The organism is Galbibacter pacificus, from assembly GCF_029603165.1.
Taxonomy (GTDB): Bacteria; Bacteroidota; Bacteroidia; order Flavobacteriales; family Flavobacteriaceae; genus Galbibacter; species Galbibacter pacificus.
Genome location: NZ_JAQSVC010000003.1, coordinates 288,358 through 346,028, shown reverse-complemented (window position 1 = coordinate 346,028; position 57,671 = coordinate 288,358). Strand labels below are relative to the sequence as shown.

General features: G+C 39.0%; 52 protein-coding genes (2 of these 52 only partly in view). 22 read left to right on the top strand and 30 right to left on the bottom strand.

The window, feature by feature from the left end; translation table 11 throughout:
- Together rnhA and purN are read right to left on the bottom strand one after the other, a co-directional pair.
- On the bottom strand, nucleotides 1–411 hold the 5' portion of the coding sequence (gene rnhA, locus PSF86_RS09925) for a ribonuclease HI (RefSeq protein WP_277899920.1). Its footprint begins 63 nt before the window's first position; 411 of the gene's 474 nt are visible here — the first part of the coding sequence; it begins with the start codon at nucleotides 409–411; its stop codon lies off the left edge, out of view.
- Nucleotides 404–967, bottom strand: a complete 564-nt coding sequence (purN, locus tag PSF86_RS09920) for a phosphoribosylglycinamide formyltransferase (protein WP_277899919.1) — start codon at nucleotides 965–967, stop codon at nucleotides 404–406. The genes rnhA and purN overlap by 8 nt, the downstream gene beginning before the upstream one ends.
- Nucleotides 968–1,146: 179 nt before the next feature.
- Between purN and PSF86_RS09915 the strand changes: the two genes are divergently transcribed.
- From PSF86_RS09915 to pyk, 5 genes are all read left to right on the top strand, one after another.
- Nucleotides 1,147–1,380, top strand: coding sequence for an acyl carrier protein (locus PSF86_RS09915; RefSeq protein WP_008989958.1), 234 nt, complete (start codon nucleotides 1,147–1,149; stop codon nucleotides 1,378–1,380).
- Between the two features lie 100 nt (nucleotides 1,381–1,480).
- Complete coding sequence (gene fabF, locus PSF86_RS09910; RefSeq protein WP_277899918.1) at nucleotides 1,481–2,731, top strand: beta-ketoacyl-ACP synthase II; 1,251 nt, start codon at nucleotides 1,481–1,483, stop codon at nucleotides 2,729–2,731.
- A gap of 16 nt (nucleotides 2,732–2,747) precedes the next feature.
- On the top strand, nucleotides 2,748–3,488 hold the full coding sequence (rnc, locus tag PSF86_RS09905) for a ribonuclease III (protein ID WP_277899917.1): 741 nt from the start codon (nucleotides 2,748–2,750) through the stop codon (nucleotides 3,486–3,488).
- A gap of 104 nt (nucleotides 3,489–3,592) precedes the next feature.
- Entirely contained in the window at nucleotides 3,593–4,069 is a 477-nt protein-coding gene (locus PSF86_RS09900) for an IPExxxVDY family protein (protein ID WP_277899916.1), read from the top strand.
- Nucleotides 4,062–5,489, top strand: coding sequence for a pyruvate kinase (gene pyk, locus PSF86_RS09895; RefSeq protein ID WP_277899915.1), 1,428 nt, complete (start codon nucleotides 4,062–4,064; stop codon nucleotides 5,487–5,489). The genes PSF86_RS09900 and pyk overlap by 8 nt, the downstream gene beginning before the upstream one ends.
- Before the next feature lie 34 nt (nucleotides 5,490–5,523).
- Here the strand turns inward: pyk and PSF86_RS09890 are convergent, their stop codons facing one another.
- Nucleotides 5,524–6,132: an RNA polymerase sigma factor gene (locus tag PSF86_RS09890; RefSeq protein WP_277899914.1), complete on the bottom strand. Its 609-nt coding sequence runs from the start codon at nucleotides 6,130–6,132 to the stop codon at nucleotides 5,524–5,526.
- Nucleotides 6,133–6,248: 116 nt separating this feature from the next.
- On the opposite strand from PSF86_RS09890, the gene PSF86_RS09885 reads away from it, so the two are divergent.
- The 3 genes from PSF86_RS09885 (at nucleotide 6,249) to PSF86_RS09875 (ending at nucleotide 12,486) form a co-directional block, all read left to right on the top strand.
- Nucleotides 6,249–7,415: a FecR family protein gene (locus PSF86_RS09885; protein ID WP_277899913.1), complete on the top strand. Its 1,167-nt coding sequence runs from the start codon at nucleotides 6,249–6,251 to the stop codon at nucleotides 7,413–7,415.
- Between the two features lie 144 nt (nucleotides 7,416–7,559).
- Nucleotides 7,560–10,946: a TonB-dependent receptor gene (locus PSF86_RS09880; protein ID WP_277899912.1), complete on the top strand. Its 3,387-nt coding sequence runs from the start codon at nucleotides 7,560–7,562 to the stop codon at nucleotides 10,944–10,946.
- 25 nt (nucleotides 10,947–10,971) lie between these two features.
- Nucleotides 10,972–12,486: a RagB/SusD family nutrient uptake outer membrane protein gene (locus PSF86_RS09875; RefSeq protein WP_277899911.1), complete on the top strand. Its 1,515-nt coding sequence runs from the start codon at nucleotides 10,972–10,974 to the stop codon at nucleotides 12,484–12,486.
- 61 nt (nucleotides 12,487–12,547) lie between these two features.
- Here the strand turns inward: PSF86_RS09875 and PSF86_RS09870 are convergent, their stop codons facing one another.
- From PSF86_RS09870 to PSF86_RS09840, 7 genes are all read right to left on the bottom strand, one after another.
- Nucleotides 12,548–13,384, bottom strand: a complete 837-nt coding sequence (locus PSF86_RS09870) for a 3-keto-disaccharide hydrolase (RefSeq protein ID WP_407933320.1) — start codon at nucleotides 13,382–13,384, stop codon at nucleotides 12,548–12,550.
- Nucleotides 13,384–14,139: a 3-keto-disaccharide hydrolase gene (locus PSF86_RS09865; RefSeq protein ID WP_277899910.1), complete on the bottom strand. Its 756-nt coding sequence runs from the start codon at nucleotides 14,137–14,139 to the stop codon at nucleotides 13,384–13,386. The genes PSF86_RS09870 and PSF86_RS09865 overlap by 1 nt, the downstream gene beginning before the upstream one ends.
- Nucleotides 14,140–14,159: 20 nt before the next feature.
- A complete protein-coding gene (locus PSF86_RS09860; RefSeq protein WP_277899909.1) occupies nucleotides 14,160–15,212 on the bottom strand; it encodes a sugar phosphate isomerase/epimerase family protein in 1,053 nt (350 codons plus the stop codon).
- A gap of 170 nt (nucleotides 15,213–15,382) precedes the next feature.
- The gene (locus tag PSF86_RS09855) at nucleotides 15,383–16,525 is read right to left on the bottom strand and encodes a Gfo/Idh/MocA family protein (RefSeq protein ID WP_277899908.1); all 1,143 of its coding nucleotides are present in this window, start codon (nucleotides 16,523–16,525) and stop codon (nucleotides 15,383–15,385) included.
- A 155-nt stretch (nucleotides 16,526–16,680) separates the two neighbouring features.
- Nucleotides 16,681–17,814 carry a Gfo/Idh/MocA family protein gene (locus PSF86_RS09850; RefSeq protein ID WP_277899907.1) on the bottom strand — a complete coding sequence of 378 codons (1,134 nt, stop codon included), beginning with the start codon at nucleotides 17,812–17,814 and terminating at the stop codon, nucleotides 16,681–16,683.
- Nucleotides 17,815–17,922: 108 nt separating this feature from the next.
- Nucleotides 17,923–19,152: a nucleoside permease gene (locus PSF86_RS09845; RefSeq protein WP_277899906.1), complete on the bottom strand. Its 1,230-nt coding sequence runs from the start codon at nucleotides 19,150–19,152 to the stop codon at nucleotides 17,923–17,925.
- 88 nt (nucleotides 19,153–19,240) lie between these two features.
- Nucleotides 19,241–20,254: a sugar phosphate isomerase/epimerase family protein gene (locus PSF86_RS09840; protein WP_277899905.1), complete on the bottom strand. Its 1,014-nt coding sequence runs from the start codon at nucleotides 20,252–20,254 to the stop codon at nucleotides 19,241–19,243.
- A 143-nt stretch (nucleotides 20,255–20,397) separates the two neighbouring features.
- Between PSF86_RS09840 and PSF86_RS09835 the strand changes: the two genes are divergently transcribed.
- Together PSF86_RS09835 and PSF86_RS09830 are read left to right on the top strand one after the other, a co-directional pair.
- Entirely contained in the window at nucleotides 20,398–22,113 is a 1,716-nt protein-coding gene (locus PSF86_RS09835) for a GMC oxidoreductase (RefSeq protein ID WP_277899904.1), read from the top strand.
- Nucleotides 22,114–22,125: 12 nt separating this feature from the next.
- Nucleotides 22,126–22,773: a gluconate 2-dehydrogenase subunit 3 family protein gene (locus PSF86_RS09830; RefSeq protein ID WP_277899903.1), complete on the top strand. Its 648-nt coding sequence runs from the start codon at nucleotides 22,126–22,128 to the stop codon at nucleotides 22,771–22,773.
- A gap of 258 nt (nucleotides 22,774–23,031) precedes the next feature.
- On the opposite strand, the gene PSF86_RS09825 is transcribed toward PSF86_RS09830, so the two are convergent.
- Nucleotides 23,032–24,471, bottom strand: coding sequence for a glycosyltransferase family 2 protein (locus PSF86_RS09825; RefSeq protein WP_277899902.1), 1,440 nt, complete (start codon nucleotides 24,469–24,471; stop codon nucleotides 23,032–23,034).
- Between the two features lie 367 nt (nucleotides 24,472–24,838).
- Here PSF86_RS09825 and PSF86_RS09820 point away from each other — a divergent pair, with 367 nt between their 5' ends.
- The 3 genes from PSF86_RS09820 to PSF86_RS09810 all read left to right on the top strand — a co-directional run bounded on the left by PSF86_RS09820 (nucleotide 24,839) and on the right by PSF86_RS09810 (nucleotide 29,908).
- The gene (locus PSF86_RS09820) at nucleotides 24,839–27,754 is read left to right on the top strand and encodes a leucine--tRNA ligase (protein ID WP_277899901.1); all 2,916 of its coding nucleotides are present in this window, start codon (nucleotides 24,839–24,841) and stop codon (nucleotides 27,752–27,754) included.
- 261 nt (nucleotides 27,755–28,015) lie between these two features.
- Nucleotides 28,016–29,116: an alanine dehydrogenase gene (gene ald, locus PSF86_RS09815; protein WP_277899900.1), complete on the top strand. Its 1,101-nt coding sequence runs from the start codon at nucleotides 28,016–28,018 to the stop codon at nucleotides 29,114–29,116.
- Between the two features lie 99 nt (nucleotides 29,117–29,215).
- Nucleotides 29,216–29,908, top strand: a complete 693-nt coding sequence (locus tag PSF86_RS09810) for a zinc metallopeptidase (protein WP_277899899.1) — start codon at nucleotides 29,216–29,218, stop codon at nucleotides 29,906–29,908.
- Between the two features lie 55 nt (nucleotides 29,909–29,963).
- Here PSF86_RS09810 and PSF86_RS09805 read toward each other — a convergent pair whose 3' ends face one another.
- The 3 genes from PSF86_RS09805 to PSF86_RS09795 all read right to left on the bottom strand — a co-directional run bounded on the left by PSF86_RS09805 (nucleotide 29,964) and on the right by PSF86_RS09795 (nucleotide 33,046).
- Nucleotides 29,964–30,434: an Lrp/AsnC ligand binding domain-containing protein gene (locus PSF86_RS09805; RefSeq protein ID WP_277899898.1), complete on the bottom strand. Its 471-nt coding sequence runs from the start codon at nucleotides 30,432–30,434 to the stop codon at nucleotides 29,964–29,966.
- A 62-nt stretch (nucleotides 30,435–30,496) separates the two neighbouring features.
- On the bottom strand, nucleotides 30,497–31,594 hold the full coding sequence (locus tag PSF86_RS09800; RefSeq protein WP_277899897.1) for an esterase-like activity of phytase family protein: 1,098 nt from the start codon (nucleotides 31,592–31,594) through the stop codon (nucleotides 30,497–30,499).
- An 81-nt stretch (nucleotides 31,595–31,675) separates the two neighbouring features.
- Nucleotides 31,676–33,046, bottom strand: coding sequence for a saccharopine dehydrogenase family protein (locus PSF86_RS09795; protein WP_277899896.1), 1,371 nt, complete (start codon nucleotides 33,044–33,046; stop codon nucleotides 31,676–31,678).
- A 71-nt stretch (nucleotides 33,047–33,117) separates the two neighbouring features.
- Between PSF86_RS09795 and PSF86_RS09790 the strand changes: the two genes are divergently transcribed.
- Both PSF86_RS09790 and pckA read left to right on the top strand, forming a co-directional pair.
- The gene (locus PSF86_RS09790) at nucleotides 33,118–33,504 is read left to right on the top strand and encodes a DUF423 domain-containing protein (RefSeq protein WP_277899895.1); all 387 of its coding nucleotides are present in this window, start codon (nucleotides 33,118–33,120) and stop codon (nucleotides 33,502–33,504) included.
- Nucleotides 33,505–33,583: 79 nt separating this feature from the next.
- A complete protein-coding gene (gene pckA, locus PSF86_RS09785; protein WP_277899894.1) occupies nucleotides 33,584–35,194 on the top strand; it encodes a phosphoenolpyruvate carboxykinase (ATP) in 1,611 nt (536 codons plus the stop codon).
- 103 nt (nucleotides 35,195–35,297) lie between these two features.
- On the opposite strand, the gene PSF86_RS09780 is transcribed toward pckA, so the two are convergent.
- From PSF86_RS09780 to PSF86_RS09770, 3 genes are read right to left on the bottom strand one after another with little or no spacing between them, the layout of a single operon-like run.
- Nucleotides 35,298–36,044, bottom strand: a complete 747-nt coding sequence (locus tag PSF86_RS09780; protein ID WP_277899893.1) for a uroporphyrinogen-III synthase — start codon at nucleotides 36,042–36,044, stop codon at nucleotides 35,298–35,300.
- Nucleotides 36,045–36,053: 9 nt separating this feature from the next.
- Nucleotides 36,054–36,704 carry a DUF4271 domain-containing protein gene (locus tag PSF86_RS09775; protein WP_277900213.1) on the bottom strand — a complete coding sequence of 217 codons (651 nt, stop codon included), beginning with the start codon at nucleotides 36,702–36,704 and terminating at the stop codon, nucleotides 36,054–36,056.
- Nucleotides 36,705–36,717: 13 nt separating this feature from the next.
- Nucleotides 36,718–38,391, bottom strand: coding sequence for an ArnT family glycosyltransferase (locus PSF86_RS09770; protein ID WP_277899892.1), 1,674 nt, complete (start codon nucleotides 38,389–38,391; stop codon nucleotides 36,718–36,720).
- A 137-nt stretch (nucleotides 38,392–38,528) separates the two neighbouring features.
- Here PSF86_RS09770 and PSF86_RS09765 point away from each other — a divergent pair, with 137 nt between their 5' ends.
- Genes PSF86_RS09765 through PSF86_RS09755 form a run of 3 tightly spaced genes read left to right on the top strand, consistent with a single transcriptional unit; the run spans nucleotide 38,529 to nucleotide 41,019 of the window.
- Nucleotides 38,529–39,251, top strand: a complete 723-nt coding sequence (locus PSF86_RS09765) for a polyprenol monophosphomannose synthase (protein ID WP_277899891.1) — start codon at nucleotides 38,529–38,531, stop codon at nucleotides 39,249–39,251.
- A 20-nt stretch (nucleotides 39,252–39,271) separates the two neighbouring features.
- A complete protein-coding gene (locus tag PSF86_RS09760; RefSeq protein ID WP_277899890.1) occupies nucleotides 39,272–40,609 on the top strand; it encodes a dihydroorotase in 1,338 nt (445 codons plus the stop codon).
- Nucleotides 40,610–40,614: 5 nt separating this feature from the next.
- On the top strand, nucleotides 40,615–41,019 hold the full coding sequence (locus tag PSF86_RS09755) for a DUF4296 domain-containing protein (protein ID WP_277899889.1): 405 nt from the start codon (nucleotides 40,615–40,617) through the stop codon (nucleotides 41,017–41,019).
- Here the strand turns inward: PSF86_RS09755 and PSF86_RS09750 are convergent.
- Nucleotides 41,009–42,004 (bottom strand): NAD-dependent epimerase/dehydratase family protein, encoded by a 996-nt coding sequence (locus PSF86_RS09750; protein WP_277899888.1) that lies wholly within the window; start codon nucleotides 42,002–42,004, stop codon nucleotides 41,009–41,011. The genes PSF86_RS09755 and PSF86_RS09750 overlap by 11 nt on opposite strands.
- A gap of 159 nt (nucleotides 42,005–42,163) precedes the next feature.
- Here PSF86_RS09750 and tyrS point away from each other — a divergent pair, with 159 nt between their 5' ends.
- A complete protein-coding gene (gene tyrS, locus PSF86_RS09745; protein WP_277899887.1) occupies nucleotides 42,164–43,477 on the top strand; it encodes a tyrosine--tRNA ligase in 1,314 nt (437 codons plus the stop codon).
- Between the two features lie 122 nt (nucleotides 43,478–43,599).
- Here tyrS and PSF86_RS09740 read toward each other — a convergent pair whose 3' ends face one another.
- From PSF86_RS09740 to hemW, 12 genes are all read right to left on the bottom strand, one after another.
- Entirely contained in the window at nucleotides 43,600–45,210 is a 1,611-nt protein-coding gene (locus PSF86_RS09740) for a MutS-related protein (RefSeq protein WP_338424025.1), read from the bottom strand.
- A 214-nt stretch (nucleotides 45,211–45,424) separates the two neighbouring features.
- The gene (gene rpsU, locus PSF86_RS09735; protein WP_277899885.1) at nucleotides 45,425–45,619 is read right to left on the bottom strand and encodes a 30S ribosomal protein S21; all 195 of its coding nucleotides are present in this window, start codon (nucleotides 45,617–45,619) and stop codon (nucleotides 45,425–45,427) included.
- Nucleotides 45,620–45,708: 89 nt separating this feature from the next.
- A complete protein-coding gene (locus PSF86_RS09730) occupies nucleotides 45,709–46,959 on the bottom strand; it encodes an NAD(P)/FAD-dependent oxidoreductase (protein WP_277899884.1) in 1,251 nt (416 codons plus the stop codon).
- 2 nt (nucleotides 46,960–46,961) lie between these two features.
- Nucleotides 46,962–47,969 (bottom strand): 4-hydroxyproline epimerase, encoded by a 1,008-nt coding sequence (locus tag PSF86_RS09725; protein ID WP_277899883.1) that lies wholly within the window; start codon nucleotides 47,967–47,969, stop codon nucleotides 46,962–46,964.
- Nucleotides 47,970–48,116: 147 nt separating this feature from the next.
- A complete protein-coding gene (locus PSF86_RS09720) occupies nucleotides 48,117–49,850 on the bottom strand; it encodes a DUF885 domain-containing protein (RefSeq protein WP_407933319.1) in 1,734 nt (577 codons plus the stop codon).
- A 1-nt stretch (nucleotide 49,851) separates the two neighbouring features.
- Entirely contained in the window at nucleotides 49,852–51,435 is a 1,584-nt protein-coding gene (locus tag PSF86_RS09715; protein WP_277899882.1) for an aldehyde dehydrogenase (NADP(+)), read from the bottom strand.
- Between the two features lie 100 nt (nucleotides 51,436–51,535).
- Complete coding sequence (locus PSF86_RS09710; protein WP_277899881.1) at nucleotides 51,536–52,465, bottom strand: dihydrodipicolinate synthase family protein; 930 nt, start codon at nucleotides 52,463–52,465, stop codon at nucleotides 51,536–51,538.
- A gap of 171 nt (nucleotides 52,466–52,636) precedes the next feature.
- Nucleotides 52,637–53,002 (bottom strand): MmcQ/YjbR family DNA-binding protein, encoded by a 366-nt coding sequence (locus tag PSF86_RS09705; RefSeq protein ID WP_277899880.1) that lies wholly within the window; start codon nucleotides 53,000–53,002, stop codon nucleotides 52,637–52,639.
- Nucleotides 52,999–53,634 carry a DUF4230 domain-containing protein gene (locus PSF86_RS09700; protein ID WP_277899879.1) on the bottom strand — a complete coding sequence of 212 codons (636 nt, stop codon included), beginning with the start codon at nucleotides 53,632–53,634 and terminating at the stop codon, nucleotides 52,999–53,001. Before PSF86_RS09700 ends, PSF86_RS09705 begins: the two co-directional genes overlap by 4 nt.
- A complete protein-coding gene (locus PSF86_RS09695; RefSeq protein ID WP_277899878.1) occupies nucleotides 53,631–53,984 on the bottom strand; it encodes a DUF4260 domain-containing protein in 354 nt (117 codons plus the stop codon). The genes PSF86_RS09700 and PSF86_RS09695 overlap by 4 nt, the downstream gene beginning before the upstream one ends.
- Entirely contained in the window at nucleotides 53,981–54,733 is a 753-nt protein-coding gene (locus PSF86_RS09690) for a cyclase family protein (RefSeq protein ID WP_407933325.1), read from the bottom strand. Before PSF86_RS09690 ends, PSF86_RS09695 begins: the two co-directional genes overlap by 4 nt.
- 40 nt (nucleotides 54,734–54,773) lie before the next feature.
- On the bottom strand, nucleotides 54,774–55,913 hold the full coding sequence (gene hemW, locus PSF86_RS09685) for a radical SAM family heme chaperone HemW (protein WP_277899876.1): 1,140 nt from the start codon (nucleotides 55,911–55,913) through the stop codon (nucleotides 54,774–54,776).
- 493 nt (nucleotides 55,914–56,406) lie between these two features.
- On the opposite strand from hemW, the gene PSF86_RS09680 reads away from it, so the two are divergent.
- The 3 genes in view from PSF86_RS09680 to PSF86_RS09670 are tightly spaced (at most 22 nt apart) and all read left to right on the top strand, a layout consistent with a single transcriptional unit that may run on beyond the window.
- Nucleotides 56,407–56,991, top strand: coding sequence for a 30S ribosomal protein S16 (locus tag PSF86_RS09680; protein ID WP_277899875.1), 585 nt, complete (start codon nucleotides 56,407–56,409; stop codon nucleotides 56,989–56,991).
- Between the two features lie 10 nt (nucleotides 56,992–57,001).
- Complete coding sequence (gene rimM, locus PSF86_RS09675) at nucleotides 57,002–57,526, top strand: ribosome maturation factor RimM (RefSeq protein WP_277899874.1); 525 nt, start codon at nucleotides 57,002–57,004, stop codon at nucleotides 57,524–57,526.
- Between the two features lie 22 nt (nucleotides 57,527–57,548).
- Nucleotides 57,549–57,671: the beginning of a tRNA1(Val) (adenine(37)-N6)-methyltransferase gene (locus tag PSF86_RS09670; protein WP_277899873.1), read on the top strand. The gene runs 597 nt beyond the window's last position; only the first 123 of its 720 coding nucleotides appear in the window; its start codon is at nucleotides 57,549–57,551; its stop codon lies off the right edge, out of view.

Below are 57,671 nucleotides of genomic sequence, written 5' to 3'. Positions count from 1 at the left end.
GGCCAAAAAATCGCAGCGTTCATTTTGCGGGTGGTTATTATGCCCTTTTATCCATTGAAAGGAGACTCTTTGTTTTCGGTATTGCTTTAAAAAGCCTTTCCACAGGTCCGGGTTTTTCTTGTCTTTAAACCCTTTTTTTTCCCATCCAAAAACCCAGCCCTTTTCAACGGCGTCCACCACATATTTAGAGTCGGAAAAAACCTTTACCAGAAGTTGCGTTTTTTTAAGTTTTTTAAGTGCTTCAATCACGGCCATAAGTTCCATACGGTTGTTAGTGGTTTTTCTAAAGCCTTTGGCAAACTCTTTTTTATAAGGTTTCCCTACCCATTCCATAACAATGCCATAACCTCCCGGGCCGGGATTTCCTTTAGAGGCCCCGTCTGTATATATATGTACGTCGTATTTATCCATTCAAAAGTTTTTCTATGATTTCGGGAAAATGTTTGTATTCCAGTTGATGTACCTTTTGTGCCACCGACTCGGCAGTGTCTTGAGCCGTTACCTTGGTTTTCGCCTGAAAAATAATGTTTCCTTCGTCATAATTCTCGTTTACATAATGTATGGTAATCCCCGTTTCTACTTCTTTATTGGTAATAATAGCTTGGTGGACCTTTAGCCCGTACATTCCTTTGCCTCCATAATTTGGCAACAGGGCAGGATGTATATTAATGATTTTATCTGGAAATGCGGTAATTATTTCAGAAGGGACCTTCCATAAAAACCCGGCCAAAACAATAAGGTCCGGATTTAAATTTTTTAAAAGATCAAGCACATCTCCGTTCGTAAAAGCGGTTTTGTTAAAAGAAATTGCACTTTTTCCGTAACTATTGGCACGGTCCAAAACTTTTGCCTCTTTTTTATTGGAAAGCACCATTCTAACCGATGCGGTTTGAGAATTTTCAAAATATTTTATTATATTTTCTGCATTGGTTCCTGAGCCTGAGGCCAATATAATGATATGCTTCATGAGGTGTAATTAATTAATTTCTAGGCAAAAAAAAGAATAATAATCAAGAAAGTGAAGGCAAAAATTAAATAGTTGAATTAAAAATTATTAACTTTAAAAGCACATTTTAGCCTCAAAACGTTTTTTTAAAGTAAAGTTTTTTATTTTTGCCAACAATTAAATTTTAAAACAAAAAAATTATGTCAGACATTGCATCAAGAGTAAAAGCGATTATCGTAGATAAATTAGGTGTAGATGAAAACGAGGTAGTGCCAGAAGCAAGCTTCACTAACGATTTAGGCGCAGACTCATTAGACACTGTGGAATTAATTATGGAATTCGAAAAAGAATTCGATATTCAAATTCCAGATGATCAAGCTGAAAACATTGCTACTGTTGGTCAAGCAGTTAAGTATATCGAAGAAGCAAAGTAAACGTTTTTATAAAAAAATAGACCAAAAAATTTATTCATGCTATATTGCGTGAATAAATTTTTTTGGTAGATTATTATTTATCAGAATAAAAAATATTCAGATGAAATTAAAGCGAGTTGTAGTAACAGGATTAGGAGCATTAACACCCATAGGGAATACTGTAGACGAATATTGGAACGGTCTTGTGAATGGTGTTAGTGGAGCTGCTCCGGTAACCCATTTTGATGCGTCCAAATTTAAAACGCAATTCGCCTGTGAAGTTAAAAACTTTGATCCTACAGACTTTATCGACAGGAAAGAAGCGCGCCGGATGGACCGTTTTGCCCAATATGCCATGGTTACGGCCGATGAGGCATTAAAAGATTCCGGGATCGACATCGATAAAGTAAACAAATACCGGGTAGGGGTTATTTGGGGGGCCGGAATTGGCGGTCTGGAAACTTTTCAAGAAGAAGTAACCAACTTTGCCCTTGGAGACGGAAGCCCAAGGTTCAACCCTTTCTTTATCCCTAAAATGATAGCCGATATAGCCCCTGGCCTTATTTCCATTAAAAATGGATTTATGGGGCCAAACTATACAACGGTATCAGCCTGTGCTTCATCGGCAAATGCCATTTTTGATGCACTAAACTCAATTCGACTGGGCGCAACCGACGTGGTTGTTACCGGTGGTTCTGAAGCTGCTGTTACAGCGGCCGGAATGGGAGGGTTTAATGCAATGCATGCCATGAGCACAAGAAACGACGACCCCAAAACAGCGTCTAGGCCATTTGATGCCAACAGGGACGGTTTTGTACTTGGGGAAGGCTCTGGTGCATTGGTGCTCGAAGAATATGAGCACGCCATTGCACGGGGAGCCAAAATTTATGCAGAAATCGTGGGCGGCGGGTTATCATCCGACGCATACCACATGACTGCGCCTCATCCGGAAGGTATTGGTGTTGTGGCAGTAATGGAAAATTGCCTGGAAAACGCCGGATTAAAATCAGCGGATGTAGATGCAATTAATACACATGGAACATCAACTCCCTTAGGGGATGTTGCCGAACTTAAAGCCATCGGTAAAGTGTTTGGGGAGAACGCGTACAATATAAACATTAACTCTACCAAGTCGATGACGGGGCACTTATTGGGTGCTGCTGGGGCAATAGAAGCTATTGCATCGATATTGGCCATAGAAAAGGGTGTTGTACCACCGACCATCAACCACTCTACAGTTGATGAAAATATAGACCCTAAGCTTAACTTAACACTAAACAAAGCTCAAAAGCGAGATGTTAAAGTGGCAATGAGTAATACCTTTGGTTTTGGAGGACATAATGCTTGTGTAGTATTTAAAAAGCTAGATTAGATATCAAACCTATTGAATGAAGATCATTCGAAAAATATTAAATTCCCGGTCACAAGATGACGGGGATTTTTTTTTAGAAATCTATAAAATACTAGGCTTTAAACCTAAAAATATCGAGCTCTATAGAAAGGCTTTCACCCATAGGTCTGTTAATATTAAAGACCAAAAAGGCATTCCCGTAAACTACGAACGCTTGGAATTTTTGGGAGATACCATGTTGGGCTCCATTATCTCGCATTACCTTTTTAACGAAGTACCTACCGGAGACGAAGGGTACCTTACCAAAATGCGCTCTAAAATTGTAAGCCGGGAGCATCTAAACGAACTGGGAAAAGACCTTAACCTCATAAAATTTGTAAAAAGCAAGATACCCAGCGAACATTTTGGCGATAATATCCACGGAAATGTGTTCGAAGCACTGGTGGGTGCCATTTTTTTGGACAGGGGCTTTCATTATTGCGAACGCTTTATCCATAAACGGGTAATCAAACCTTATGTGGACATAGAAAGCCTTGAAGGGAAGATTATTAGCTATAAAAGCTTAATAATTGAATGGTGCCAAAAAGAAAAGAAGGAATTTTTATTTGATACCTATGAAGATGATGGAAACGACGATCTAAAGCATTTTGCAGTAAAACTGTACATTAATAAAAAGTTAATTTCCAAAGCCCGCGCCACTTCCAAGAAAAAAGCCGAAGAAAGCGCGTCCAAAAGGGCTTATTATGCCCTGCAGGATAAAATAGATGAGTTTCTATAAGCAAAACTACATCGTTTTCGTATTAAAATCATTGCAATCAAAGACTTAAAAGTTGCTAAGTCACGCTTATAATTATATATTTACATTTCCGTGTAAACTTATGTATGGCAATCTATAAATTATTAGATGACGTTTATGAACACTCGTATACCTTAATCGCTATTCACGGCTCTTTAGATGATTACAGGTTAGCATACTTTTTAAATTCAGGATTGAATATAAAATTAACAAGGTTGGATGAAGATGTAACCATAACAAAGAATGCAAAAGTGCCAGCATTTAAATGGTACGACGAAGAAAACGACGTGCAGTGGAGTTTGGTAAAAAACAAAACAGCCGTACAATTGGAAAAGCCCGGATTAAGCCTGTTTGCCGAAAAGAACGAAATGCAAAGAGCCTTTTTAATACCCGAATACAGTAAAGTAGACTATTTTTTAAAAATAGATGAAGAAGGAAGGTATAAAAACGAAATACAGGTACTGTTAAAGCTAAAAAAAATACCCGGTGTAATAACCGCATATAAAATAGAAGCACAACAACTAAAATCTAAAAATAACTTAATTTTTCTAACGAATGCCTAATAGAAAAAAGACAAAAATTGTAGCAACGCTTGGTCCTGCCACAAGCACTAAGGAGGTTTTAAAAGACATGATAGAGGCAGGGGTAAATGTGTTCAGAATTAATTTTTCGCATGCCAATTACGACGATGTAAAAGAACGAATCGATATGATACGATCTTTAAACAAAGAATATAATTACAACACAGCCATCCTGGCCGATCTACAAGGGCCCAAACTTCGTGTTGGGGTAATGAAAGAAGATGTTATTGTAAGCAAAGGCGATGAAATTACTTTTGTGACCGGAGAAGCTTTTGAGGGAAATGCCGAAAGGGTTTACATGAATTATAAAGAGTTTCCAAGAGATGTAAAACCCGGAGAACACATTTTGCTGGATGACGGTAAGTTGATGTTTGAAGTTGTTTCAACCGATAAAAAAGAAGCGGTAAAAGCAAAAGTAGTGCAAGGAGGGCCATTGAAATCTAAAAAAGGGGTAAATCTGCCCAATACGGATATTTCGCTTCCCGCACTTACCAAAAAAGATATAAAAGATGCCATTTTTGCCATTAAGCAAGATGTAGATTGGATTGCACTTTCGTTTGTTCGCCATAGCGAGGACTTAATGGATTTGCAAAAATTAATAAGCGAGCATACAGACCAGAAAATTCCAATTGTAGCCAAAATAGAAAAGCCAGAAGCGGTGGAAAACATAGATAAAATCGTGGCCCATTGCGATGGTTTAATGGTTGCCCGTGGCGATTTGGGTGTTGAAATCCCGGCACAGGAAGTTCCATTGGTGCAAAAACAACTTGTATTACGCGCTAAAAAAGCACGTATTCCAGTAATTATTGCCACGCAAATGATGGAAACCATGATATCGAGCTTAACGCCAACACGTGCTGAGGTAAATGATGTGGCAAACTCGGTGATGGACGGGGCAGATGCCGTAATGCTTTCTGGAGAAACTTCGGTTGGGGCCTATCCGGTTCAGGTAATCGAAAAAATGGCAAGCATCATTGAAAGTGTGGAACATTCTCATCTTATTAAAGTTCCTCAGGAACCACCTCATATAAAAACCAAAAGATATATTACCAAGTCGGTATGTTTTCATGCTGCTTCCATGGCAAACGAGATTAACGCAAAGGTTATTTCAACATTGACCAATAGTGGCTATACAGCATTTCAAATTTCTGCTTGGCGTCCAAAGGCACATATTTTGGTATTTACATCCAATAAAAGAATTTTAACTCAGTTAAGTTTGCTATGGGGTGTAAAAGCTTTTTATTATGATAAGTTTGTAAGTACAGATCAAACCATTGAGGACGTAAACAAAATAGCAACAAACAAGGGGTTCTTGGATAAAGGTGATATGATGATAAGCCTTGCTGCCATGCCAATACAAGACAAAGGTATGGTGAACACTTTGCGTGTTACGGAAATATAAAATAACAGCTTTAAACAAGCCAAAAAAGCCGTTTCTATTTATTTAGAAACGGCTTTTTTATTGTTGCTCTATTGTTTAAAAGACAAAAAAGGAGAATAGCCTCATACTGTTTGGCCAATTTTTCCCTAAGCAAATTATAGGCCTTGCTTATCTGGGCTTCAACTGTTTTTGTGGAAATACTTAAATGTTCGGCTATTTCGTTATTGGTAAGTCCTTCTTTTTTGCTCAACATAAAAATGCGTTGGCACTTTGGAGGGAGTTTTTCAATTTCTTTGGAAACAATACTAAAAAAATACTCGATTTTATTTTCATCGGCCTGTGTGGTTATTTCTTCCAGACTTTCTAAATATTTGTAATGCAACAAAGTGGTTGCCTTGCTCTTTTGATAGGTGTTTATAAATTCATTGTAAACCGATTTATAGAGAAACCCCTGAATGGAGTATTTGGCATTGAGGTTTTTTCTAAACTGCCATGTTTTAATCAATACGTTCTGAACAATGTCTTCGGCTATATCTTTGTCATTAATCAAACTAATTGCATAAGCATATAATTTTTGATAATAAATATCTACCAAATATTCATATGCTTTTTCATCTCCTTTTTTTAGTCCGTTTATAAACACATCATAATTATTGTGAAACATACACTTATTATTTGATTGCATTCAAATTTATGTTAATAAAAGCGAAATCGTTAAAAAAAACACGAAAAAAGTAAGGGTATTATAATTTGGTCTTGTAATACTAATAAATATGTAAAATGATTTCTCCGGAAATAGAACAGCTTATAGTTAAATTCCTAACCAATTCCGCAACCTCGGCAGAACTGGACATGCTCAATAATTGGATAGGTGCAGCTGAAAATTATAGGCTTTTCAAGGAATATGTGGAAACTCATTTTGCAATTTCGATAACTATGAACAAACCTAATACCGAAAAAGCAAAAAAGCAATTCCTGTTAAATATAAAAAAGGAAAAGAGAAAAGATAGGCTTAAGATATTGCAATCTGGAGTAAAATATGCGGCCATTTTATTGATTTTGTTCGGGACTTTTTTTACTTATCGGTACTACGTTGAAACAATACATGAAGTCCCGAATAATACTAAAATCGTTCCGAGGGAAGAACAAGTGACCCTTCAATTGGGGAATGGATCGGTACAAACTATTTCTAAAAAAAGCAATATTCAAGACAAAAAGGGGAATACCATAGCCCAAAGCGATGGAGAAAAATTGCACTACAACAAATCGACCGAAAAAAACAGCGCATTGGTGTATAATAAATTAATGGTGCCTTATGGAAAGAAGTTCGATCTTTTTTTGGCCGATGGCACCCATGTGCGGTTAAATTCGGGCAGTTCTTTAATGTACCCTGTAGGCTTTGTAAAAAAAGACCAGCGAAGGGTGTATTTGCAAGGCGAGGCTTTTTTTAATGTGGTACACGAAAAAGATAGGCCGTTTTTTGTGGGGGCTCAAGGAATGGACGTAAAAGTTTATGGAACCGAGTTTAACATAAAAAACTATAGCGAAGACATTCATACCGAAGTAGTATTGGTAAATGGTTCCGTGAGCTTGTTAACAGAAAATGGCAAAAAAATAAAGAAGGAGAGTATATTGGAACCCGGAGATATGGGGGCATATAATAAAACCGATAAAAGTATCTCAAAGTCAAAAGTAGATACCTCTATTTATACGTCATGGTTAAACGGGAATATTGTTTTTAGGGACGAATCTTTTGATAATATTATAAAGGACCTAGAGCGTAGTTACAATGTGGTGATCATTAACAATAACAAAGAATTGGCGGCCGAGCATTTTAACGCAATTATAGAAACCCGCCATGAAAGCATTGAACAGGTGCTCAATTACTTCAGTAAAATCTATGAAATAAATTATCAGGTGGTAGAAAACAAAATCGTAATCAATTAAAATAGAAAGTATAAGAAGAAACACATTTTTCAACTAACAAAGCTAAAAAAGAATCACTTAAATAAAAAAGACCAGGAAATGCTGCCACATTTCCCGATCAGTTTAAGCGATTAAATTATTAATCAACTCTAACAATTCAAAATTATGAAAAAACGATTAAAGCTATGGGTTTTCGATCCATGGAGTTATAACCTCGACTTAAAAATGAAATTATCCATTTTGTTTGTTTTTGCAATGATCTTTACATTGCAGGCCAACACATCGTATTCTCAAAAGACCAAAATAACGCTCAACCTTCAAAATAGTACAGTTGGGGCCGTTATTGATCAAATTGAGACCACAACCGAGTTTAAGTTTATATTCAACACAGAAGAAGTAGACCTTAACAGGGAAATTTCAATAGCGCTTAAAAAAGCATCTATAAACAAGGTGCTGGAAAATGTTTTTAAGGATTATTCGGTAGACTATGAGATACTCGACAGGAAAATACTGCTAAAAAAAGCGAAACAAGAGGATAAAATAGATCATGAAGCCTTCCTGAAAGAAAGTCAGCAATTTCAAGTTTCTGGACAGGTCCTTGATGAAATGGGGACGCCCTTGCCCGGTGCCAATATTTTAGAAAAAGGGACTTCTAATGGATCCCAAACCGATTTTGATGGAAATTTTACCCTTTCCCTATCCGGTCAAAATGCCACATTGGTAGTTTCGTATATTGGTTTTACTACTAAAGAAGTACCGGTTGATGGGCAGGCCAACCTAAAAATAACCATTCAAGAAAGTGCGGCCGCGCTCGATGAAGTGGTGGTTATTGGTTATGGTACACAAACCAGGGAAGAAGTAACTGGGGCAATGTCTTCTGTTAAATCAGACGATATTGTAACGCAGGGTTCCGCAACTGTAGAAAAAGCGCTTCAAGGGCGTGTGCCGGGGGTTCAGGTGGAATCTTCAGGTGGAAATCCGGGTTCTGGAGTAAGAATATTAATAAGGGGTACGGGCTCGTTGGGTAATAACAACCCGTTGTATATTGTAGACGGGGTTCAAGTAGACAACATCAATAACCTTAACCCTACCGATATATCTTCAATGGATATACTTAAAGATGCTTCAGCTGCTGCAATTTATGGTTCTAGGGCCGCAAATGGCGTTGTTATCATTACTACGAAATCTGGAAGGAGTGGAGAAAATGTAATTGACTTTAGTACCTACTACGGATTTCAAAATATCATAAACAAACAAGAAGTGTTAAATGCTTCAGAATGGGCAACTGTTAGTAACGCCGCGCACGATAATGCAGGCTTGGCAAGGTTGGATTTGGCCAATAACCCAGAATCTTTGGGGGAAGGTACCAATTGGCAGGACGAAATTTATAGAACAGCCCCCATACAAAACTATAATTTGTCTGCAAGCGGTGGTGGCGAAAACTATACGTACAGCGTTTCAGGGGGCTATATCGACCAAGAAGGAATTGTAAAAGAAACAGGTTATAACCGATGGAACCTACGTTTAAAGTCTACGTTGACCAAAGGAAGATTTAAATTAGGCGAATCTGTAATTCTGTCAAAAGAATATTGGCGACGGCCCGAAGGACTTGGTGGTCAAGGTGGAAATGCCGTTGGGTCTGCCCCAAAAATGATTCCCGTTTTTGATGTGTACAACCCAGATGCGGTAGGAGGTTACGGAGGGGCTTATGGGCCTGTTGTAGATATTGCAAACCCAGTGGCCCAGCTCAATCTTAGAATACCCGAAGACCATGTTAAAAAAGCCATTATAAATGCTTTTGCTGAAGTCGATATTATAGAAGGACTTAAATATAAATTGAATTTGGGCTATACCAGTACAGAAGGGTATAATTACCAATATACCTACCCGTATGAAGTGGGTGCCCTGTTTACAAATTTGGATGCCGATTTAACCGAGACAAGGTATGAAAATGATTATGTACTAACCGAAAACACATTAAACTACAAAAAAACTTTTGGTGAACATAAAATAGATGCCTTAGTGGGCTATACCTATCAAAACACTTCATATAGAGGGCTTACGGGTTCAAAAAGCGGAATGCCGCCCGGGGTTAAAGTACTGGATGCAGGAACCGTAAATGCAGCTGCCGGAAGCAACGCTTGGGAAAACGCCTTGGTATCTTATTTGGGTCGATTAACATATTCATTTGCAGATAGATATATCCTTACGGGAATTATTAGGCGTGATGGCTCGTCCCGCTTTGGGTCGGATAATCAATATGGTAACTTTCCTTCCTTGGCCTTTGCCTGGAACATTTCGAACGAGCCTTTTTTTGAAAATATAAAAGAAACGGTAAATACGGCGAAATTAAGGTTGAGTTATGGGGTGCTGGGAAATCAGGAATTCGACGATTATCGATACAGCCCGGCCATAAGCCTCAATGCCAATTATGTTACAGGGCAAGGCCAAACATTGTGGCCCGGAGCTATTCAAACTGCTTTTGCAACGCCAGATATTAAATGGGAGACCTCTAAAACATTTAATGTGGGGACGGACCTTAGCTTTTTCGAAAGAAAATTGAATTTCATTTTTGATTATTTTGTAAAAGAAAATTCCGATGTACTGTTGCAAGTGCCCATTCCGCTTTCCACAGGAGCGAGCTCAAACAGCCCATACATAAATGCCGGGCAGATAACCAACAAAGGCTTTGAAACATCGCTTACCTACAGAAATTCTGGCAACGATTTTTCATATGAAATTACTGGAACACTGGCCTCAGTAGATAATGAAGTGGATTTTCTAGGTACGGGATCCCAGCAAATATTTGGCGGACAACCCACCCACCATGGCGCTTCTGCCACGGTAACACAAGCAGGGTTTCCGGTGGGGTCGTTCTATCTTATAAAAACCGATGGAATATTTAATTCAGAAGAAGAAGTTAATGCCCATACACAAGACGGGCAACTTATCCAACCCAATGCGCAACCGGGCGACATAAGGTTTGTTGATTACAACAACGATGGACAAATTGACGAAGACGATAGACAGTTTTTAGGAAGCCCGACACCCGATTTTTCTTATGGTCTTGGCGGAAGCTTTACCTATAAAAATTTTGACCTCAATTTGTTTTTTCAAGGTACCCAAGGAAATAAAATCTACAATGGGGTACGTCAAGATTTGGAAGGGATGAACTTGGAATACAATTATGCCAAAACTACTTTAAGCGCATGGACTTCAACAAATACGGATACCAATATGCCCCGGGCAGTAATAAACGACCCGAACCTTAACTCCAGAACGTCCGATCGTTTTCTGGAAGACGGATCTTATTTTAGGTTTAAAACACTTCAGTTTGGGTATACATTACCGGAGAATGTTTTAAGTACGGCAAAAATCAACCGATGTAGGATATACATAAGCTTGGACAATATTTTTACAATAACCGATTACAAAGGGTATAACCCCGATTTGGGTAGAACAGGTTCTGTTTTAGACCGTGGCGTAGATTTTGGCCATGTTGCCTATCCGCTTTCGCGAACTTTTATGACTGGTGTTGAATTTTCTTTTTAAGATGAACGATAAAACTTTATTAAAGATGAAAAAATACATATATATACTTTTAATCATTTCAACTTTTATAAGTTGCGATGATGAATTAGAACAAACCAACCCAAATGTGGTTACACAAGAAAATTTTTGGAAAACGGAAGACGATGTTTTGTCGGGACTTGCGGCAACCTATAAAATGTTTAGACATATAGACAACGGTTATTGGGGCGTAAGGGGCGTAGAACTTACCAATGGCCGGGGAGACGACTTTTTTATCCGTAACGACGTTAAAGCACTATACGAACTTTCTACCTTTAGTAACACGCCTTCTACCGGTACGCCGACCTCAATATTTACAGGGTGTTACACGGGTATATTTAGGGCCAACCAAATAATAGACAATATAGGCACCGTAGAAGTCTCTGATGCCGACAAAGAAAAATTTGTAGCCGAAGCTAAGTTTTTACGGGCGCTTAATTATTTTCATTTAGTGATTAATTATGGTGCTGTGCCTATTTTTACTTCGGTACCGCAAACACGGGAAGAATATTTTATTCAACAATCGCCCGAAAGCGAGGTATGGGTACAAATTGAAAATGATTTTAAAGAGGCCGCAGCCAATTTACCGGTTACATACCCATCACAATGGGTTGGAAGGGCCACCAAAGGCGCGGCAATTGGCTATTTGGGGAAAGTGTATTTATATCAGCAGAAATGGGAAGATGCCGTTACGCAGTTTTCAACCCTAACAACTCCAACAGGAATGCCAAAGGCTCCATATAATTACGATCTGCTTGCAGATTTTCAGGAGAATTTCTTGCCGGGAAATGACAATAATATAGAATCATTGTTTGAAATACAAAACCAAAATGTTGGAGGAACCGACCCTTGGGCAGGCGAAAATGCAAACGAATCGCAAGGAGTAACTACCGCTCAGGAATTTGCCCCAACAGAAGTTGGAGGCTGGTTTGAAGCGCATCCCACAGAAAAGATATTTCAGGAATTTCAAGAAGAAAAAACTACCGATGGCGATTTTGATCCTAGAATGTACGCTTCATTGATATGGGATTATCCAGGCGCCACATTTTATAACATTCCGTATGCCGAATTTTCCTCGCCTTTTGGCTACAGTGCCAAAATTAAAAAATACCAAAACTGGTATGATGACAATGAAGGCATATGGATTTCTGAAATTAATGAAAAAGCACTTCGTTTTGCCGATGTTTTATTGATGTATGCTGAAGCTTTGACAATGCAAGGTAGATCTGCTGAAGCTGTTCCGTTGGTAAACAGGATCAGGGAAAGGGCAAGCCTGTCGGCATTAGCTGCTTTAGGCCAAACAGAAATGATGGAGGAAATAAGGCATCAAAGAATGATTGAATTTTTCCGGGAGGGACTCAGGTTTTACGACTTAAAACGATGGGGCTTAATAGAACAGGAAATAAACAATAGCGATAAAGTTGGCAAAGAATTTTTGGTGTTGCCAAAGCATGCATATTTTCCCATTCCACAATCCGAAATGAATACAAATCCAAATATTGATCAAAATCCAGATTGGTAACAACAAAAAAGGGTTGGTATCATTGGTGCCAACCCTTTTTTATACTACTATTTTAATAGAATTATTCCAGTTCCCTTACCCATATGTTCCGGTAACTAACACGGCTGTTATCGCCATGGTCCTGGAGCTTAAGCGGTCCTTTTCCGTGCGGATCGTTTTTAGGCCACCCAATATATGGGGTGGTACCTTTTATTTCGGTATGGTCTTGTATCAAAACGCCATTTTGTAATAAGGTAATGGTAGCCGATTTTATTTTTCCACCTTCTTTGTTAAATTCGGGAGCATGGTAAATAATATCGTAAGTGTTCCATTCGCCGGTTGGAACAGAGGCCATTGCCAACGGGGCGCCTTGCTTATAAATAGAACCTACTTGGCCATTTGTATAGGTTTTGTTGTCGTTATTGTCCAGTACCTGTACTTCATATAACCCTTGAAGGAACACACCGCTGTTTCCCCTGCTTTGTCCTTTGCCATGTATCTCTGCTGGAGAACGCCATTCTATATGAAGCTGTATGCTGCCAAAATTTTGTTTTGTCTGGATATCACCGGTTTTGTTTTTAACGGTCATGCTCCCATCGTTATTAATGGTCCATTTTGCGGCAGTACTATCGGCAGCACTGATCCAGTTGTCGAGGTTTTTACCATCAAAAAGAACAATGGCATCACTTGGGGCGCCATTTTTTCCACTGGGGTCTACCGTAGGGGGAACAGGCTCATAAAACTCAGTTTCTTCAGGTTTTGTGGGCTCTTTTCCCGAGTATTCTTCATAGGTTATTACCGCTGGTTTTTCTTCAGCTTTTGTTGTAATGGCCTCAGTTTTTGCTTCTTCTTTTTGTGGAGTATTGCATGCTACTGTAACGTTTAAAAGCAAACCGCAAAAAAATAATTTTTTTATCATTAGTCCAGTTCTTTTATTTTAATATTTCTGAAAGAAACTTTGTTGCCGTGGTATTGGAGTCCGATTTTTCCAGTTTCGTATACGCCAAAACCATCCCAGTCCTTAAACTTGGAATTGGCGATTAATTCGTCCCACTTCGCTCCATGAACGGGAAATTCTACCACTTTTGTCCCGTTTAAGGTTACGGTTCCTTTATTGGTATTGTGGTTTATTTCCAACACGCACGTATTCCACTCTCCTACTGGTTTTGCTACATCTTCACTTGGGGCAATCATGTCGTACAAGGCTCCAGCCTGGTGCGATTTTCCTGCCTTGGCATCTGGATGTTTTTCGTTGTCCAAGATTTGAATTTCAGGTCCGGTTTGGTAGGGTTCATGGTATTTTTCATCTTCTTGAACTCCCCAGAAAAAACCACTGTTACCGCCTTCGGAAATCTTCCATTCCAAGGAAAGCACGAAATTGGTATATTCTTCATTGGTAACAATATTTCCTGCATGGTCTCCGGGGGTGAGCACCATTGCACCATCTTCTATAGACCAAGCGCTGGATACTTCTTTTCCGGTGTTGTACATATGCCAGTTGCTAAAATCGGTGCCATCAAAAAGCGTTTTCCATTCGCCTTTTGCTGCTGAAGTTGCTTGAGCTACTTCTTTTTTAGAAGTTGTCGTTTCTTCTGAAGCAGTTTCAGAATTGTTTTTTTGCTTGCACGACATCAATACAATCGATGCCATAAACAAATAGCTAATAGTTTTCATTTGTATAAATTTAATTGTTTTTATAGTCCGAGAATTTTTTTCAGTTTAGCTTCATCCACATCTGCTCCGGCGAAATCGTCAAATACTTTTTCGGTAGCTTCAATAATATGTTTTTTAATAAATGGGGCTCCTTCTCTTGCTCCTTGTTCCGGGCTTTTAATGCAACACTCCCATTCCATTACCGCCCATAAGTCACATCCGTATTGCGTGAGCTTTGAAAATATTTTTTTAAAGTCAATTTGTCCATCACCCAAAGAACGGTACCTTCCGGCTCGGTCCCCCCAATTGTTATAGCCTCCAAAAGCACCTTTTTTTCCTGTTGGATTAAATTCGGAGTCTTTTACATGGAAAGATTTAATAAACTCATGATAATGGTCTATGTATTCTATATAATCTAATTGTTGGAGCACAAAATGAGAAGGGTCGTACAAAATATTTACACGCTTATGGTTTCCGGTAGCTTCGAGGAAACGTTCAAAGGTGTCCCCATCGTGGATATCTTCACCGGGATGTACTTCATAACACACGTCCACGCCTTGCTCGTCAAAAACATTTAAAATGGGCAACCAGCGCTTGGCCAATTCGTCAAAACCCATTTCTACCAGTCCCGGCGGTCGTTGTGGCCATGGGTGAAAAGTATGCCACAGCAAAGCACCAGAAAAAGTAGCGTGCGCTTTAAGTCCTAAATGATTGCTTGCCTTGGCCGCTTTTTTTACAGTGTCTACCGCCCATTCTGTTCTTGCTTTTGGGTTGTTTTTTACCTTTTCGGGGGCAAAATTGTCAAACATAATGTCATAAGCAGGATGGACAGCTACCAATTGCCCTTGCAGGTGAGTGGAAAGCTCGGTAATCTCCAATCCGTATGAATTGATTTTTCCTTTAAGTTCGTCGCAATATGTTTTACTTTCGGCCGCTTTGTCGAGATCGATTAAAAAGTTTTCCCAAGTAGGTATTTGTATTCCTTTGTAACCCAAATCGGCAGCCCATTTGCACATCCCATCAAGGGTATTGAAAGGAGCTTTATTATCTACAAATTGGGCCAGGAAAACGGCAGGGCCTTTTATGGTTTTCATCTATTTTAAATTTTTAATTTATATATATTCATACAGTTGAGGACATGCATGAAATTTATTTTTTTAGTTGATAAAAATGCTTCGGTATATATATTCAGCAATTTATCCAGAAAAATACGTGTTTAAAAATAAAAGTATTAAAAAATGCCATGTCTAACGTTTGGCATTTTTTATTTTAATTTTACCCACGCCGCATTTTGTTTATCGCTTTCAACGGCAGCATAGATAAACTCAACCCCTTTTACCCCGTCGTTTATCGATGGGTAATCTGGTTTTTCCATTGGATTGTTTTCAAGAACGCTCATTAAATGTGTGCCGAACGCTTTATAAATATTGGCAAAGGCCTCCAAATAGCCTTCGGGGTGCCCTTTGGGGATTCTTGAAATTTCCCTTACATTTTTATAGATGTCGTTTCCATCTGGGGTGAAGGTTTGTTCGGGCTTGTCGATCCATTTGGCCGTTAGTTTGGTAGCTTCTTCCTGGTTCCATTCTATGCTGCCTTTGCTACCGTATATTTTTATGCCGAGGGCGTTTTCTTCGCCTACGGCCATTTGCGAAATAGACATGGTCCCTTTAGCCCCGTTTTCCATTCTAAGCAGGATATTTCCATCGTTGTCGAGCACACGGTCTTTTCCAATCCTACCCAGATCGGCTGCAATTTCGGTTATTTGAAGCCCCGTTATATAAGAAACTAAATTTTCGGCATGTGTCCCGATATCGGCTAAAGAGCCGCCAACTCCAGATTTTTTGGGGTCTGCCCGCCAAGGCTTTATTTTTGCTTCCTTGTCTACTTCGGCAGCCATCCACCCTTGCAGGTATTGAACCTGTATTTTTCTAATGGTTCCCAATTCTCCATTTTCAACCATTTGCTTAGCCTGTTTTACCATGGCGTTCCCGGTATAATTATGAGTAAGCGCAAACAATAGGCTTGTATCGTTCACCAGTTTTTCAAGTATTTGGGCTTCGTTTACGGTGAGTGTAACCGGTTTGTCGCAGACCACATGGAACCCATTTTCCAAAGCCATTTTTGCTGGTTGGAAATGTAAAAAATTGGGGGTTACAATGGTTACAAAATCCATTCGTTCGCCTTCTGGAAGCTCTTTTTCCTTTAAAATCATTTCTTGAAAACTGCCATAACACCTGTTTTCGGGTAAAAAGAATGCTTTTCCCGTGGCCTTTGTTTTTTCAAGGGTGCTGTTAAAAGCACCACATACCAATTCTATCATTCCGTCCAAAGCAGAAGCTTTGCGGTGCACATCACCCATAAAAGAGTCCAGGCCGCCGCCAACCATGCCCATTCTTAGTTTTCTCATTGTGTTTTATATAATATATTTATAAAGCATTTTTGTTTTACAATTTATGTCCATAACCCCGGCATAGGGTTGTTTTACTTATATTTTTATAAAACAAGGCTGTGTATAGATTATGCACAGCCTTGTATAAATATGTTTAAAGGGAATGAGGGAAATTATATTTCTACCCAAACATTTCCTTTTTTATGAGATTCGACTGCTTTTTCTATAAAATTCATTCCGCGGACTCCATCGTTCATGACCGGAAATTCTCCTGGATGATATTTTTCCTTTCGGATGGCCTTGGCTACACCTTTATAGATGTTCCCCATGGAATCGAAAATTCCTTCGGGGTGTCCCGGTGGAAGTTTGGTCCCGTCCAACGAGAAATCACTATTATATGCATGGCCGGGTTTTAATACTTTTAAAGGCTCATCTTCAGTTAAATGATAAAGATAGTTTGGATTTTCCTGCTCCCATTTCAAGCCTCCTTTGTTGCCGTAGATACTTACAGTAAAATTATTTTCTTCGCCTGTGGCAATCTGGCTGGTCCTTAAAACCCCTTTTACATTCTCCGAGAAACGAAGCAAAATAGTACCGTCGATATCCATTTTATTGTCACTATAAAGATAATTAAGGTCGGCGAGGATACTGTTTACCTCCATTCCGGTTACATATTCCATCATGTCGAAACCATGTGTGCCAATATCGCCCACACAACAGCTAATGCCCGATTTTTCAGGATCAAGGCGCCAAGTATTGGCTCTTTTGTCTTTGTCGTGAATTATGGGGTTTATCCAGCCTTGGTAATACTGAACATCTATTTTTTGTATTTCGCCAATAACGCCAGAAGCTATCATTTCTTTCATTTGACGTACCATTGGGTAACCGGTATAAGTATATGTAACGGCAAATATGGTATTGGCTTTTTCTAATGTTTCCTGAAGGATTTTAGCCTCCTCGAAGGTGGTTGTCATTGGTTTTTCGCAAATGACATTAAACCCCGACTCCAAAAGCTTTCTTGCCATTGGGAAATGAAGAAAATTGGGTGTAAGCACCGAAACTACTTGCATTCGTTCGTTTTCGGGGAGTTTTAGTTCTTCTTCTATCAGGGCATCAAAATCTTTATATACGCGGTTTGTAGGAATGCCTATGTGCTCTGCAAAACCAATATTTTCATCTAGATTAGGGTTAAAGACGCCTCCAACAAGTTGGTAGCTGTCGTACATGGAAGAAGCAATACGGTGTAACACGCCAATGAGAGAGTCGCCACCGCCGCCTAAAATTCCGAGTCTTATTTTCTTGCTCATATTGTTAGTAAAAAATTAAATATATAATTGTAAAGTTATAACGTTAAAAAGGCAATTGAGTTAAGGTTTTTTTAAATTTCCTTGTGTAACATGGCCGGGACCATATTTTTATTGCTCTTTATATTCTATTTTCTCATTTTTAAAGAAAATGGCAAACAGGATGGCCACAGCCAATGCAAAGCCTGCCGGGTATATCCAGATGCTGTACCAATCGTGAGTTCCTTCAGAAATTAAAAATTTATCAGAAATGGCTCCAGCTACTTCAAAGCCAATGAGCATCCCAACGCCATAGGTTGCCAAAGTGATAAGTCCTTGCGCAGCACTTTTGTGCTTAGCACCCGCTTTGGAATCGGTATAAATTTGACCCGAAACAAAGAAAAAATCGTAGCAAAGACCGTGTAAAGCAATTCCGATAATTAGCATAAACACTAAATCCCCTGCATCTCCAAAAGCAAACAAGAGATAGCGTAGGGTCCATGCAAGCATACCTGCCAAAATGGTTTTTTTGAAACCGAATTTTTTAAAGAAAAACGGTAATAAAAGCATAAACAACACTTCAGACATTTGCCCAAAAGACATTTTAAAGGTGGAGTTTTCTACGCCTATTTCTGTTAAAAACGGACTCGCATTTTGATAATAAAATGCCAAAGGGATACAAATAAGCACCGATGAAATAAAGAATAGCAGGAAATTTCTGTCTTTTAAAAGTTTAAGAGCGTCCAAGCCCAATATTTCAGAGATGCTGGCCTTTTCGTTTTTGTCGGCTTTTGGCGGTGTTTTAGGTAAAGTGAAGCTAAACAAAGCTAAAATTACTGAAACAATGGAAGTCATTAAAAAAGTATTTTTAAGCATTCCCTGAGATATATTTTCGGTAGAATCCCATGCAAGGTAACTAATAACCGCTCCTGCAACAATCCAGCCGATGGTTCCAAAAACCCTTACAAAAGAAAATTGTTTTCCGGGGTCTGTCATCTGGTTAAAAGAAATGGAGTTTACCAAGGCTAGCGTTGGCATAAAGGCAATCATATAAGCCAATACATATGGGTAAAAGACACTGAAATCGGTGCTTTGGTACATTAGATACATTAATATGGCCCCTATGATATGCAAAATCCCCAAGATTTTTTCAGCATTAAAATAGCGGTCGGCTATTAAACCAATAATAAAAGGGGCTATAATAGCTCCCCAAGATTGAGTAGAAAATGCCATGGCCATTTGTCCGCCGGTGGCTTCAAGGTTGTTCCCTAGGAATGTGCCTAGCGTAACAAACCAACCTCCCCAAATGAAAAATTCTAAGAACATCATAAAGGAAAGTTGAAATTGAATTTTTTTGTTCATGTTAGCTTGCGTTTAAATATTAAATAGTTATAGTTAGTAATTATGTGCGGTTTTTTGAGTTTACAATTTTATAAACTTTTCTTATGCCTTAAGAACCCGCACCGGTATTTATTTTTTTTGCAACTTCAATAAGGAGTGCTTTGGTGGCCAGGATCCCTTTTTCTTCCGGGAGTTCCTCGCCTTCATATTCCACCCCTACATAACCGTTAAACCCGGCATCTTTTACAATCTTCATCATTTTCAGGAAATCTATAGTGGTTTCGTTGCCATTTTCGTCAAAGTTAAAAGATTTTGCACTAACTCCTTTGGCAAAAGGCATCAATTCTTCAACGCCTTTGTATTTATCGTATTCTTCTATGCAAGGCGTACCCCATAGTTCATTTCCTTCCCTTCGGAGGCAAAAATTACCGAAATCGGGCAAAGTACCGCAATTTTTTTTGTTTACGGTTGCCATGACTTCGGCCATGAGCGCTCCGTTTGAAGAAAGGTAGCCGTGGTTTTCTACAATAATGTTTACATTTTTAGCAGAAGCATATTCAGACAGTTCGGTCAATGATGCAACAGAGCTTTCTTTCCATTTGCCTTCGTCAAGGGAGCCAAATAAATTAATCCGCATGGAATGGCAGCCTAAAATAGAAGTGGCATCAACCCATATTTTATGGTTTTCTACTGCTTGTTTCCGGATTGCTTCATCAGGGGTAGCCAGTAAGTTTTCTTCACCTTGTAAATCAACCATCATTATCTGGTTGTGCATTTGGTGTTCTTCGCTTCTTTTTTTCAGGTCGTTTGCCAACGAAATAATTGCTTCGTTAGTGTTGCCACGTTTTTCTATTTCTTTGTTATAAAGTTGATTTACATATTCCAGTCCGGAAAAACCCAGTTCCTTGGCCTTTTTTGCAAAATTCATCGGATCGAAATTTTCTTCCCATATCATTTTATGAATAGACCATTGTGCCAACGAAAGTTTAAAAAATGGTTCAAACACGTCTTTTTTAGTGACAATTTCTTTTTTTGTAGACGTTTTTTTACAAGCGTACATTCCTAATAATGAGATAGCTAAGCCCGTGCTGCTAGTGTTCCGAATAAATTTACGCCTCTTCATATTCGTAGTATTTATATGTAAAAATTATCAATTCAATAATGTTAATGTTGTTAAAATGATTTATTCTTAATTAAAATATTCGTCTAATGTAAAAAATTAATTTTTATATTTGAAAAACTACTATTATAAACAAGCTATAAATAATGAGTACATTTTATTACAATTCCCCTCAAGAGGAATACGATGCCATTGTTGTAGGTACCGGTGTTTCCGGTGGCTGGGCCGCAAAAGAACTTTGCGAAAATGGATTGAAAACTCTTGTATTGGAAAGAGGACGCATGGTGAAACATGTGGAAGATTATCCAACGGCAAACCTAGATCCCTGGGATATGCCTAACGGAGGCGCTGCCTCCAGAGAGGTCAAAGAAAGGAAATACAAACAGGCACGTACCGGCTATACCGTAAGTGGGGCAAGTCAACATTTCTTTGTAGATGATGTTAAGCACCCATACAACGAGGATAGGCGCTTCGATTGGATGCGCGGTTATCATGTTGGTGGGCGTTCCCTTATGTGGGGCAGGCAAAGTTACCGCATGGGCGACGTGGACTTTGAAGCAAATTTAAAAGACGGGATTGCTGTAGACTGGCCATTGCGTTATGACGAAATAAAGCCATGGTACGATAAAGTGGAAAGTTTTATTGGCGTAAGCGGAGTTAATCTGGGATTGCCTGTACTTCCAGATGGAAATTTCTTGCCTCCAATGGACTTGAATTGTGTAGAAGATCATTTTAAACAAAGTATAGAGAGTAAATTTAACGACCGTACCATTACCATAGGTCGTGTAGCCCATATTACACAAGGAACCAAGCCCGGAGAAGGCAGGGGGCCTTGTCAATACAGAAACAGATGTATCCGGGGATGTCCTTTCGGGGCGTACTTTAGTAGTAACTCGTCCACTTTACCTACGGCCGAAGCTACAGGAAACATGACGCTTAGACCTTTCTCTATTGTTCATGAAATAATGTACGATGCCGAAACGGGAAGAGCAACAGGAGTTCGCGTAATTGATGCCGAAACCAAAGAAACGATGGAGTTTAAAGCAAAAGTAATTTTCCTTTGTGCATCGGCAATTGCATCGGCTTCTATTTTGTTGCAATCTAAGTCTGAAAGGTTCCCTGACGGAATGGGGAACGATAGCGGCGAATTAGGCCACAATTTAATGGATCACCACTTTAGGGTTGGTGCAAGCGGTAAATTTGATGGTTTCCATGATAAATATTACAAAGGAAGAAGGCCAAACGGGGTTTACATTCCACGCTTTAGAAACCTAGGTGGCGATACCAACCAAAAAGACTTTATAAGAGGATATGGTTACCAAGGTGGGGCCAGCCGAGGAGATTGGTCCGAGTCTATCCGTGAATTGGCGTATGGTAAAGAATTAAAAGAAGCACTAATGGAACCGGGAGGCTGGACCATGGGAATGACTGCCTTTGGCGAAACCTTGCCAGACCATAGCAACCGTATGTACCTTGATTATGATAAAAAGGACGAATGGGGATTACCAACCGTTACTTTTGATGCCGATTTTGGCGAAAACGAACTGGCCATGCGCAAGGACATGAAACAACAGGCTGCCGAAATGCTGGAAGCAGCAGGGTTTAAAGATATTTCTACCTACGACAGTATCGGTGGAATGGGGCTTGGAATACACGAAATGGGAACAGCCCGTATGGGGAGGGATCCTAAAACATCGGTGTTGAACAAGCATAACCAATTGCACGCTGTGCCAAATGTATATGTTACCGATGGAGCATTTATGGCATCGTCTGCATGTCATAACCCATCGTTAGGCTATATGGCATTTACGGCAAGGGCCGCAAACCACGCTGTAGAAGAACTTAAAAAAATGAACCTGTAAAAACCAATCATTATGAACAGAAGAAAAGCACTTAGAAATATTGGTTTGACTACCGGATTTGTTGTAGCATCGCCTACCCTTTTAAGCATGTTGCAAAGCTGTACTGCCGATAAGGCCACATGGGTTCCGGAGTTTTTTACAGCCGAAGAAGGGATAGCCCTTACCAATATAGTAGATGTAATTATTCCAAAAACAGACACTCCCTCTGCATCAGAAGTAAACGTACCTCAATTTATAGACAAGTACGTTAAAGAAGTAGAGTTTGATGAAGATCAAGCACGGTATCGTAAAAAAATGGCCGGGTTGGTAAATCAATTAAAGGCTAAATACAACGAAGACTTAAGCGAGATTACTCCAGAGCAATACGAAGAAATTGTGTCGGAAAACCTAAAGGCATCCGAAGACAAGAAGAAAGACCTGAACGACCGTATTAGTATTGAAGGGAACGAAGTGGAAATTGGAACCACAGAAAATAAAGTAGAAGACAACGAAGCATTGGCCTTTGGTATGATTAACGATTTACGTTGGTCTACTATCAATGCTTATAAAAATAGCCAGAAAATAGGAGAAGAAGTATTGGCTTACGATCCTATTCCGGGAGTTTACACTGGGTGCATGCCTTTGGAAGAAGCAACCGGAGGAAAGGCTTGGTCTTTGTAGACGACTAAAAGTTTACTTAAATTTTGCGTTTAAAAACCTCTTCTTTTAACTCGGGATTAGTTCCCGTTTACAAAGGAAGAGGTTTTTGTGTTTAATAAATAATGTTTTTGCATTATATTATTCCTTATATATTTAAGCGTTAATCCATGATCAGCATAAAAAAGGGATAGACTTTTTATTAAAAAGTTTATCCCTTGAATATATATAGGTTGATATGCCGATATGTTATCCGCTAGAACCGTTTTTATTTTCAGTTCGCTAAGATGCGGCTACCAATTGTTGTTTCTTTAGTTGCCCTTTGGTCAAATCTCTCGTTAACCAACCACTTTTTCCAGCAGTAGCAATGGCATAAGGAGTAATCCAGAATAGGGTAAAGGCATAGAAAACACTGTACGGATATGCCCAAAAAGACTCGGACATGCTATGCTTTTTGGCATAAAAGAAGGCGTGCATACTGGAAAATATCATGATACCTACCAACGTAGAGCTAAGGAACAATAACGGATGTGTGCTTACAAAAAATATCATCAATAATATTGCAGGATAGGCCATAATCATTTTCAACCACTGGTTCATTAGCAATATCCTGGTCCCGCTTTTTGCACCTTCCCTAAAGTTTCCAAAAGCAAACCTGCTCATGGCAATATTCTCGCGTACATTACTTCTTTCCCATCTGATAAACATTTTGTACAAGTTCTTATATTTCTCGGGAATGTTAGTATATACGTATGCTTTACGCTGAAATAATACTTTATATCCTTGTTTTAAAATCATGTTGGTCATGGCCCGGTCTTCTCCAATCTTGGAAACCTCGCCCATAAAAGTCTGGTTAATCCAGTCATTCAGGCAATTAAAAACAGCTTCTCTTCTGTAGGCCGACAAAGCACCTGGCGTACACAATACTGAGCCCAATCTACTTTGTGCAGAACGAATAAACTCAAAACTAAAGGCAAAGTTTACATTAAGCATACGTGGTATCAAGGCTTTATCCCTGTTTAATACGCGTACGTTTCCGGCAACAGCACCACATTCTTGGTTTACCACAAATGGACTGGCCATTATCCGTAAGGTGTCTTTTAAAACAATAGAATCACTGTCTACGGTAATAAAAATGTCTCCAGTACCTATTTTAAATCCACGGTGCAGCGCATGTCTTTTTCCCATGTTTTTGGGTTGCTGGTAAATAGCAACGCGGTCGCCCAATTCATCTTTTGCTTTTTTCATCCATTCCCAAGTATTGTCCTGGCTTCCATCGTCAATAGAAATGAGTTGCAATTTGTGTTCTGGATAATCGCTTTCTGCCAAACTTATCAATGTTTTATATACCAATTGCCCTTCATTATATGCAGGTACAATAACTGTACACAAGGGTAATTCGGCATCAGAAACAGATTTAATGGATCTATAGCGCAGATATAACGTTAAAATATAGATTAAGAAACTAATTTTAATGGCAAGCAGGGAAATCCCCATTATAATTAATGCCATCCCCCATCCGGTGGCCATTCTCTCTAAATGAACGGCTTCAAAATAAGGTTGTAAAAAGTAGAATAAGGAAGCACCGCCCACCAACAGAATGAATGTTCCTGCCAATATGAAAGATGGAGATGCGCTCGAAATAAATTTTTCTATGCGGTTAAAGTATTCGTTGATACTTGTTGTTTTTGGGGATTCTGATATTATCGTTGTTTGCTTCATGTTGTTTACTTATATTCATCAAGGATAAGTCAACATTGATACCAATTTGAATATCCTTGAAAAACAAGCGTTTACAATGCTTAGCTGATTTTTGAAGTGTGTAAATTTTACCCAATTGTATACAATTTGTCCTTTTTTATACACATTTTTTGGTTGCGCTGGAAAGGCACAAAAATTTTCATTTTCGCCAAATGATACTTTATGGGATTGTACAAATCGTGTTGAATAAGAGAACAAATTTTTCCGCTCGGGATTTATTTTTTTGAGATAACTTATTCCCTGTACCATTGGTTTCTAACTTTCTTATTTCATTCAATAAGCGTACTTTTGCGGTCTCTTATACCATTTTTGAAAAAAGAAGATAGTGATGAAGTACAATTTCAATGAAATTGAAGCCAAATGGCAAAAATATTGGGCGGACAACCAAACGTTTAAAGCTGAAAACAATTCGGCTAAGCCCAAGTTTTATGTATTAGATATGTTTCCGTATCCATCGGGTGCGGGACTGCACGTGGGTCACCCGCTTGGGTATATCGCCAGCGATATTTATGCCCGATACAAACGCCACAAAGGCTTTAATGTACTTCACCCAATGGGGTACGATAGTTTTGGGTTGCCTGCCGAGCAATATGCCATACAAACTGGGCAGCATCCGGCGGTAACTACCGAAACCAATATTGCCCGTTACCGTGAACAGTTGGATAAAATAGGGTTTTCGTTCGATTGGAGCCGCGAGGTACGTACCTCGAATCCTGAATATTATAAATGGACGCAGTGGATTTTTATTCAGCTTTTTAATTCTTGGTACAATAACGTTAATGATAAGGCCGAAGATATTTCAACCTTGATAAAAAAGTTTGAGGCCGAAGGGAATGCTTCCGTAAACGCAGTGTGTGATGATAATGTACGTGTTTTTACTGCTGAAGCGTGGAACGGTTTCACTTCCGAAGAGCAACAAAAAATACTGCTTCAGTATAGGCTTACGTATTTAGCTGAAACAGAGGTGAACTGGTGCCCTGCCTTGGGAACCGTTTTGGCAAACGATGAAATTGTAAACGGAGTTTCAGAACGTGGCGGTCATCCGGTGGTACGAAAAAAAATGAAGCAATGGAGCATGCGTATTTCTGCCTATGCCGAGCGTTTGCTACAAGGATTGGAAAAAGTAGATTGGCCGGAGCCGTTAAAAGAAATTCAACGTAATTGGATAGGGAAATCAGTAGGAGCAGTTGTAAAATTTAAAGTTCAAGGTTTAAAGTTCTCAAACATTGAACATGAAGTTTTGAATGCAGAAAATGACATTGAAGTCTTCACGACCCGTCCCGATACTATTTTCGGGGTTTCATTTATGACGTTGGCTCCCGAACACGAGCTGGTTGAGAAAATTACCACGCCCGAACAAAAGGCTGAAGTTGAAGCATACATTGAAGCAACTGCCAAGCGTAGCGAGCGCGAACGCATGGCCGATGTAAAAACCATAAGTGGCGTGTTTACCGGCGCTTATGCGGAGCATCCGTTTACCAAAAAGCCAGTTCCTATTTGGATTGGTGATTATGTATTGGCGGGCTACGGAACTGGCGCCGTAATGGCGGTACCCTGTGGTGACCAGCGCGATTACGATTTTGCAAAGCACTTTGGGATAGAAATCCCCAATATTTTTGAAGGGGTTGATATTAGCCAAGAAGCTTTTGCCGATAAAGAAAATACCGTAATTTCCAACAGTGACTTTTTAAACGGCTTGGGTTATAAAGAAGCTGCCAAAATAACCATTGCAGAACTGGAGAAAATAGGACAAGGCGAAGGAAAGGTAAATTACCGCCTACGTGATGCCGTTTTTTCCCGTCAGCGTTATTGGGGGGAACCGTTTCCTGTCTATTACGTAAACGGACTCCCACAGATGATTGATAAAAAGCATTTACCCATTGAATTGCCGGAAGTGGAGAAATACCTTCCCACAGAAACCGGTGAACCACCTTTGGGAAATGCTACCGACTGGGCGTGGGATACAGTCAACAATAAAGTTGTTTCTAACGACCTTTGTTATGCTGAGCCTGTCGAAGCATCACATAATGGCATTTATCCCTTGGAACTCAACACCATGCCAGGCTGGGCTGGAAGTTCATGGTATTTTAACCGCTATATGGATGCCGGAAACATCGGAGAATTTGCCTCGCAAGATGCTTTAAATTATTGGCGGGATGTAGATTTATATATTGGCGGAAGCGAACACGCCACTGGGCATTTATTATACGCCCGTTTTTGGCAAAAGTTTCTGTTCGACCAAGGATTGCTTCCGGTAGACGAATTTGCCAAAAAACTCATCAACCAAGGAATGATTCTTGGAGAGAGCGCTTTTGTGTATAGAATTGAAGGAGAAAATACATTTATTTCTAAAAATTTGAAAGAGGGTAAATCTGTTACTCCAATCCACACAGATGTCTCTTTCGTAAATACATCCGACGAATTAGATATTGAAGCATTTAAAAATTGGCGCCCCGAGTTTAAAGAAGCCGAGTTTGTTTTGAATAATGGAGAAATATATAACGCAAACTCCTTCCCTTCGGGGAGGCCGGGAGGGGCTTATTTGGTTGGTCGCGAAGTCGAAAAAATGTCAAAATCCAAATACAATGTGGTTAACCCCGATGATATTTGCGAAAATTACGGCGCCGATACCTTGCGGATGTACGAAATGTTCCTAGGCCCATTGGAGCAGGCAAAACCATGGAGTACGGCGGGAATTACCGGCGTACATGGATTCTTGAAAAAATTATGGAAACTTTATTTTGATGACAACGGACTAAAAGTAACCGATGACGAACCTACAAAGGAGAACTTAAAGAGTTTGCACAAGACCATTAAAAAAGTAGAAGAAGATATAGAGAATTTTTCGTTCAACACATCGGTTTCTACATTTATGATTTGTGTGAATGAGTTAACGGCCCAAAAATGTACAAGTAAAAAAATTTTAGAACCGTTGGCTGTATTAATTTCGCCTTATGCACCACACATTGCAGAAGAACTGTGGCATAAATTGGGTAACGAAGAATCGGTTGCAACTGCTTCTTTTCCTGTGTTTAATGAGAAATATTTAGTAGAAAGCAATAAAACCTACCCGATTTCCTTCAACGGGAAAATGCGTTTTACACTCGATTTGCCATTGGACATGACCAAAGACGAAATTGAAAAAACAGTAATGGCGCACGAAAAAACGCAGGCACAGCTAGAAGGAAGAACGCCTAAGAAAATTATTGTTGTTCCTGGAAAAATCGTAAATATAGTTGGATAAATACCATTCTTTTATCGCAACTTATACCACCAATAAAAACCTTGATTCTAAGTCAAGGTTTTTTGTTTTATATATCATGACCCTTAAAAAAATATAATTTCTAAAAAATATATCATATTTTTATAACATACCCCTACAATATATAGGGGTATTTAATTAAAGAACCACACATTTTATCGACATCCCCCTGTTTTTTATCAACTTTATTTGAATTTAATCACTAGAAACCTGAAATTGCATTAAATCTTAAAAATAGAAGCAATGAAAATTGGGGTTCCAAAAGAAATTAAAAACAATGAAAATAGAGTGGGAATGACTCCTGCCGGGGTTTTCGAACTTGTAAAAAACGGGCATACGGTGTATGTGCAATCTACAGCGGGAGAAGGAAGTGGTTTTTTTGATGATGATTATCTTCAAGTGGGTGCCATTATCCTTGATACAATTGAAGGTGTTTATTTAAAAAGCGATATGATTGTAAAGGTTAAAGAACCCGTTGATCAAGAATACAATCTTATACAGGAGAATCAACTTGTTTTTACTTATTTTCATTTTGCTTCTAGTGAAACCTTAACAAAGGCAATGATAACAAGTAAAGCTATATGTATTGCCTATGAAACGGTAGAGGATGCAGATGGTACCTTGCCATTGCTAACGCCTATGTCTGAAGTTGCCGGAAGGATGGCCATTCAACAGGGGGCAAAATATTTGGAAAAACCCATCAAAGGGCGCGGTGTTTTATTGGGCGGAGTCCCTGGGGTACCACCGGGCCGTGTTCTTATTTTGGGCGCTGGTACTGTTGGAATTCAAGCGGCAAAAATGGCTGCCGGATTGGGCGCCCATGTTACCATTTTGGATATTAATATGAAACGTTTGCGCCATGTCAACGATATTATGCCAAGCCATGTGGTTACCGAGTTCTCTAATGAATACAACATCAGAAGACATATAAAGACCCACGATCTTATTGTTGGGGGCGTATTAATTCCGGGGGCCAAGGCACCAAGTTTAATAACCCGAGATATGCTCAAGGAAATGCATCCGGGAACCGTAATTGTAGATGTGGCGGTAGACCAAGGAGGCTGTATAGAAACCACCAAAGCTACTACGCACGAAAATCCGACCTACATTATCGATGATGTGGTGCACTATTGTGTAGCCAATATGCCCGGTGCCGTGCCTTATACTTCTACGGTAGCGCTAACCAATGTTACACTCCCGTATGTATTAAAATTGGCCAATATGGGCTGGGAAAAAGCATGTCAAACCGATAAATCTTTACAAAAAGGACTCAATATAGTTAAAGGAACCATAGTTTATGAAGGCATTGCAGAGGCTTTCGGGTGGGAAGTCAGTTGTTCATAATCAAGTGAACTGCCTTTACGGCAGAAGAATAAAACCTCGCTGAATTTGGCGGGGTTTTTGTATTTTTAGTTGTAAATTTAAGAATAAAAAATAATTGATATGGGAATAGGATATTGGATTATCATCGGGGGAATCGGGCTTATCAGTATGCTGGTAAGTTCACGGCTTAAAAGTAAGTTTAAGCATTATTCCAAAGTACATTTAAGAAACGGGATGAGCGGAGCGGAAATTGCCAGAAAAATGCTTCAGGACAATGGAATTTATGATGTTGAGGTAATTTCTACGCCCGGGATGTTAACAGACCATTACAATCCTGCAAAAAAAACGGTAAATTTAAGCGAAGGGGTTTACAATCAAAGAAACGCGGCCGCAGCCGCAGTGGCGTCACACGAGTGCGGGCATGCGGTTCAACATGCAAAGGGGTACGAATGGTTACAAATGCGCTCTAAATTGGTGCCCGTTGTAAGTGTAGCTTCGGGAATGTCTGTCTGGGTTATTTTTGGCGGCTTGGTGCTTGGTGCCACAACTGCTTTTGGATATACCGTTGCGGTAATAGGCCTTATTATGTTTGCCTTGGGGACACTATTTAGCTTTATTACCCTTCCGGTAGAATACGATGCCAGTAACCGCGCCTTGGCTTGGCTGAAAAATAAAAACATGGTTACACCTGAAGAATACAAAGGGGCCGAAGATTCCTTAAAATGGGCCGCAAGAACGTATGTGGTAGCTGCAATTGGCTCTTTGGCAACGCTCTTGTACTTTGCCTTGCAGGTTTTTGGAAGCAGGGATTAGAAAATTAGGAAAATTATATATGGAAAGCCTTCATTTTATAGATTTGAAGGCTTTTTTATACACTTATCTGCCGGTCTATTTGTTGATTTAAGGAAATAAAGGTTTCCGTTCTGGAAACACCTTCAATAGATTGTATTTTATGGTTAAGTACGTTCATTAAATGCTCATTATCCTTACAGAGTATTTTAATGAGAATGGACCAATTTCCGGTGGTATAATGACATTCCAACACTTCTGGTATTTCACGTAATTGTTTCACTGCCTCTGGGTTTCTCATGGCTTTGTCTAGATAGATGCCAATAAACGCCATGGTATGATAACCTAAAACTCTTGGGTTGATTACAAATTTTGACCCCGAAATGAGCCCGGAACTTTCCAGCTTTCTTAAACGTTGATGAATGGCCGCACCCGAAATACCGATTTTTCTTGCTATTTCGAGAATAGGCTTCCTTGCATCTTCCATCAATGCTCTTAAAATCTCTTTGTCTATTCCGTCTATTTCTATTTTTTCATTAGAAAACTTCATTTTCAGCCTTATTGATTGTAAGCAAAGATACCAATATTGACTGTAAATATGTAAGCCAATGGTTAATTGATGATTTCAAATAATAAAAATTGATTTACCTGCGGATCGAGGGTATTGAAATTATTATCAGAAATTAAAAGGATGGTTTTATGTCCGTTTGAAAGTGGGGGGCCATAGCAAATGCCTTCAATATTATCTATAGATCGATGTTTTAATTGCAGGCGAATGTCTTCTAGGTCAAAGACTAATTTTTTAGGTACCGTTGCTATTTTTTCTTCCGATAGATTAAGCGTTTCTAATGTATTTGTACTATTTAAGGGGTCAATTTCGTATATCCGCAATCCGTTCGACTCTTTTCCCCAACCTGATGAATAAGAGCGTTCCAACACAAGCATTTTATCGGTAGAAAGGGCGAGCATGTCCGTGAGACCGTTAACAGAAAATGTGCCTTTTGGCTTTTTGTCTATTTTATCCAGTTGATATATAAATTGTTTTTTTGGTAGCGTGTCGTTCCAATTGTAATAAGTAATACGGGCGGGGCTGTATTTTTCTGAAAAAACGGGTTCCGAACCATCACTTTCCAACGGAAGCTCTGTTCCGACCCAAAATCCTTTTTTGTCATAAGAAATAGCCAGTCCTTCAAAAAGTCCGTTGTGCCTCGGCTTGTATTTGCTGTTAGCCTTGAAGTATTCGGGGATTTGATAGCTTTTGATGAAATTTCCTTCTTTGTCAACTTCAATAACCGAGGGATCTTGCTTGTTTTTTATAGTTCCTTCACTAGAAAGAATAAAACTGTTGTTGACAGGATGGTAAAGAAGGGATTCTAGATCGAAAAAATGATTTTCAACAAAGGTGTTGTTCTTCTTCAAATGAGACACGCTTTTAAATATTACAGTATCTATTTTTTCATTTTTTATAACAATATCAGCAGTATAAAACCGCGGGCTTTTAGAGTCGTCACAAACAAAAAAATATGAGTCTTTATAGACATCTATGCCCGAAAGGCCACCAATTTCTTCACCTTTAAATAAAACATTGTTCGGGAAAATATATTCATCCAAGAATTTTAGGTGTGTACTTTTATTGGCAGCTGTTTTGACCGAAGTGCAATTGGCAGCAAACACGGCAATGGTGGCATAGAGGCAAAACTTTTTAATCATGCTCGTAAAATTTATTGCAAGTTACTTTAAACAGGAATTTGATTATTATAACAAAGTCAAAATTAATAAAAGTATTTAGTATCAACCTGCAACATTGTTTGGGTTGTAACCCATATATGGAATGTTTTTTTCGGTAAATTTTATGCCATGATTTTCCAATTCATTCAGAACAGGGGCGTAAATATCTTTAAGAATGGGAATTACCACGCCCGTTGCCGAAATTTCTTTATTTAAAATTTTAAGTGCCGCAATGCCCAACGGAAGCCCAACGGTTTTAGACATGGCCGTATAAGTTTTATCTTCGCCAATGGCAACCATGCTGGAATCTATTTGTTTTTTTTCGCCATTAAGCTCATAACCAAATTTATGGTACATTACAATCATATCCTTATCGTCGTTGTTTAGCAACCAATGGTCTTCCAGAATTTTTTGCAGTGCCTGGGCCGGGGTTGCATTTTTTATAGCTATTTTCTTATGTGGATCAAAAAGATCGAGCTCAACAAGTTTCTCCCACATATTATCGTCTTGATCAATTTTTAAATAGTGCCTCAGCTTTAGTTCTACCGAATCGGTTGGCGAATAGGGAAGGAAAGAATTTACAAACTCGCGGTACGTCATATTTTCTGAATCTTCCAGCACAAACGTATCGTCTGTCATTCCCAATTGTACAAACATGTTCCATGCCTTGGAAAAGCCAATCCTCCTAATGGTGCCACGGTAGAGCGTAAGGACGTTCTCTAAGCCATAAGCACTTCTGTATTTTAGGGAATCGCGGTTGGCATAGCCTTCAAACTTTCCATAACCCTCTACTTCAAGAAACTCTGTCCGTCTAAAAAGCTTATGGTACGGAATGTATTTGTAATTGCCTTCCTGAATAAATTTGGCCGTGCCGCCCTGCCCTGCCACCACCACATTTCTGGGGTTCCATGTAAATTTATAGTTCCATAAATTGGTATCGCTTTCCGGGGCCACCAACCCACCGGTAAAAGATTCAAAAAGAATCATTTTGCCACCTCTGTCCCTTATGCTATCTATAACCTTCATGGCGCTCATATGGTCAATTCCGGGATCTACGCCAATTTCATTTAAAAATATAAGCCCCTTTTGCTTAACAGCATTGTTTAATTGTTCCATTTCTGGGCTTACATATGATGCCGTAACCAAATTTTTTTCAAACCTAAGGCAATCTTTGGCCACGTCAATATGGTATCTTGCGGGCAACATAGAGATTACCAAATGGGCTTTTTTTATTGCATTTTGCCTGTCTTCCTCATCAAAAATATCTAATTTTACTGCGGTGCTCTTAGGATGGTTTTTAAGCAATTTCTCGCAATTACTCGGGTCTTTGTCGCCAACGGTAATGTGAAGTTGCTCTTTTTCTGCTTTTTCTAATAAGTATTTTAATAAATGTGAAGTAGATTTTCCTGCACCAATCAATAAGATATTTCTCATACAACAATATTTATAATTTAACACTAATGTATAAAAATGTTGTATACGTAACAATTAAATTACAATGAATTATGACTAAAGGAATTTTGATTGCCGGAGCTATTTTAGGCTTTTTGGCTGTAATATTAGGTGCCTTTGGGGCACATGCTTTAAAAAATGCCATCGATGCAGAAGCTATAAAAACTTTTGAAACCGGCGTTAAATATCAAATGTATCATGCACTTTTACTTCTTTTTGTTGGAAGCACCACTTTTTTGAGTGAAGGGACAAAAAATACCATTATGTATTTGGTAATTCTTGGGGTTGTATTGTTTTCTGGTTCCATTTACGGACTTGCCACCAACAGCCTTACTCCTTTTGATTTTAAAAAAATAGGCTTTATTACCCCAATAGGCGGAACATTGCTTATTGTTTCTTGGGGAATCTTAATTTATAAGTTCGTTCGTCTAAAAATTTAGCAAAAAATCGATAACTCAAACGTTGTAGTTAGATATTTTTTATACATTTGCGGTAGCTACTAACAACAATTAATTTATAATGACGGTGGACAAAGCACTTGTTACGAAAACGATTTCGTTAAAAGAATATGGAATTAATAATGCAAAGGTTAATTATCAATTAAGTCCGAAAAAATTACACCAGATTTCTATTGAAAAGGGAATGGGGCAAGAGGCTTCTTCTGGAGCCTTGGTGATAAATACGGGCGAATTTACCGGAAGGTCGCCCAAGGATAGGTTCCTTGTAAAGGACGAAATAACGGCCGATAAAGTATGGTGGGGAGATATTAACTTGCCTTTTGATACTGAAAAATTTGATGCCTTATACAATAAGGTAACCGATTATTTATCTGGAAAAGAACTATATGTACGCGATTGCTATGCTTGTGCAGACAAAGAGTACCGATTGAATATTCGCGTAATTAATGAATACCCATGGAGCAATTTATTTGCGTATAACATGTTCTTACGCCCGGGGGAAGAGACTTTGGAAAATTTTACGGCCGATTGGACGGTTGTCAATGCGCCTGGATTTAAGGCCAATCCCGAAACCGACGGAACACGCCAACATAATTTTGCAATACTTAATTTTAAGAGGAAAATTGTCTTGATTGGCGGAACAGGCTATACCGGTGAAATAAAAAAAGGTATTTTTTCTGCTTTAAATTTTTTACTTCCAGTATATGCAAATACGTTGCCAATGCACTGTAGTGCAAATGTTGGCAAAAAAGGAGACACCTCCATTTTTTTCGGGCTGTCCGGTACGGGAAAAACAACCCTTTCGGCAGATCCTACCAGAAAGCTTATTGGCGATGACGAGCATGGGTGGACAAGCGAAAATTCAGTTTTCAATTTCGAGGGTGGCTGTTATGCCAAAGTAATCAATCTTTCAGAAGAAAACGAACCCGATATATATGGCGCCATAAAAGAAGGCGCACTTTTGGAAAATGTCGTTGTAAAAGAGAATGGAGAAGTAGATTTTGGCAATACGTCCATTACACCAAACACACGCGTAAGTTACCCTATTTATCATATTAAAAATATACAGCAACCTTCCATTGGCTATACGCCCAAAAACATATTCTTTTTAACGGCAGATGCTTTTGGGGTACTGCCACCAATTTCAAAACTTACGCCTGGCCAGGCAGCATACCATTTTATTTCTGGTTATACCGCCAAAGTAGCGGGAACCGAAGATGGTGTAGATGAACCCGTGCCGTCGTTTTCGGCATGTTTTGGTGCGCCGTTTATGCCATTGCACCCTGCTAAATATGCCGAAATGTTAAGCGCTAAGATGAAGGAGTCTGGCGTAAATGTATGGTTGGTAAACACCGGATGGACAGGTGGTCCGTATGGTGTTGGAAAAAGAATGGCCTTAAAGTATACACGTGCCATGATTCAAGCCGCCATGAGTGGGAATTTGGGAGAAATTTGCTATGAAAACTACCATATACATTCAGTTTTTGGGCTGGCGCAGCCACGAAGTTGCCCCAATGTGCCCAGTGAAATATTGAGTTCGAGAAAAACATGGAATAACGATGAAGGCTATTACAAAAAAGCCCATCAATTGGCAGATGCCTTTAAGGAAAACTTTAAAAAGTTTGCATCGTATGCCAATGAAGAAACAAAGGTCGGCGGACCTTTGGTCTGACATTAATTTATAGGGAGTGAAGCCTCCCGAGCTTGCCAAATAGTTAGTAGAAAAGCCTCTGGATTCCCAGAGGCTTTTTGTATATGGTATGCAATTCTAAATGTTATTTTTTGTTCACTTGAGCAATGTATTTCTCAAGGGCCATTGTCATGGATGGGGTTTCGGGAGTGGGCGCTTCAATATCTATGCGCAGTCCCGCTTCTGTTGCCGCTTTAACGGTAGTATTTCCAAATACGGCAATCCGGGTATCGTTTTGTTTAAAGTCGGGAAAATTCTTCAGTAAAGATTCAATTCCAGAAGGGCTAAAGAATACCAGAATGTCATAATAAACATCTCTTAAGTCAGAAAGGTCGCTTATAACGGTTTTGTATAAGATTGCCCTTTTCCAGTCTACTTTAAGTTCGTTCAATGTTTCCGGAACAGAAGGTTTCAGCACATCGGAAGATGGTAACAGGAACTTTTCATCTTTATACTTCTTGATAAGTGGTGCAAGTTCTTGAAAAGTCCGTTTACCAACATAAATTTTACGTTTTCTGTAAACTACATATTTTTGTAAATAATAGGCTACGGCTTCAGATTGGCAAAAATATTTCATAGAATCCGGCACCTTGAACCGCATTTCTTCGGCAATTCTAAAAAAATGGTCTACAGAGTTTCTACTTGTTAGTACGATTGCTGTAAATTGCGTTAAGTCAATTTTTTGCTGTCTTACATCTCTTGCATTAACTCCTTCAACATGAATAAAAGGTCTAAAATCTACCTTGATTTTTTGCTTTTCCACCAGCCTTAAATATGGGGAATTTTCCACTTTAGGCTCGGGTTGGGAAACCAGTATTGTCTTAACTTTCATAAATATCCATTAGTTTGAAGCCTTATCAATAAAATAAAATTTTATTAGTATCAAATAAGGGGCTATTTCTAGCGCGCAAAGATACAAAATAAAATAAAACAAATATTTTCCTATTAATTTTTGATGATTTCTTAATGTAAGTGCTAAAGAGATGATATTTAAAGATATAAAAACAATTAAAATTATATAAAACATAATTTTAATGTTTAAATTACTGTAAATGAGCAAACTAATTAACGGGAGCAATAGTAGTGCAGCAAGGTTTCTATAGGTTACTTTATGAAAATGAAAACTTTCAACAAAAGAAGTGATATCAAAAATTGTTGCTATCATTTTTTCCAAATAGAATTTAAAAAGAATAAACAGGAACAAAAATGGAAGTATTAAATAGGGATTTATATTTATGGGAAGTTTAAAAATATCGATACCAATCCATACAATTAAGGTAAAACAGATTAATTGAGGGACAAATAGAAAAAAATTAAATGGAGTGGTGGTCTGGTTTGGTTCTTTGCTGAAAATTTTGAGGTATTTATAATTAACAAAGAGCATAATGAAAGAGTGGAACTTTTGCTCGTCTATAAACTTTGCAATGGTTAAACTCAATACTGAAGCAAATAGTAAAAGTGTTTCTGCTGTGTTAAAATCAATATGTCGCAACGTTTCGTTCAAGTCAGTCGATTTTTATCAGTTTTCCTTGAAATCCTGGGTAAATGCCATGCTCTAAAATGCCCATTCTAAAATATTTGCTATTGGGCATAATAACCGTATCGGGAACTTTCACGTTAAGGATGATCGAACCCTTGGGGCTAATTGTATTTTCTTCAGAAGAAATAATTAACGGAAATGTTTTAATAATCCGTTTGTGCTTATCGAAAGAAATACCTTCAAAAGTCAATTTTTTAATGCCTATGTTTTCTGGGTACGGGTTGTAAAGAGTAGCCGCAAAAGCATTGGGAATGTTTTTCTTAAAAGTTTTCTTGGCAAATGACAATTTCATCTTTCTGTAACTCGTGAAATTGTCAATAATAGTTCCTTTAAATTTGTGGTGCCTAAATTCCCGGATGTATGTAATAGTGGAATCTATTTTATACCTATCGTCGCCGGTAATGTAGGCCACTTTTTTGTTCCGAACCTTAAATTCGGAGCTGTCGATATCAAACTGATTTTGGCGCGCATCAATATCGTTAGACGAATAAACAGTATTTCCAGAATAAAAGGCATACATAGAAGCATCTCTATACGAACTGTGAAATACAACCGGAATATCCCCAACCTGCTTGTTTAAATGGGCTACCCATTCTTTATTTCCATATGCTTCGTAATTTATAGGGGAAATGGACGGGAAAATAAGGGCAACCCTTAAGATGCAGATTAAAATTACCGAAAAAACACTTATACGGAATAACCATTTGCGATATTTTGTATGGATAAAGGCATATCTTAACGAAAAAAGAATAAGCGGGATAACCATTAAAATTACCCATTGTGCTTGCGTTTTTCTTGAAAAACTGGAAAACAGGAAAAAAGCAAATACGCCATATGCAACAAATTTCAGTGCCTTGTCAAATTTATCTTTTGAGGCCAATGCATACAACGACCAATACATAAAAGGAAATGCCAATCCCGCTACGGCAATACAATTGGTAAGGTAATTTAAAGTAAACTTAATTTTATAGGCACTATTGGCACGATCGAAGAGATGGTACCTTAAAGGCGCAAAATCAGCTTCATAGAGCCAAATGAGATGAGGTATATAAAGGATTAATGAAAATAAAACGGCCAGCCAAAACTTGCCGTTTTTGAGTAAAGACAGGTTCGAGAAAAGTACAAAGCCTATTAAAAGCACTCCATGATACTTACAGTACATAACAGCTGCCATACTAAAACCGAGCATCAAAACGGCAATACTGTCCTGCTGGTATAAAAAACGTTTGTATGCCCATAAAAACAGCAAGCTAAAAGTTATTAATGGAGTGTCGGGCAAAATCATAAAGCCATATGCCGTTAAAAGCCCCACGCTGCTTACAAACATTATAAAAAGCCAGATGTAGCGGTATTTTTTTTCGCTATCTATCAAGAACCATAACAATATTACATTGGCACTATATAGAAAAGGGGCGGCAAGGCGCACGCCCAATTCCCCTTGAAATAAAAGGGTGCCCAATTTAACCAAAAAAGCAACCATCGGGGGGTGGTCAAAATACCCCCAGCTTAAGTTTTTGGCAAAATACCAGTAATAAGCCTCGTCAAAAATAATTCCGGTATAAGCACTTTGTATGAGATTGACAATAGTAATAACAATTAAAAAACCAATGAGTATTTTGATTGAAAGTGCTTTGTTCATTATAGTTAATTCCAGATTGTTTGGTAAAAATACATAAATATTCGCATGCAAAATTCCTTAAAATCAGTTTAAAAAACTAAAAGATATCGCAAATACTTTTTATTTAATGCTATTTTTGTGGCATCAAGAAAGATAGCATGCAATCAGATAGTTTAGTAATTATACCTACATACAACGAAATTGAAAATGTAGAAATTATAATCACGGCTGTATTTCAACTTAAAAAATCTTTTCATATCCTTATTGTAGACGATAATTCTCCCGACGGAACCGCGCAAAAGGTAGAAGAACTGCAAGAGAAGTATCCGCAGGCACTTCATTTGGAAGTAAGAAAAGAAAAATCGGGTTTGGGAACGGCATATATTCACGGATTTAAATGGGCACTGGATAAAGATTACGAATATGTTTTTGAAATGGATGCCGATTTCTCGCATAATCCACGTGACCTTGTCAGGCTTTACAATGCCTGCGTGCGCCATGGCGCTAGCATGGCCATAGGTTCGCGTTATGTAAAGGGTGTAAATGTGGTTAACTGGCCCTTGCAAAGAGTGCTGCTTTCCTATGGGGCCTCCATGTATGTTAAAACCATTACGGGTATGAAAATACACGACCCAACTGCTGGGTTTGTTTGCTATAAAAGGGAGGTAATAGAAACAATTGACCTGGACAAAATTAAGTTTGTTGGTTATGCTTTCCAGATTGAAATGAAGTTTAAAGCACATTTGCAGCAGTTTAAAATGATAGAAGTCCCCATTATTTTTAAAGACCGTACCAGGGGGAAATCTAAAATGAACGGGAAAATTATAAACGAAGCTATTTTTGGCGTGCTCTCGCTAAAATGGAATAGCTTTTTTAAGTAATCAAGCTATATTTTTAAGAAATGAAGAAGACCATAATAAAAAATGCCACCATAGTTAATGAAGAAAAGGTTTTTGAAGGCGACGTGCTTATTGAAGGCGAATATATCAAGAAGATAGGAAAAGATATTACTGATGCCCATGCCGTAATAATCGATGCCAACGGAAAAATTTTAATGCCCGGAATTATAGACGATCAAGTACATTTTAGGGAGCCCGGGCTTACCCACAAAGGAAATATAGCCACAGAAAGCAGAGCGGCCATTGCCGGAGGTGTAACCACATTTATAGAACAGCCAAATACCAATCCGCAAACGGTTACCATTGAAAAACTTGAAGAGAAAATGGAGATCGGTAAGCAAACAGCCTATGCCAATTATTCGTTTATGTTTGGGGGGACCAACGATAATTTGGAAGAATTAAAACGTTTAGACAAAAATGCATGTGCCGGGGTGAAATTGTTTTTAGGGTCTTCTACCGGAAATATGCTGGTTGATAACGAAGCCGTAATTGAAAAGATATTTTCTAACACCGAAATGGTAATTTCTGCCCATTGTGAAGACGAAACAACCATAAAGAACAACTTGGAAAAATATAAGGCTGAGTTTGGTAACGATATACCCATAAAATACCATCCAATTATCCGCAGTGCGGATGCGTGCTATTTGTCATCGTCAAAAGCAATAGCATTGGCCAGAAAAACCAATGCGCGCTTACATGTGTTCCATGTGTCCACAGCAAAGGAAACAGAGCTTTTTAGAAACGACATTCCGTTAGAAGAAAAAAGGATAACAGCAGAAGTTTGTACGCATCACCTTTGGTTCTCGGATGCAGATTATAATGAAAAAGGCACTTTTATAAAGTGGAACCCGGCAGTAAAAACGGCCAAAGACAGAGAAGCACTTTGGGAGGCTTTACTGGACAATAGGATAGACGTGCTAGCAACCGACCATGCACCACATACACTTGAAGAAAAACAGAACATTTATACAGATGCCCCTTCCGGGGGGCCACTTGTTCAACATACGCTGGCGGCATTAATGGAAAAACAAAAGGAAGGGAAGATTTCCTTGGAAAAATTAATCCAAAAAATGTGTCACAACCCGGCCATATTGTTCAATATTGCAAAAAGGGGATTTGTAAGGGAAGGATATTATGCCGATCTTGTATTGGTAGATCCGGTGACGAATTGGACAGTTAATAAGAACAATATTTTATACAAATGCGGGTGGTCTCCTTTTGAGGGCACAACGTTCTCGACCAAGGTTACCCACACCTTTGTAAATGGAAATTTAGCTTACCATAATGGAGAGTTTTCCAAAAAAAGAAACGTAAAACGACTTACTTTTAACAGAGATTAGAGAACATGAAGAGGGTTATTGTGCTTTTGTTGGTTTTTGTATTGCTTGTTTCCTGCAAGGAGGATGTTGTGGACAAGCCTGAAAACCTGATTTCAAAAAAAACAATGGTGGATATTTATTATGATATTGCCATTTTAAATGCCGCAAAATCCAGTGCCGTAAACAAACTGGAAGAAAACGACATCGATCCTATTGAATATCTATATAAGAAATATGATATAGACAGCACCCTTTTGGCGCAAAGCAGCGTTTATTATACATCGAACCCTGCCCTACAGTTGGAAATGTTTACAGAAGTTGAAGAGCGGTTGCAAAAATTAAAAGACACAATAGACGGAAAATTGAAAAAGAAGCAGGAAAAAAACGTAAAAAAGCAACAGCCGGTCAAAAAGCCAGGTGCTAAAAAGTAAGCTTTTTGGCAATTCGCTGTATGGTTGTTTCCAACGGGGTAAATTGTAGGTTAAGTTTTTTCTTTGCTTTATCGTTACTGTATAATGTTTGCGATAGCAGTGCATGTGCAGCATTACGGGTTAATTTGCGCTTTCTCCCGGGAAAAAAGCTCAAAAACCAGTCCAGTCGCCAAAAAAGTGCAAGCTGCCATGGTTTTATTTTTTTATGTGGAGGCTTTTTGTTTAGGGCGAGCGCTATTTTCAACAGGACGTCTTGGTAAGTTGCATTTTCTCCAACAAGGATAAAACGCTCGTTGCAAATAGGAGTATCCATGCCAGATACCAAAGCTTCAACAACATTTTTCACATCTACAAAGCCAGTGCCGCCAGGCGGATAAAAAGAAAGGCCTTTTTGTACTTTTTTAAAAAAACCACTGCTTGGGGCTTCTTGAAAACCTTCGCCAAACACAACGCCCGGATTTAATATTACAGTAGGCAAGCCTTCTTGTGTGCCGCGCCATGCCTGCATTTCGGCACCGTATTTGGTAATGGCGTATACATTATTTTCGGCTTCGGGGTTCCAGTATACATCTTCATCAACGGTTTTATTGTCAATTTTATTCCCCAAAGTTGCAATGGAGCTTAGGTAGCAAAGCTTATGCACGTTATGGGCTATGCAAAGGTTTACCATATTGGAGGTTCCTTCAATATTGGTTTTCCGTAATAAATGATAATCCTTTGGGTCAAAAGAAATAAGCCCTGCACAATGATATACTTTTTCAATTCCTATGAAGGCATTTTGCAAAGCGGGAATATCGGTAATATCGGCTTCAACCCATTCTATTTTTTCAAAACGGCGTATGGCACCTTCCTTGTTAAAAAAGGTTTTAACGGCATCTATTTTTGTCTTATTTCGATAAATTGCACGAATCCCATCTTCCTTTAGGGAAAGTTCCAAGAGCAAATGGGCTCCTATAAGTCCTGTGCCACCGGTTACTAATATCATACAGCTAAAATACAATTATCGGCATAAACATGAAGCATGCAACTTAAATTATAGAAAACATAGATTATGGAATAATGGATTAATGTCGCTTTAACAGCAAATAACTTTACCACATAACAACATTGTTTTATCTTTGCGCCTGTTAAAAATAGTATTGAAATGACCGTAAATCTGGTAGAAGAATTAAAATGGAGGGGCATGGTGCACGATATTATGCCCGGAACCGAAGAACAACTCAACAAAGAAATGACCACTGCGTATATTGGGTTCGACCCAACGTCGGATTCTTTGCATATTGGTAGCTTGGTGCCCATTATTTTATTGTGTCATTTGTACAAAGCCGGGCACAGGCCCATTGCTTTGATAGGAGGTGCTACCGGTATGATTGGGGACCCTTCGGGCAAGTCGGATGAGCGTAATTTATTGGACGAGGCCACGCTGGCAAAAAATGTAGCGGGAATTAAAGGAGTGCTTTCCAAATATTTGGATTTTGATTCGAAAGCTGAAAATGCACCTTTGTTGGTCAATAATTACGACTGGATGAAGGATTTTTCTTTTATTGAATTTGCCAGAGACGTAGGAAAGCGAATTACGGTAAATTATATGATGGCAAAAGATTCGGTTAAAAAACGCTTAAGTTCCGATTCGGGCGTGGGCATGTCGTTTACCGAGTTTACATACCAGCTTATTCAAGGATACGATTTTTACCATTTGCATAAAGAATTTGGCTGTATGCTTCAAATGGGAGGTAGCGACCAATGGGGGAACATTACCACCGGAACCGAATTGGTAAGGCGCATGAATGCCGGAGAAAATGATGACGAGCCTGCAAGAGCATTTGCAATGACATGCCCGTTAATAACAAAAGCAGACGGGTCAAAATTTGGAAAGTCAGAAGGCGGGAACGTTTGGTTGGACGCCGACAAAACATCGCCTTATAAATTTTATCAGTTTTGGTTGAACACCTCAGACGGGGATGCCGAAAAATATATTAAGATTTTTACATTTTTAGACAAAGAAACAATCGATGCCCTCATTAAAGAACACAACGAAGCGCCGCACATGCGATTGCTCCAAAAACGTTTAGCGGAGGAAGTAACCACGTTTGTACATGCCAAAGAAGAATATGAAAATGCCGTAAAGGCATCCAATATTCTATTTGGAGGTTCGGCAGAAGATTTGAAGCAGCTAAACGAAAAAACGTTCTTGGATGTTTTTGACGGTGTTCCGCAAGCAGAAATCCAAAGGGATGAAATAAACGAAGGACTGGATGTAATTGCGGCCTTGGCGGCAAAAACCAATTTTCTTAAATCCAATGGAGAAGCCAGACGGGCACTTAAGGAAAACTCCATTTCGGTAAATAAAGACAAGGTAAAAGAAGATTACACCATTACCAAAGACGATTTAATAAATGACAAGTTTGTTTTATTGCAGCGCGGGAAGAAAAATTATTTTATAATTAGGGTGGTTTAACCACTGTTTTTTATAATCGAATCTTCAAAATGTCATCCTGAGCATGTTAAAAGGATGACATTTTGAATTTTTAGAATTTATCTTTTTATTTACAATTGGCTTATTAAAACCGACATCGAGCTTTAAACAATCCCCATATTCTCCAAAAGAAAAGAGGCGTTCATGTTCTCACAAATTCCTTCTTTAAAAGTATAATCGAAAGTAAGTGCTTTTCCGTCTATAAAGGCTTCAAAGAAATAGTTGGCTACTTTATCGTTGTTATTGGCAACTTGGCACAGGCTTAAATCGTGTGTCGCAATAATTCCCGTTGACCTAGAAGCCGATAACTTTTGAATAAACTTTTTGGAGCCAATGGCTTTGTCTTTACTGTTGGTGCCTTTTAAAATTTCGTCCAGCACCACAAAATAAGTATCGGTTTTAATTTTATCTACAATGAGCTTCAGCCGTTTTAATTCCGCATAAAAATAAGATGCATCGTCCGTAAGCGAATCAGCAGTACGCATGCTGGTGATAAGTTTTATAGGAGAATATTCACTGGAAGCTGCACAAACAGGCAAGCCGCAATTGGCCATTACAATGTGCAAGGAAACAGTGCGTAAAAAGGTGCTTTTTCCGGCCATGTTAGCACCAGTAATTACAAAAAAATGCTCCCGGATAATCTTAAAATCATTATAAACCAACTTTGTTTCTTGAATAAGCGGGTGCCCCATTGCCTTGGCGTTTATTACCGTTTCATTTATATTAATTGCCGGGAATGCATAATGCGGATGATTAAAAGTAAAGTTGCCCAAAGAATTGTAGGCATCAAAAAAGGCGATAACCTCAAACCATTTTTCTACTTTATTTTTGTGCTGATGGATCCATTTTTCAATCCTGTGTATATTGTATAAGTCCATCAACAAAAAGGCATTTGCCGGGATTGAAATTAATATATTGGCCCGTTGTTCCAATGCATCGAGTGCTTTGGAGAATTTTTTTATAAGCAGGGAAGTAGATTTGTGTTGCCCTAAAACAATTTGTTGTTTTTCCTTTAATAAAGTTGAAGAAAAAGTTTCGGATTCTATTTTGGCAATAAGTTGATGATATTGCTGAAAAGTGTCTTGAGCTTTTGAAGTGTTTTGAGCCAACTGATTTACCTTTTTTACATACGAACCGGAAACCCCCAAGCCCAAAACAAACCAATACATAATAAGGGAGCTGGGAACAATATTAAAAACGGCCAAGGTAATTATGGCCATCGAGCATGCCGAAAAAGCGTAAGGGAGCCAAACAAGGCTTTTTTTAACAATGGGTTGATGCGATTGTAGCCATTTGGCAATCTTTTTTGCCGAAACTTTTACTTTTACGAGTGTTGCAGTTGCGCTGTAATCTTGGCGCCATTCTACTTTTTTGGCGAGTTCCCGTATTGCTTCTTGTTTTTCGGGAATTCGGTCAACAGCGTTTTCGGCATATAAATTTGCCAATGTTTCTGTTCCTGCTTTGGTTGCAGTCCTATTACTGTATTGAAAAAAGCTTCCTTTACCAAATAGGTCAATATCATGGCTATAATCATGCGTATAATTAGAGAATTCTTTTCCGCTTGGAAGAAAGGAGAAATTTTTTTCAAGAACTTTTAATTCGGCCTTGTTGATATGGATACGTTCTCGGATTTTATCCCTTTTGTACTTAAAAACACTATATTTTGTTACCAAAAAAAGAAATAGGGCAATGGAAACAATTATACAAGGAATCATTATTGATAAGACTCCCCAAAACCAATAAATAAAAAATACAATCAGTAAAAAAGAAAGCAGCCTAAAAAAACTGATTATGACCAGTGATTTTTTGACTGCCGTATATTGTTGATTAAAAAGCTGAAGCTTATTTTTATAATATTGAGACGGGTTTTTCATTTAGCATATTTAGGCATTAAAGCTACTAAATATTCTACATGTAACCGCCATTTAATTATTCTTCTAAACTACGGAGGTATTTCTCTTTATAAGCTGCTTTTTGCTTTATTTCTCTTCTTGCTTGAGAAGGTTTGGTATATTGTTGTCTTTCCCGTAACTCCTGAAGCACTTTGGTTTTTTTATATTTTCTTTTAAACCTTTTAAGCGCCCTTTCAATATTCTCACCTTCTTTGATAACTGTTTTTAACATATATTTATTTATAAGATTATACTATGTATAATATAAAAGAATAATCGAGAAAATATGTTAAATAAGGTTAAAAAATTAAATTTTTAAGGCTAAAACTTCCTGTCTGGATGAAAAGCATCAATATTCATGGATAATTTCTTTCCGTCAATAATTTCAGATACCAATTTTCCTGTTGCCGGACCCAAGCTCCACCCCATCATGGCATGCCCGGTTGCAAAGGTAATGTTCTTGTATTTTGAAGAACACCCAATATAAGGAAGCCCGTCGGGCGACACGGGGCGTAACCCACTTTGAGCGTTGTTTTTTTCATCGGGAGTAATTTCAATTTCCGGATAATAAGCTTTGGCGGCACGGGCAATGGCCTCGACACGTTCTTTGCGTATGGTCTTATTGATTCCTGAAAATTCCATGGTTCCAGCAAATCGCGTAAACCCGTTCATGGGCGTCATGGCGGCTTTGGCTTCCATTAAAATAGCGGGCAGCTCAATGCCAGTAGGTCTGTGCAAATCAATTCGGTATCCCTTTCCTGCCTGAACGGGGAGCTTCAATCCTAGTTTTTTTGCCAGCCCTTCACTCCATGAACCGGCAGCAATTACCATTTCATCGGCATTGTAAAAAGCCTTATTTGTTTGTATGATTTTTACTTTATTGCCGTCAATGACCATATTTTCAACAGTTTCGTTTGTTTTAATGGCAACACCATTTTTTTTAAGAAACGCTACCAGTTTGGGCATGATTTCGGTAGGCGTGCTATGTGCATCGCATTCATAAAAAATGGCACCTTTGGCATCTATGGTTACGTTGGGTTCTAAAACTTTTAAGTCATTTTTATCTACATGGCGGGCCTCCAATCCTTCTTTTTTGGCTTTTTCGGCAACCGCCATTTCACTTTCACCTGCCTTGTCTGTTTTGTATAACATTAAAAGGCCTTTGTGCTCCCAATGAAATTGCCCCAAATCTCGAGAGGCTATCAAATCTTTGTACAATGTTCTGCTTAAAACATTAATTTCGCTAATTACCGGAATGGCTTTAGCTACCTTTTCGGGGGTCGACGATTTATGGAAATACCACGACCATTTAAAAAAGTCGGCATCCCAACGAGGTTTCATATAAAAGGGACTGGAAGAATTGAACATCCATTTAATTCCTTTGGCAATCATTCCCGGCGATGCCAAAGGGATAATATGACTTGGTGTAATATACCCGGCATTAACAAAAGAAGCTCCTTCAGAAATATCCGATTTATCGATAACCGTTACCTGGTGCCCTTCTTTTTGAAGGTAATACGCAGATGAAAGGCCTATAATCCCGCCCCCGATAATAACAATATTTTTTTGCATATTTAAATTACTTGAAACCCGTGTGCATACGGATCGTCGTCGTCAATAATAATGTTGTTGTATCCATAAACCCTGGCCCAGCCTTGAATGCTTGGCACAATGGCTTTCTTGCCCGCTAAGGTAGTTTCTTTTTCAATGTTACCAATAAATTGCGAACCAATAAAACTCTCGTGTACAAAATCGTCTCCCGGCTTTAGTAACCCTTTGGTATACCATTGTGCCATTCGTGCCGATGTCCCGGTGCCACACGGCGAACGGTCAATGGCCTTATCGCCATAAAAAACGGCATTTCTGGCCGTAGATTTTGGGTTAATGGTGTTTCCGGTCCAAAGCATATGGCTTACCCCGTTTATGGTTGCATCTTCTGGATGCACAAACATTTCCTTGTACTTTGTGTTGATTTTTTGGCGGACTTCCTGACTAAAATGAATCAGTTCACTCGCCGAAAAATCATGAACCCCCGAAAAGTTCTTTTGCGGGTCTACAATGGCATAAAAATTTCCGCCATAGGCAACATCAAAAACCAGTTCGCCCAAACCACTGCATTCAATGGTCAGTTCCGTAGCTGCCAAATACGACTTCACGTTGGTCAATTTTACCCAGTCCACTTTTTTTCCGGTTTGCTGGTAGTCAATTTCAATCAAACCGGCGGGAGCTTCCATGCGGATTTTACCGGGAATTTTTGGCGTTACCAAACCTTCTTCAATGGCAATGGTAATCGTGCCAATGGTTCCGTGCCCGCACATGGGCAAACAACCGCTGGTTTCAATAAAAATAATTCCAAAATCGTTTTCGGGATTATTCGGGGGGTACAAAATGCTCCCGCTCATCATGTCATGCCCGCGGGGCTCGAACATCAATCCTTTGCGGATCCAGTCGAATTCCTTCATAAAATGTTGCCGCTTTTCACTCATGTTCTTGCCTTCCAAATTAGGACCGCCACCGGCAATTACCCGTACCGGATTACCACAGGTATGGGCATCTACACAAAAAAAAGTTTTTCTTGCCATTAATTTTTTCTTCTCTTTTATGTAAGTAGCATGTATGCTTGCGTATTGCATGTATCGCTGTTGCCCGCTTTCACAACTACACGCCCCGGCATTTCATGACCGGGGCGGGGTAGATTTGTTCAATCGGGGCTATAAGCCATTGTTTGTCTACTCCTTTTTCTTTTTAATATACTTGTTAACCCGTCTCTCTAAAATAGGTAAGGTTACGGTACCTTGCCCTAAAATTATTTCGTGGAATTCCCGGATGTCAAAATCGGATCCCAGTTCTTTTTTGGTCTTTTTCCTAAGTTCCCTAATTTTCAGCTCGCCCATTTTATACGAGATGGCCTGCCCAGGCCATGCAATATAGCGGTCGGTTTCGGTATTGATTTCATGTTCAGACAAGGCCGTGTTCGATTTCATATAATCTACTACCTGCTCACGTGTCCAGCCCTTGGCATGAATTCCTGTGTCTACCACCAGCCGGCAGGCGCGCCACATTTCGTATGTAAGCTTTCCAAATTCTTCATAAGGGGTTGTATAAATGCCCATTTCATCAGCCAAAAACTCGGTATAAAGTGCCCAGCCTTCGCCATATGCCGATAAATACATATGCTTGCGGAATTTTGGAATGCTGTCGCCCATTTCATTATTAAGCGACCCCTGTAAATGATGCCCCGGAACGGCCTCATGCGCCGTTAACGCAGGAAGGTTATACAAAGGCCTACTCTCCAATTTGTATGTGTTTACCAGGTAATAACCGGGCTCGGTACTGCTCGATGTTCCCGAATACCGGCCTCCCGTATATTTTGGTGCAATGGCATCGGGGACTTTAATTACTCCATAAGGTTTTCTTGGCAGGGTTTTAAAATACTTGGGAAGCTCGGCATCGATGCGTTTTGCAATATCCCGGGCTTCTTTTAGCAACTCCCTTCCAGTGCTTACATAAAACTGTTTGTCGGTTCGCAAAAACTCCAAAAATTCTTCAAAACTGCCTTTAAAGCCTACTTTTTCAATAATTTTTTCCATTTCGGCTTTAATCCGAGCCACTTCCTGCAAACCTAATTTGTGAATATCATCGGCAGTATATGCCTTGGAAGTCGTGTAAAAATCAATACGGTTTTGATAAAATTCTTTTCCGCCCGGCGTTTCAGAAACACCAATTGCCGTTCGGGTGTTTGGGATGTATTCTTCTTCAAAAAACGTTTTCACTTTTTTAAACGAAGGCACCACACTTTTTTCAATCGCTTCTGTTGCTGCTGCTAATACCGAATCTTTTTGGGCTTCCGTCATTGTTTCCGGAAGTTTTTTAAAAGGCGAATAAAAATAACTTTCAGAAGCATTGGTTACAATATGTTCGTTATAAGTAGTTTCGTAACCCTTAAAAATAACCTTGGGTTGCGATATCCCTTTTTTAATGCCTTCGCGGATTAAAACCAAGTTTTGATCTACAAAATTTGGAATGTCGTTCAGGAGATTTAAATATTCTCGGGCATCATCATAACTCAATATCAGTTTTATACGATAATTCAAGTTTAAATGAAACCCTTGATCTGCCTGAATAGGATTTAGGAACATTTCATAATCGTAAAAATCTACACGGTCCTGAAGTTTGAATTTAAGTAATTCCCATGAAATCAATTCGGTTTCAGCCAAGTTGGATGTATCAATTTTATTCAGCTTTTCTAGTTGTTGCTTGGCAAAATCGGCATCTTTTTTATAGAGTTCTTTTTCAAAACGCCCCAAAGGGTGTTCTTCCCGATTGTACAGTTCAAAGTTTTCAACGGTATCGATTACGGCCGTCAACGCATCAGAAGATGTATGCTGTTTTCTGTTATTGGTACACGAACCAAGCATAAAGCCGGTTGTCAAGCATAAAAGTAAAAAGCTGTTTTTTATCATATTAAACCTTTTTATCTGTATAAATTCCGTTTACAATACGTGTAATTTGTAGCGGGTTTTCGTTTTTTAAAGCATCGGGCAACAGCTCCAATGGCCAATTTTGGTATGCCACGGGACATACCCATCTTTTTACGGCCGAAACTCCAACAGATGTATATTTGGCATCGGTAGTTGCAGGAAAAGGGCCTCCGTGGTGCATTGCCGGACAAACTTCTACCCCTGTTGGGACACTGTTGAGAATGAGTCGGCCTACTTTTTCTTTTAAAGCATCTACAATTTTGGATTTTTGGGTTAATTCTTCGGCATTTCCTAAAATGGTTCCCGTTAACTGTCCTTCCAAAGCATTCAGTATATTTTCCAGTTCGGTATCGTTTTCACATTGAACTATAATAGAATATGGCCCAAAAACCTCTTGGTGCAATACCGTGTTGTTTAAAAATACATTGCCATCAACGGTTAAAACCTTGGCCTTTCCGTAGTTTGGGTTTGCTTTGCCTGTGTAAGCGGCTACTTCTTTTGTCTGCGCTTGCGAAGAAGCGGTTTCCATGCCTGTCTTGTATGCTTTATGGATATTTGGGTGTAACATGGGCGTGGGTTCGATTTGAGAAATTTCTTTGCCCAAGGTGTTTATAAACTTTGTAAGTGCATCGCTTTTAACCCCAAGAATCAATCCCGGATTGGTACAAAATTGCCCGGCGCCTAAAGTAATGGAGCCTGCATATTGCTTTGCCCAAAAATCCCCCTTTTCCATTAAAGCCGATGGAAAAGCAATCACCGGATTGATGCTTCCCATTTCTGCATACACGGGAATAGGCTCTTTTCGTTGAGAAGCAAGTTCGTACAATGCCGTTCCTCCTTTTATGCTTCCCGTAAAACCAACGGCCTTTATTTTTGGGTGCATGACCAATTGTTTGCCTACTTCAATGCCTTTGCTGTTTATGTTTGAAAAAACACCTTTTGGCATTCCCGTTTTTTCGGCAGCTTTGGTAATGGCCGCCGATACCAACTCGCCTGTGGCCGCATGCATGGGATGACTTTTTACAATTACGGGGCATCCGGCGGCCAAAGCGCTTGCCGTATCGCCACCTGCCGTAGAAAATGCCAAGGGAAAATTACTGGTTCCAAATACCACAACGGGACCTATTGGGAACTGCATTTTCCTGATATCGGGTTTTGGTAATGGTTGTCTTTCGGGTTGGGCTGTGTCTATAGTGGCTTCCACCCAAGAGCCTTCTTCCAAGAGCGTTGCAAAGGCACGCAATTGCCCCATGGTCCTTCCGCGTTCACCTTTGGCCCTGCCTTCGGGTAAACCGGATTCTGCTGTATACGTTTCAATTAAACTATCTCCCAAGGCTTCAATCTCATCGGCAATGGCATTTAAAAAGGTTGCCTTTTTTGCCCCAGAACAACTTTTATATTCCTTGAATGCTTCAACAGCCAAAGAAACAGCTTCGTTTATTTCGTCTGAAGTTGCCTCTTTGAACGTCCACGGGGTTTCTTTGTTTAGAACCGGGTTGAAGGTTTTGTAGGTAATTGTTCCTTTTGATGAGGTTTTGTTTCCTATAAAATTCTTTCCTGTAATCATTTTAAAATTTTTTCCTGCAAAGTCTTTTTTTAACCTTGTAGGGATTAGTATTGTTTTGAATACCTACAAGGTTTTTTGGAGCCTTGCAGGAGGCATAGCCTTATATTGCCGTTGCTTTCAATGCTTTGTAATTTGGTAGTTGCGGACGGCTTTTTACACTTTCTTCTATAATTTTTAATACACGCTTGCGCTCCTTGCCTTGTAATGGCAATCTTGGAGCCCTAACGGTTTCTGTACCTATTTTGGTTGCAACTTCGGCCAATTTGATGTTTTGTACCAACTGCGGACTAATATCCAGCTCTAACAAAGGTAAAAACCAACGGTAAATAGCAATAGCCGCTTCGTTTTTCCCTGCTTTTGCCAATTCATAAATGGCTACGGTTTCGGCAGGAAATGCACAAACCAAGCCTGCAACCCAGCCATCGGCACCCATAAAAATGCTTTCAAGGCCTAAGGTATCAACCCCGGTGAGTACTTTTAAACGGTCTCCAAACCTGTTTTTTATCCGGGTTACATTAGAAATATCTCTTGTAGACTCTTTCACTGCCTGGATATTGTTGCACTTCAACAATTCCTCAAACATGTCCAAGGTCACTTCAATATTATAATCAACAGGGTTGTTGTATATCATAATGGGGAGGTCGGTACTGTTGGCCACTTCCTTAAAATAAGTAACGGTTTCAAAGTCGTTTGCCTTGTAGCGCATAGGCGGGAGCATCATGAGTCCGCTTGCTCCGTTTTCTTTGGCTATTGCAGCGGCTTCAATTGCGCCTTTTGTGGTTTGCTCGGCAATGTTGATTATTACCGGGATTTTATGGTCCACGATGCGGACCGTTTCTTTTATTAAAGTGACTTTTTCATCATCGGTCAAAGTACTTGCTTCCCCCAAAGTTCCGCCCAAAATAATTCCGGTTACACCAGCATCGAGTTGCGCTTTGATGTTTACCTCAAACATTTTTAAGTCTAATGTATCATTCTCATTAAACTTTGTAGTTACTGCCGGCATTACGCCTTCCCATTTTACTTGCATATTTCTTGTATTTTATGTTCTTCACAAAAATTCAATACAAAATTACCGTAATGAATCGGGCAAAAATTCAAGCATTTTATCCAAAACCATGCAAATATTACCCTATTTTGGTGTTTTATACTGTTGAATGAGTGAATAAGGTAACATTTTAAAATGAAGAAAAGTTAAATGCTATTCCCATATTTCCTTTTGAAGTTTTTTGGGCAGGCCTTTTACTACCATTTCATAGGAATGATCTATGAGCTCCCTTAAAAATTCCGGACTTATTTCATTGGAGTTTAAAGAAACCGTGTTCCAATGTGTTTTACTCATATGATAGCCAGGATTGATGCTTTTATAAGAAGCCCTTAATTCAACGGCCTTGTCCGGATCGCATTTTAAGTTGATGCTTTTTTCGCCTTTTTCCCATTTTTCCAAGCCGCATAGCGCAAACATTTTTCCGGCGACCTTAAAAACCAATGTGTTTTTATCAAAGGGAAAATCTTCGGTTACTGCTTTTTTTGCGGTGCAATATTGGTATAGTTCCTCTATGTTCATTTGTCTTTTTTTGTATGTTCCTTTAAAATACTTTTTTGATCGATTTCGAGGGTTTTATAGTCCAGTTTCCAGCCAATGGCCTGCACCATGCTTTCAATCATATGCACGGCATCCAAAGCTTCTTTTTTGGCCGAGTCCAAAAGTCCGCTGTCCGGAATTTTTTTCAGGATGTGTTCTTTGGCTTCGCTGTTTATGGCCGAAAGGTCGTCGGATTTAAACCAGTTAAAAAGCCCTTCTTTGATATCGTAATATTTTACATCGGGTTCAATGCTGAGCACTTCCGGTTGCGGGAAAGCCGTTAAAATGATTTTTTTTGCATTGGGGTCGGCATGCATTTCTATCTTTTTAAGGTCGAAACCTATGTTTACCTTGGCATTTATAACCAACAAAGCCTTTTTTTTACTGCTGATGAGGCGCATAAAATGCTCCCGTACATTTTCATAATGGTAAATCTCTGCAAATTCGCCTTCAACAGTTATCAATTTATAAACGTTCCTTATTTTTTCCAGTAAAATAACCGATTGCTTTTCGGTATTTTCTGTTGATTTTTTCTTTCTAAAAACCGTAAACAGCCAATACGAGCCAAAAACTCCTAATAACAAGCCTACCGATATTTGAACAATGTCGCTCATTGATTTCCTATTTTTCCTAAATGTGTATTATTAAAATTATCCTTGTATTTCAAGCCATAGCCCAGCATTCTGTCGAACGATACATGGGCAAACAATATTATCCCGATAAATTGAAGCCATTCGCTTTGTTGCCATATTCCCACAAAATATAAAACCAATGCTATTCCCTTGTGGTGAAACAAATTGTACGTAAATGCTCCTGTTTTTTGATTGACAATATATCCAAACATTCCAATATCCGGAACAAAGAAAAGGCCAATAAAAAACCACCAGCTTAACGAAAGTTTGCTGAACATAAAAATGCCCAGTAAAAACATTGCCAACTCTTCAAGTTTTAAACTGTACTTCATTTTTCAATTATTTTATACAAAATAGGTTTGCTGGGGGAGGCATCGTTTACAAAAGATGCTATTTGTAAATTTAAAAAAAAGGTTCCGTCCACAACATGATCGGGTACAAATATAAATTCGGTAATGGTGGCATCGAGCCGTTGTTTTTTGTTAAAGTTCCAAAAAGCTTTATGTGCCAATAATTTGCCTTCGTCTTTTTCTTTGTCTACCGAAGGGAGGTCTATCAACAAATGTTTTATGCCCTTTTCACGAAGGAACAATGCTGTTTCTTCCAGAAGATACGGCGGATTGGTGTGCGAGTATTGATGGGTGAGTTTTTCTTCGGAATTTGGTAATGTACGTATTAAAACTGCTTCGGGCGAATTGTTTTTTAGCGCATTTTCAATCATTTTTTTGGTAATCACCCTATCTCCGTTTGTTTCTTCGGGGGTTACCGAGATCAGTTCGGCCAAAAAGAAAAATCGTGTCAGGCAATCGTTTATGCTATGAAATTCCTTTGTGATATGCCCAATACATTCGGTATGTGTGCCATGGGCGTGCGGGTTAAAAAAAATATTGTTGAAATTGGTCGAGGCCCCCGAAGCAACACTTCCCGTAAAATTGCCATCGGTAACCGGAGCTATTTCGGGCGGGCCTACATACCAGGCCGTGGGGTTGCTTTTTTCACCGCGAAGCGGAATGGAAACATCAATGGGTTTGGAAACATCTATTGTATATGTGTCCTGATTGATTTCTATAGTGGTTTTAATCATATTTTTACAAATTAAAACTTATTTAATGCCCTGTTTTTTATGCAATATCTTTTAGCATAAATAAGTCGGAAGCAATACCGTCGGCCAGGAATTTTCCTTTTTTCCCGGTTTTAAGGATCTGTTTATTATCAGTAAAAGTTAACAATTCTTCTTTAATATACTTAGCTGCCTGTTTTAAAAGATAATCTTTGTAGGGTTTTCCATATTCGTTTTCAATTTGATGTAAGGAAATCCCCCAGATGGTCCGTAAACCGGTCATTACAGCCTCGTTGTACCGATCGGTAACCGATAGTCTTTCCGTTTCTTTAGGCAAAACGCCATTATGGATGCTGCTAAGGTACTTAGTATTGTTGTTTATGTTCCAGCTACGGTTTTTGCCATCAAAGCTATGTGCTGAAGGGCCAATCCCCATATATTTTTTGCCAAGCCAATAGGCAGTATTGTTCCTGCTAAAATAGCCTTCTTTGCCAAAGTTGGAGAGCTCGTAATGTACAAAACCATTTTTTTCGAGCATTTCTACAAGAATTTCGAAATGTTGCTGTGCCAATTCATCATCCACATCGGGCATGACGCCCGTTTTTATAAACTTTGCCAAAGCCGTTTTGGGCTCGACGGTAAGTGCATAACTGGAAATATGTGGAATATTGAAAGACATGGCCGTGTGGATGTTTTTTTTCCATTTTTCTACAGACATGTGTTGAATGCCGTAAATTAAATCAATAGAAATATTAGAAAAATATTTTGTGGCACTATCCAAACAGCGAAGTGCTTCCTTGGCATTATGGGCACGGTTCATAAGTTTTAAATCGTCTTCAAAAAAAGATTGCACGCCAATGCTCAACCGGTTTATTTTTGTTTGGGCCAATGCCTTGATTTTTTCACCGTTCAGGTCGTCTGGATTGGCTTCCAATGTAATTTCCGGTTTTGCATCAACCTTGTAATTATTATAAATGGTGCCGATTAAAAAATTAATTTCATCAACCAAAAGAAGGCTCGGTGTGCCACCACCAAAATAAATGGTTTCAATTTTTTCTGAAAACTCCTCTTTTCTTATAATAATTTCTTTGGCCAATGCCTCGATCATTTCGGTTTTCTTTTTCATGGAAGTCGAAAAATGAAAATCGCAATAATGGCATGCCTGTTTACAAAAGGGTATATGGATATAAATTCCGGCCATGATACAAAAGTATTACTTTGGCGCTAGATACATATTGTTTATTGGTTAATTACAAACAGGCAATTATGGGCGTGCCTTAAAAAAAGCCCGAATTTCGGGCTTTTTTAACTAAAGTCAACATAGCACAAGCATGTGCCAAGTTGGGTTTAATGACTGTAGACAGGGGGGACGAGCAGGGCTCGACAAGTTTTGTCTAGGCAAACAATTTAATGTGAGCAAATATTTTTTGAATGTTTTTAAGGGAGAACTATTATAATAGTACAAAATATATCGAAAACTTCCATGTAAAATCCGTTGTTCATCATAAATATTAGTTTAGTTAACTCACAAAACTTAAAATCATGTCTTTGATTCACAGTTTATTGAAACAAAAAATTATAATAATAGTTAGTTGTATACAATAAATAGCGTATATTTGCACCCGCTTTAGCCAAGTGGCGGGCGAATTTTATTATTAATAATAGGGGTCGTGAACCCCACTAATTAATGGATTATGCCAGTAAAAATTAGATTACAAAGACACGGTAAAAAAGGAAAACCTTTTTATTGGGTAGTGGCGGCAGATGCCCGCTCAAAAAGAGATGGTAAGTTTCTTGAAAAACTAGGAACTTACAATCCAACAACAAATCCGGCTCAAATTGAATTAGATGTTGACGGATCTGTAAAATGGCTTCAGAACGGTGCCCAGCCAACTGATACCGCTAGAAGAATTCTATCGTACAAAGGCGTTTTGTTGAAGCACCACTTGTTAGGTGGGGTAGCAAAAGGAGCTTTAACCGAAGAAGAAGCACAAAAGAAATTTGAAGCTTGGGTTGAAGAAAAAACCGGAAAAGTAGATGCTAAGAAAGAAGATTTAGTGAAAGCTAAAGAAGAAGCAAAAGCAAAAACTTTGGAAGCTGAAAAAGAAATTAATGCCAAGCGTATAGCTGCGGCTACTGAAGCCGAGGCAGAAGCTACGGCCGAAGCCAAAGAAGAAGTAGCAGAAGAAGCTGCGCCAGAGGCCGAAGCAGAAGCTCAAGAGCCCGTTGCAGAAGAAGCTGCGGAAGAGGCTGAAGAAGAAAAGAAAGCAGACGCTTAATAATATTTACATGAGAAAAGAAGATTGCTTCTATCTCGGTAAAATAGTTAAAAAGTACGGCTTTAAAGGGGAGGTGCTGGCAAAGCTGGATACCGATGAACCCGAACTATACAAAAACTTGGAATCAGTATTTATTGCCATTGGCAATAATCTGGTTCCTTTTTTTATTGAAAAATCCTCGTTGCATAAATCCACCTTGTTGCGGATGCGTTTAGAGGATGTGGCTACAGAAGCCGAAGCCGAAGCTATTTTAAAAGCCGAACTCTATTTGCCATTGGAATTTTTGCCCAAGCTCTCGGGAAACAAATTTTACTTTCACGAGATTATTGGCTTTACAATGACCGATGTAAATTACGGAAAAGTAGGGGTTATTACTTCGGTGAACGACAATACCGCACAGGCCCTATTTGAAGTTGAAAATGAAGGGAAGCAAATTTTAATCCCCATGAACGACGAATTTATACAAGAGATCAATAGAGGTGCCAGGGAAATTATCGTTAAAACCCCCGAAGGTCTTATAGAGCTCTATTTATAGGCAATGCCAAAGTTGTACCCAAATGGCAAAAAAACCGTTCCAGTTTAAACAATTTTCAATTTATCAAGACCGCTGTGCCATGAAAGTGGGTACGGATGGTGTTCTTTTGGGGGCATGGGCCTCATTGGAAAGACAGCCTTTTTCT

What these genes read in the sequence shown, in the direction of transcription:
- purN (WP_277899919.1), bottom strand. Translation starts at nt 967, where the DNA reads ATGAAGCATATCATTATATTGGCCTCAGGCTCAGGAACCAATGCAGAA.
- PSF86_RS09915 (WP_008989958.1), top strand. Translation starts at nt 1,147, where the DNA reads ATGTCAGACATTGCATCAAGAGTAAAAGCGATTATCGTAGATAAATTA.
- fabF (WP_277899918.1), top strand. Translation starts at nt 1,481, where the DNA reads ATGAAATTAAAGCGAGTTGTAGTAACAGGATTAGGAGCATTAACACCC.
- rnc (WP_277899917.1), top strand. Translation starts at nt 2,748, where the DNA reads ATGAAGATCATTCGAAAAATATTAAATTCCCGGTCACAAGATGACGGG.
- PSF86_RS09900 (WP_277899916.1), top strand. Translation starts at nt 3,593, where the DNA reads ATGGCAATCTATAAATTATTAGATGACGTTTATGAACACTCGTATACC.
- pyk (WP_277899915.1), top strand. Translation starts at nt 4,062, where the DNA reads ATGCCTAATAGAAAAAAGACAAAAATTGTAGCAACGCTTGGTCCTGCC.
- PSF86_RS09890 (WP_277899914.1), bottom strand. Translation starts at nt 6,132, where the DNA reads ATGTTTCACAATAATTATGATGTGTTTATAAACGGACTAAAAAAAGGA.
- PSF86_RS09885 (WP_277899913.1), top strand. Translation starts at nt 6,249, where the DNA reads ATGATTTCTCCGGAAATAGAACAGCTTATAGTTAAATTCCTAACCAAT.
- PSF86_RS09880 (WP_277899912.1), top strand. Translation starts at nt 7,560, where the DNA reads ATGAAAAAACGATTAAAGCTATGGGTTTTCGATCCATGGAGTTATAAC.
- PSF86_RS09875 (WP_277899911.1), top strand. Translation starts at nt 10,972, where the DNA reads ATGAAAAAATACATATATATACTTTTAATCATTTCAACTTTTATAAGT.
- PSF86_RS09870 (WP_407933320.1), bottom strand. Translation starts at nt 13,384, where the DNA reads ATGATAAAAAAATTATTTTTTTGCGGTTTGCTTTTAAACGTTACAGTA.
- PSF86_RS09865 (WP_277899910.1), bottom strand. Translation starts at nt 14,139, where the DNA reads ATGAAAACTATTAGCTATTTGTTTATGGCATCGATTGTATTGATGTCG.
- PSF86_RS09860 (WP_277899909.1), bottom strand. Translation starts at nt 15,212, where the DNA reads ATGAAAACCATAAAAGGCCCTGCCGTTTTCCTGGCCCAATTTGTAGAT.
- PSF86_RS09855 (WP_277899908.1), bottom strand. Translation starts at nt 16,525, where the DNA reads ATGAGAAAACTAAGAATGGGCATGGTTGGCGGCGGCCTGGACTCTTTT.
- PSF86_RS09850 (WP_277899907.1), bottom strand. Translation starts at nt 17,814, where the DNA reads ATGAGCAAGAAAATAAGACTCGGAATTTTAGGCGGCGGTGGCGACTCT.
- PSF86_RS09845 (WP_277899906.1), bottom strand. Translation starts at nt 19,152, where the DNA reads ATGAACAAAAAAATTCAATTTCAACTTTCCTTTATGATGTTCTTAGAA.
- PSF86_RS09840 (WP_277899905.1), bottom strand. Translation starts at nt 20,254, where the DNA reads ATGAAGAGGCGTAAATTTATTCGGAACACTAGCAGCACGGGCTTAGCT.
- PSF86_RS09835 (WP_277899904.1), top strand. Translation starts at nt 20,398, where the DNA reads ATGAGTACATTTTATTACAATTCCCCTCAAGAGGAATACGATGCCATT.
- PSF86_RS09830 (WP_277899903.1), top strand. Translation starts at nt 22,126, where the DNA reads ATGAACAGAAGAAAAGCACTTAGAAATATTGGTTTGACTACCGGATTT.
- PSF86_RS09825 (WP_277899902.1), bottom strand. Translation starts at nt 24,471, where the DNA reads ATGAAGCAAACAACGATAATATCAGAATCCCCAAAAACAACAAGTATC.
- PSF86_RS09820 (WP_277899901.1), top strand. Translation starts at nt 24,839, where the DNA reads ATGAAGTACAATTTCAATGAAATTGAAGCCAAATGGCAAAAATATTGG.
- ald (WP_277899900.1), top strand. Translation starts at nt 28,016, where the DNA reads ATGAAAATTGGGGTTCCAAAAGAAATTAAAAACAATGAAAATAGAGTG.
- PSF86_RS09810 (WP_277899899.1), top strand. Translation starts at nt 29,216, where the DNA reads ATGGGAATAGGATATTGGATTATCATCGGGGGAATCGGGCTTATCAGT.
- PSF86_RS09805 (WP_277899898.1), bottom strand. Translation starts at nt 30,434, where the DNA reads ATGAAGTTTTCTAATGAAAAAATAGAAATAGACGGAATAGACAAAGAG.
- PSF86_RS09800 (WP_277899897.1), bottom strand. Translation starts at nt 31,594, where the DNA reads ATGATTAAAAAGTTTTGCCTCTATGCCACCATTGCCGTGTTTGCTGCC.
- PSF86_RS09795 (WP_277899896.1), bottom strand. Translation starts at nt 33,046, where the DNA reads ATGAGAAATATCTTATTGATTGGTGCAGGAAAATCTACTTCACATTTA.
- PSF86_RS09790 (WP_277899895.1), top strand. Translation starts at nt 33,118, where the DNA reads ATGACTAAAGGAATTTTGATTGCCGGAGCTATTTTAGGCTTTTTGGCT.
- pckA (WP_277899894.1), top strand. Translation starts at nt 33,584, where the DNA reads ATGACGGTGGACAAAGCACTTGTTACGAAAACGATTTCGTTAAAAGAA.
- PSF86_RS09780 (WP_277899893.1), bottom strand. Translation starts at nt 36,044, where the DNA reads ATGAAAGTTAAGACAATACTGGTTTCCCAACCCGAGCCTAAAGTGGAA.
- PSF86_RS09770 (WP_277899892.1), bottom strand. Translation starts at nt 38,391, where the DNA reads ATGAACAAAGCACTTTCAATCAAAATACTCATTGGTTTTTTAATTGTT.
- PSF86_RS09765 (WP_277899891.1), top strand. Translation starts at nt 38,529, where the DNA reads ATGCAATCAGATAGTTTAGTAATTATACCTACATACAACGAAATTGAA.
- PSF86_RS09760 (WP_277899890.1), top strand. Translation starts at nt 39,272, where the DNA reads ATGAAGAAGACCATAATAAAAAATGCCACCATAGTTAATGAAGAAAAG.
- PSF86_RS09755 (WP_277899889.1), top strand. Translation starts at nt 40,615, where the DNA reads ATGAAGAGGGTTATTGTGCTTTTGTTGGTTTTTGTATTGCTTGTTTCC.
- PSF86_RS09750 (WP_277899888.1), bottom strand. Translation starts at nt 42,004, where the DNA reads ATGATATTAGTAACCGGTGGCACAGGACTTATAGGAGCCCATTTGCTC.
- tyrS (WP_277899887.1), top strand. Translation starts at nt 42,164, where the DNA reads ATGACCGTAAATCTGGTAGAAGAATTAAAATGGAGGGGCATGGTGCAC.
- PSF86_RS09740 (WP_338424025.1), bottom strand. Translation starts at nt 45,210, where the DNA reads ATGATTCCTTGTATAATTGTTTCCATTGCCCTATTTCTTTTTTTGGTA.
- rpsU (WP_277899885.1), bottom strand. Translation starts at nt 45,619, where the DNA reads ATGTTAAAAACAGTTATCAAAGAAGGTGAGAATATTGAAAGGGCGCTT.
- PSF86_RS09730 (WP_277899884.1), bottom strand. Translation starts at nt 46,959, where the DNA reads ATGCAAAAAAATATTGTTATTATCGGGGGCGGGATTATAGGCCTTTCA.
- PSF86_RS09725 (WP_277899883.1), bottom strand. Translation starts at nt 47,969, where the DNA reads ATGGCAAGAAAAACTTTTTTTTGTGTAGATGCCCATACCTGTGGTAAT.
- PSF86_RS09720 (WP_407933319.1), bottom strand. Translation starts at nt 49,850, where the DNA reads ATGATAAAAAACAGCTTTTTACTTTTATGCTTGACAACCGGCTTTATG.
- PSF86_RS09715 (WP_277899882.1), bottom strand. Translation starts at nt 51,435, where the DNA reads ATGATTACAGGAAAGAATTTTATAGGAAACAAAACCTCATCAAAAGGA.
- PSF86_RS09710 (WP_277899881.1), bottom strand. Translation starts at nt 52,465, where the DNA reads ATGCAAGTAAAATGGGAAGGCGTAATGCCGGCAGTAACTACAAAGTTT.
- PSF86_RS09705 (WP_277899880.1), bottom strand. Translation starts at nt 53,002, where the DNA reads ATGAACATAGAGGAACTATACCAATATTGCACCGCAAAAAAAGCAGTA.
- PSF86_RS09700 (WP_277899879.1), bottom strand. Translation starts at nt 53,634, where the DNA reads ATGAGCGACATTGTTCAAATATCGGTAGGCTTGTTATTAGGAGTTTTT.
- PSF86_RS09695 (WP_277899878.1), bottom strand. Translation starts at nt 53,984, where the DNA reads ATGAAGTACAGTTTAAAACTTGAAGAGTTGGCAATGTTTTTACTGGGC.
- hemW (WP_277899876.1), bottom strand. Translation starts at nt 55,913, where the DNA reads ATGGCCGGAATTTATATCCATATACCCTTTTGTAAACAGGCATGCCAT.
- PSF86_RS09680 (WP_277899875.1), top strand. Translation starts at nt 56,407, where the DNA reads ATGCCAGTAAAAATTAGATTACAAAGACACGGTAAAAAAGGAAAACCT.
- rimM (WP_277899874.1), top strand. Translation starts at nt 57,002, where the DNA reads ATGAGAAAAGAAGATTGCTTCTATCTCGGTAAAATAGTTAAAAAGTAC.